Here is a 47,256-nt window from a genome sequence, read left to right on the forward strand (position 1 = left end):
TATTGCGTTATTCAAGCTTTTTTAAACCTTTTTTTTACCCTTTTCTTAACTTTTACTTTAACTCGCTGAAACCGTGAATTTTGAAAGTAAAAGTTTTTTACACAAAACAGCAGCCCAATTGCCGATAAACATCATTTCAATCCAAAATCGCCGATTTCAGTGCGATTGTACGGCTGTCAACTTCCCTCCTTTATTGACTAAAGCTTTAGAAATTCAATCTTTGTTCATGTTTTAGCAGCTCTTCACTAAGCTCTACTCCTTCAAAATAGCCTAACTTGCCTGTATTCAAACAAAAAAACTACTCTGGATCAATAAAATGGTTTTATGCTATACCTTATATAGTAACAAAAATCGCTTTTCCTTTCTATCCTATATATAAGGTAAGATCATATACGTCAAAACAACAAAAAACTCTGGTTTACCGAAACCCGCGTTAGGGATAGCAGCGTAAAGCCCACAGTTCCGTTGAGTCTCAAACTCAATCGGACGAGGACTTGTAGCGAATAGCCCGACTTATAAAATACCGAGAGGCGATTACCCTTTACGATAATCGCCTCTCTGTATTTTATAAGGAACGCCAAAATGAAAATTATTTTTTCAGCTTTTCAGCTCTGGACTCCCAGGAATCAGTTAGATTATCATAATCAACTGGTTTTGCCGGATTTTGATTTTGTAATCTTCCGGAATCGAATGCCCGCACTAATATCGTTTCTATCAGATAGTCTTCATTAACATCGAAAGGTGCATACTTTGTTTTCAAATTAATGTCAAACATACTTGCCGCGGTATTCGACCAAAATGCTTTCCAGCCACTTTTGAGGTTTTTTACTAATTCATAAGTTGTGGTGCCAGTTTGACGATGTATTAACTTTACCAATATTTGACCTTGTTTACGGGAAAGCTTTTTGAGCTTGGCTTCGAACTCGTCACTCAAATAACTTTCAACTATTTTAAAGTATCTTTTTTTCTCTTTATTTGTTTTAAGGTTAGCCATTCCTTTATTAAGAATGGTCAATCGCTCCGAAGCTAGTTTTGCATAAGGATAGGTTTTATAAACACGATTTTGAAGGATTAAGAATTGCTTTTTTGCTTCGGGATCCGTTTTCCCCTTATATATTAAAACTTCTGGTAATTGAATAGTATCATTAAGAATGGATTCGTCATCTTCTAACTCATACCCCATCTTTGTGGTATCCTGAGGTATTACTTGTGCATTAACAGACAGAGTGGTAAATAAATAAAACAACAAAAATTTAATTAGCTTCATATAGGAAAATTTAATTGCCAAAATTATACATTATATACACAACTGTAATGCCAAATTTATAATTTAGCAAAAAAATAATTTTATGAGCACTAAATCAATATTAAACAAGTCATCACTTGAGTTTTTAGAAAACTACCTTAATAATGCATCACCTACAGGATATGAAAGTGGCGGGCAGAAATTATGGATGGAATACTTGAAACCTTATGTTGATACTTTTATAACGGATACGTACGGTTCTGCTGTTGGAATCATAAATCCGGATGCACCTTATAAGGTCGTGATTGAAGGTCATGCTGACGAAATTTCATGGTACGTCAATTATATTACGGATGATGGATTAATTTACGTGATTAGAAATGGTGGTTCGGATCACCAAATTGCACCTTCAAAACGCGTTAATATTCATACTAAAGCAGGAATTGTAAAAGGTGTTTTTGGTTGGCCTGCTATCCACACTAGAAATAGAAGCAAAGAAGAAGTAGCTAAAGTTGATAATCTATTTATTGATATTGGTTGTGAAACCAAAGAACAGGTAGATAAAATGGGTGTTCATGTAGGTTGCGTGATTACGTATCCTGACGAATTCATGATTTTGAACGAAAACAAGTTTGTTTGTCGCGCGATTGATAACCGTATGGGTGGGTTTATGATTGCCGAAGTAGCTCGTTTGCTACACGAAAACAAAATAAAACTTCCTTTTGGATTGTACATTACCAATTCCGTTCAGGAAGAAGTTGGTCTTCGTGGTGCCGAAATGATTACCAAAACCATCAAACCAAACGTAGCTATTGTTACTGATGTTTGTCATGACTCCACTACTCCAATGATTGAAAAGAAAATTGAAGGAGATACAAAAATTGGTAAAGGTCCTGTAGTTACTTATGCGCCTGCTGTTCAGAATAATTTGAGAGAATTGATTTTAGAAACTGCTATGGCAAAAGAAATCCCGTTCCAAAGATTGGCTTCCTCACGTGTTACGGGAACTGATACCGATGCTTTTGCTTACAGTAATGGCGGTGTGGCTTCAGCTTTGATATCTTTGCCGTTGCGTTATATGCATACCACGGTTGAAATGGTGCACCGTGATGACGTTGAAAACGTGATCAAATTAATTTATGAAACCTTGTTGAAATTAGAAAACGAAGAAACATTCTCTTATTTCAAATAATTTTTAGGAGCTAATCCCGTCTCGTTCTAAAACGAGATTGCAATCTTTCCCTTTTTGGCAGCAAAAAGGAAAAGGATTTCCACTACTATCGGGGCTAAAAACCGCAGTTCAAATTATGAATTGCGGTTTTTTATTAAATTTACTCAAACAATTCATAAAAATGCAATCAACTGCCACATCAATAGAAGCGTATTTAGAAGAAATCCCAGAGGAAAGAAAAATAGCTTTTACAAAACTCCGAGAAACTATTACAGAAAATATTCCAAAAGGATTTGTTGAACAAATGTCATACGGAATGATTGGTTATGTAGTGCCACATTCTATTTATCCTGGTGGCTATCATTGCGAACCAAAACTCCCGTTACCCTTTATTAACATCGCTTCTCAAAAAAATTTCATTGCGCTTTACCACATGGGAATTTATGCTAAGCCGAAATTACTGAATTGGTTTGTTACCGAATATCCAAAACACAGCACCCTAAAATTAGACATGGGAAAAAGTTGCATCCGATTTAAGAAGATGAACCAAATGCCTTTTGACTTAATTGCTGAACTCGTCCAAAAAATGTCGGTTCAGGAATGGATTATTTGTTATGAATCAGCATTTAAAAAATAAAAAACCGCAATTCAAAATTATGAATTGCGGTTTTTATTTATTTTTATGGAAATTGTTCTATCTATTCGCTAGATATTCCAAAACATTTTTCTCGATTCTTTCATCTATATTAGTGATGTCTGCTTTTACAAATTTCTCTCCTAAGATATTTTCGTATAATTCAATATATCTTTCAGAAACGGTTTCTATGTATTCATCAGTCATATCTGGAATTTGTTGCCCTTCGAGTCCTTGAAAACCATTTTCGATTAACCAACGACGAACAAACTCTTTCGATAATTGTTTTTGTTCTTCTCCGCTGTTTTGACGTTCTTGGTATCCTTCTGCGTAAAAATAACGAGAAGAATCCGGTGTGTGAATTTCGTCAATCAAGACAATTACACCTTCTTTAGTTTTACCAAATTCATATTTGGTATCCACCAAAATCAAACCACGACTAGCAGCAATTTCAGTTCCTCTTTGAAATAAATCCCTTGTGAATTTTTCTAAAACAACATAATCTTCTTCAGAAATAATTCCTTTCGACAAAATATCCTCACGAGAAATATCAGCATCATGTTCTCCATTATCCGCTTTGGTTGTCGGTGTAATAATAGGTTCTGGGAATTTATCATTTTCTTTCAAATAGTCTGGCATTGAAACTCCGCAAATTTCTCTTTTGCCAAGAGCGTATTCACGAGCAGCATGTCCCGAAAGATAGCCACGGATTACCATTTCTACTTTGAAAGGCTCACATAAATGACCTACTGCTACGTTAGGATCAGGAGTTGCAATTAACCAGTTTGGAACAATATCCTCAGTCAATTCCATGAATTTAGTAGCAATCTGGTTTAGAATTTGACCTTTATATGGAATTCCTTTTGGCAAAACTACATCAAAAGCCGAAAGCCTGTCCGTAGCTACCATAACCAAAAGTTCATCATTGATGTTATATACTTCTCGTACTTTACCGCGGTAAACAGATTTCTGGTTTGGAAAATTAAAATCAGTAGTTGTGATGGTGTTGCTCATTATACTAGTTGTGTGTGTTTATTTTTTGTTTTGCAAATTTAAAACTATTTCATAGAGTTTCCCAAAGAACAGAACTCTTAAATTTTATTTTTATCTCTAAAATTATTTTTTAAGTAACGTATCGTTGAATAAATTTAAGATTCGGCTGTATTCGTCAACCCAAGAATAGGTTTCTTTAAAACCATGAGCTTCCACTGGGAAACTTGACAAGCTCCATTTTTTCTTCCCTAATTCTATAAAACGTTGAGACAAACGAACAATGTCTTTGTATTCTACATTATCATCTACCATACCGTGAAGCATCAATAAATCCCCTTGTAAATTATCTGCAAAATAGATTGGAGAACTTTTTTTGTAAGCATCCGGATCCGTCTCTGGGAAATTAAGAATGTTTCCGGTGTAGCCATGATTGTAATGTACCCAATCCGTAACAGAACGTAAAGCTGCTCCAGAAGCAAACTCTTTGGGAGTTGTTAACATTCCCATCAACGTGATGAAACCTCCGTAAGAACCACCATAAATCCCAACTTTTGAAGCATCAATTCCATGATTTTCGACTAGAAATTTCTTTCCGTCAATTTGATCTGTTAAATCTTTTCCACCCATAAAACGGTAAATTCCTGTTCTAAAATCTCGTCCATATCCGTCGCTGCCTCTATAATCAATATCTAAAACGGTATAACCCAAATCGACCAATAAATTATGAAACATGTATTCTCTGTGGTACGTACTCCAATAATTATGCGCGTTTTGCAAATAACCAGCTCCATGAACAAACAAGATTGCGGCTTTATTCGCATTGGCAGTTTGTGGCTTGTACAATCTGGCATTTACGGGAGTCCCATCCTGCGCTTTGAAAGTAATTACTTCCGGTTCACGCCAAGAATATCCTTTGAAACTTTCCGATGTTGAAGACGTTATCTGATTTAAGTTGGTATTCTTTTTATTAGGCGCTACATACAATTCCCAAGGTTTATTTTTATACGAATAACGAACCAATAAGGAACTTTCGTCTGGAGACAAACTCACTTCATGAGCGCCATCTTTAGTCAAAATAGGTTGTAAAACGGCATTAGAAACTTCTAATTTATAGAAATTTCTGTTTCCTGGGTGTGTCGTTGTAGTCGTTAAATAAAAAGACTTTTTATCTTTTGACAAATTCACGTTGCGCACTTCCCAATTTCCTTTGGTGAGTTGTGTTTTCTTTTTTGACTTTAAATTATACGTATACAAATGAGAATAACCGGTTTCTTCCGATTGGAAGTAAACGGTTTCATTGTCTCCCAAAAACCCAAGTGTTCCTCTTCCATAAGAGTTAGAAGGAATTCCGGGTCCGCCAATCCAAGCTTCATCATGCTGATGATCTAATTCCTGGAAAGTTCCATTTTCTAAATTTAAACTGACAATCCATCGGTCTTTGTTGTCCTGACTTCTTATTTCAGCAATTGCGTAAGAACCATTTTCATTGTAAACAGGTTCCTGAACCACAATTAGTTTATTCTTTTTTTCTGCAGTTTTTGATTTTTCATACAACTCAAAATATTTAGGAACATCCTGAATATGGCTCAAAGATGAAAAATTCATGAAATATACAGAATCTTTGGCGATGTTGTAAATCCCGAATTTGGTTGCCAACAAATTATCTACAGAAACTTTTTCCTTCGTATCTTCAACTTGATTATAGCCATCAGCTGTTATAAAAAGTTCCATTTTTTCACTTTTACGTTCTGAATCTTCTATTAATCTGAAAGTCGCAAAATTGCCTTTTGGATCCACTTTTAAGTTTCCAAAAGTGTTTTTTCCATAATAATAAGGCTTTGGAAAATCTGATTTTGTAGTTTTTGATTTTGCCAAATTCCATTTTTTCAAAGCTTCCTGATCTCTGACAAATTGAAATAATTCCTCTTGTTGGCTTTTCAAAAAAGATTCTTTATCAGTGGCTTTCTCTTCTGATTTTCCTTTACGAAAGTTAGTGATTTGAATGATAGAACCTTCATTGTTATTGAACTGAAAAAGGTTTTCATTTTGTCTGAAATACAGTATTCCTGCTACAGCACCCATTTGTAAATTAGCAATTGGACTGCTTTGTTGGTATAGTTTTTTTGAGGTTTTACTTTTTAAGGAATACGAAAACAATCTTCCTTTATCGATATAATAATACAAATCAGGATTGTCCGTTTTTTTTAAATCTAATTTTGAAAAAGCGGCTTCATTTGGCGAAGCTAATTCAGGTTTTGATAATCCATTTTTCCAAAAATAAGTACTTGTACCCAATTCATTATTTGGATTCCAATCAAAATAAACTTTCTGTCCATCTAAAGACCATCTTTCATTCTCTGGTTGCGCGCCAATGAAAGTGTTGCCTTTCATGATTTCTTCCAGTTTTAGCGTTTGACTTTGAATTATTATGGAAAACAAAATACAGATAATAAGGATTATTTTTTTGTTCATTTGGTTTTAATTTTATGGGTAAATTGGGAAGTATGGTTGGTTAAAGAAATTAATTATTCAATAATTCCTGAGTTATATATTTCGCAACTCCTTCATTATCATTAGACAAAATTACTTCTAAATGAGACAGCTTCGCTTTCAAACTGTCCGGTGCATTTTCCATAACTAAACCTTTTCCAGAGGATTTGAGCATATTTTCATCATTATAGCCATCACCAAAAGAAATAGTTTGTTCAAAAACAAAATTCTCTTTTTTCAAAATTTTGGCAATCGCAACACTTTTATCGACTGATTTGTCCATAAATTCCAAACAAATAGGAAGGCTGAAAGCATGACTAAAAGCTGCTGAATGATTTTCTAAAATTCGGTCTCTTAATTCAATTAATTTGGAATGTTTTTCGTGTGTGAAAAATAATTTTATTCCGCTGACATCATCCAAAGTATCGAAATCAACAATTTCAGGCAAGTAATTCAATTCTGTCTGAAAACTATTTAATTTTTCGTTTATTTTATTGGTTTGCCAAACATTTTCTTTGAATAAAACGGTCGTAATCTCAGGGTCAATATCTAAATTTAATATTGATTTTATGTCGTCGCTTTTTATATCGAAAGAAAATAGAAGTTCTTTTTCAGGAGAATGAATTCGGGCTCCATTTGAAGTAACTAAATAAACTGGACATCCTAAACCCTCCACTAAAGGCATTGCATCCAAGTGATGACGGCCAGTTGCTACAATTATTAAATAATTTTGATTGTGGAGTTCTTGAAAAACAGTTTTGGTGTATTGGGATATTTTGTGATCTGAATTGAGTAAAGTTCCGTCTAAATCGCTTATTACGACTTTTATTTTTTCTTGTGTCATCTTTCGTTTTTCACTATCATTTTTAACAATTCCAAATTTATTCAATTTTAGAGAGAAACGCAAAAAATTATAAAAAGTTTAGGTTAATCTTTATTGACGATATTTTAAAAAATACATTGTTGTATTTTAAATACAACAATATGTAAAATGATTGCTATATTTGTAAAAATTAAAATATAATAAAGTCATGAATGCAAGTCAAAAAGAATTAATAAAAGCAACTGTGCCAATTTTAAGAACAAATGGAAATGATTTGATCACCTATTTTTACCAAAGAATGTTATCAAATAATCCCGAGTTGAAAAATATTTTTAATATGGCAAATCAAGCTAGTGGAAAACAACAAAATGCTTTGAGTGGAGCTGTTCTAGCTTATGCTGAAAACATAGAAGATCCTACTGTTTTGATCAATACATTAAAATCGATTGGAAATAAACATGTAAGTTTAAATATTCAACCAGCGCAATATGATATTGTTGGAAACCATTTAATTGGATCGATAAAAGAAGTATTAGGTGATCTCGCAACACTAGAATTAATTGAAGCCTGGACCTGTGCTTACAATGAATTGGCTCAAATAATGATTAGTATTGAAGCTGATATGTATCAAAAAACAATTAATAAAATAGGAGGCTGGAAAGGCTGGAGAACCTTCATAATCTCCAAAATTGTAAAAGAAAGCGACGAAATTAATTCATTTTACCTTAAGCCGGAAGACAACAAAGAAATTGCCGATTTCTATCCTGGTCAATATATATCAGTGAGTGCTTTTATTCCTGAATTAGGTCATAAACAGCCTAGGCAATATAGCCTGTCCTCTTATTCTAATAGTGAATATTATAGAATTTCGGTAAAAAAAGAAATCAGTCAAAATACAACTCCTGATGGTATTGTTTCCAATGCATTACATAACAAAAAAGAAGGTGATATAATTGAAGTTAGCGCACCAGCGGGGGTATTTTTTGCAGATCCAAAAGCTAAAAATCCTTTGGTATTAGTTAGTGGCGGTGTTGGACTTACTCCTATGATGAGTATGGTAGAAACCAATAAAAATTCACTTCAAAAAAATCGAACAGTTTGGATTCACAGTTGTCGCAATGAAAATGTTCATGCGTTCAAAGATACTATCGAGGAATTAAACAACGAAAATGAGTGGTTAACCTCTTTCGTTTTTTATGAAACTTTACCCGAATCAGAAACAAACGCTATCGAAGGAAGAATTGATTTGCATCAAATAAAAGAAGAAATCCTTATTGAGGATGCAAAATATTATATTTGCGGACCGGCTATTTTTATAAAAGTTCAATATCAATCTTTGGTTGCACTTGGTGTAAATAGAGAAAATATACTTTACGAAGAATTTGGTCCCCAATTATTAAGCCTTAATTAGCAAATTTTAATATGAAATTGAATCACTTTACCGATTTTAGTATGCGCGTTTTGATGTATTTAAATCAAAAAAATGATACTCCACAAAGTTCTTTGGATGATTTAGCAAATACTTTTAAAATTTCGCGGAATCATCTCATTAAAGTGGTTCAATTCTTATCTGCAAACCAATTAATTCTCACCAAAAGAGGAAAGAATGGTGGAATAGTGATTTCTGATAAAGCAAGAGAAATTCGATTAGGCGATTTGATTCACCTGTTAGAACAAGACGATGCGCCCATCGTCAATTGTGATTCAAAACCTTGTATCTTTCAATCACACAATTGCAAACTAAAATCATTGTTCAATACCGCTTATCAAACTTTTATTGAAAGTTTAAATCAGTATACACTTTCTGATATAGAATTCAAGAATTGGAGTGCTATGTTTTAAGAATATCAAAAAAATTACAAAAGGAGGCTTTATATAAAGCCTCCTTTTGTTTTAATCATTATTCTCAATCATCTTATACGCATCAATTACTTTTTTGACTAATCTATGACGCACAATGTCTTTGTCATCCAGATAAATGATTCCAATTCCCTCGACGTCTTTCAAAACTAATAATGCTTCTTTGAGTCCGGAAATGGTTCTTCGTGGTAAATCGACCTGACCTGGATCTCCAGTAATCATGAATTTAGCACTTTTTCCCATACGGGTAAGAAACATTTTCATTTGGGAATGTGTAGTGTTCTGTGCTTCATCCAATATTACAAAAGCATTATCCAGCGTTCTTCCACGCATGAATGCCAAAGGGGCTATCTGGATGACTCCTTTTAGAATATAATCTTCCAGTTTTTCATTGGGCAACATATCGCGCAACGCATCATACAAAGGTTGCATGTACGGATCCAATTTTTCCTTCATATCACCTGGCAGAAAACCAAGGTTCTCCCCTGCTTCTACCGCTGGTCTGGTTAATATAATACGTTTAACTTGTTTTTCTTTAAGTGCTTTAATGGCCATAGCGACTCCAGTGTAGGTCTTTCCGGTTCCGGCAGGTCCAACGGCAAAAACCATATCATTTTTTTCCATGGTATCCACCAACAATTGCTGATTGGGAGTCATTGGTTTGATGATTTTTCCGCCTACTCCATGCACTAATATTTTATCCTGTCCTTGAAATTTTCTATCTTCCTGAACATCACCAAGAATAACACGCTCGATTACATTATTGTCAATGTTATTGTATCTTGAAAAGTGCACCATCAATCGTTGAAAACGTTTTTCGAACTCGTCTAAAACCTCTTTTTCTCCAAAAGCTTTTAAAGTTGTTCCCCGAGCGACAATCTTTAATTTTGGGTAGTATTTTTTAATTGTTTCAAGATGAGTGTCTTGAGCGCCCCAAAAGTCTTTTGGAGCGATGTCTATGAGCTCGATTATTCTTTCGTTCAAATGAGGTAGTTTTAAATTAGAATTAATTTTTTTATAAATCAATTAGCTGTCGGGTATATTTCTTGTTTTTAAATAGAAATTGTTTTTTGTTTTTCGTTTTTTGAGTTTACTATTATTAGCTTTGCACTTCTCAAATTTAATAAAATTAGGTTTACATAACACCAAATAGTTATAAACAAATTTATGTCAATAATTACCCTAACTACCGATTACGGCTTGAAAGATCACTTTGTAGGTGCGCTGAAAGGGAAAATATTGTCTGAGTATTCCGAGGCTGTAATTATTGATATTTCACATGATATCGATCCATTCAACACGGTAGAAGCAAGTTACATTATTGGAGCATCCTACGCGAGCTTTCCAAAAGGCACCGTTCATCTTGTAGGAGTGGATATGGAATCGAATAAAGAAAATCAGCATATTGTAATGCAATGGAACAATCATTATTTTATTGCTGCTGATAATGGCATTTTAAGCATGCTTTCGCAAAAAATTGTTCCGCAAAAAATTGTTGCAATTAATATTCACGATCGTTTACCAAGCGAAGCTACTGATCTGGATGTATTTGTAAAAGTAGCCTGCCATTTAGCCAAAGGTGGTTTAATGAACGTCATTGGTAAAGAAATTAATACGATTAAGCAAGTTACAAATCTGCAAGCCACTATTTCAGATGATGGGAATTCATTAAAAGGTCATGTGATTTACATTGATCATTTTGGGAATGTAATTACCAATATTTCTAAAAGATATTTTATCGAAGTTGCCAAAGGAAGACCTTATGAAATTGTTTTGAAAACCAAAAATATCAAAACAATTTTACCAAACTATTCCGCAATTGCGAGTTCTGAAAAATATCCGATTAAATCGTATGAAGGCGAAAAATTAGCCATTTTCAACGAAGCCGGTTTTCTTGAAATTGCCATTTTTAGAAGCAATCCATCCAAAGTAGGTTCAGCGAATAGCTTACTTGGATTGAATTATAGAGATATAATAAATATAGTGTTCAGGTAGCAGTGTTAAGGAATCATAAATCGTTAATCTAAAATCATAAATCTAATGTTTGTACGAATAGTAAAATTGAGTTTTCACGAGGAACATATTCCTGCATTTTTAGAAAACTTTGAGTTAATGAAAGATAAAATACGAAATGCGCCCGGAAATCGTTTCTTAGAATTGTATCAGGATAAAAACAATAAAAGTATTTTCTTTACCTACAGCTATTGGGAAACCGAAGCTGATTTAGAAAATTACAGAAATTCCGAACTTTTTTACGATGTTTGGACATTCACCAAGAAATTATTCAATGACAAACCGGAAGCGTGGAGCGTGGATAAGCTCGTTACTTTAGAATAAAAAATAGTTTAAAGTTTAAGGTTTAAAGTTGTTGCATTGGGAACTTTAAACCTTAAACATTTCAAACTTTAAACAAAAAATAAAACATGAAATCAATAGTTTTACGAGAGATAAAATCCTTTTTCGGTTCGCCCATAGGTTACTTAGTAATTGCCATTTTTCTAATTATTAACGGATTGTTTCTTTGGGTTTTCGAGGGAGAGTATAATATTCTGAATACCGGTTTTTCTGATTTGACGCCGTTTTTCACCTTGGCACCCTGGATTTTGATATTCTTGATTCCTGCTGTAACCATGCGCAGTTTTTCGGATGAAAAAAAACAAGGAACATTAGAATTATTGCTGACGAAACCATTAAGCATTTGGCAAATTGTAAATGGAAAATTTCTTGGCGCTTTGCTTTTGATTGTAATGGCGATAATTCCAACATTTATTTATGTAGCCGTAATTTCTAGTTTAGGAATGCCGGAAGGCAATATCGATATGGGAAGCACAATTGGTTCTTATTTTGGATTATTGTTCCTGATTGCAGCGTATTCTGCTATCGGAATATTTACTTCAACGCTATCTGATAACCAAATTGTCGCTTTTATTGTTGCGGTATTTTTATGTTTCTTCTTCTATTTTGGATTTGAAGGATTAGCTTCTGTAATTCCAAATATATCTTCTATAATCGCATCATTAGGAATGCAAGATCATTTCAAAAGCATGAGCCGAGGCGTATTAGACACAAGAGATATTCTTTATTTTACCAGCATAACCGTTGTCTTTCTTTCATTTACTGTTTATAATCTAAAATCTTTCAAATCGTAATGACTACTTCTAAGAAAAATAACCTAAAATCAGTATTGATTATCCTTGCAATTGTAGTGCTTGCGAATGTAATAGGAAGTTCCTTTTTTCATCGTTTTGATTTAACAAAAGATAAAAGATACACGCTTTCCCAGACCTCTTTGAACATAATTAAGCAAGTTCAAAATCCGTTGTCCATTAAAGTTTATATGCAAGGCGATTTACCGGCTGAGTTCAAACGTTTACAACAAGAAACGAAGCAATTACTGGAAGAATTTCAGGCGTACAACAAAAATATCATTTTTGAATTCGTAGATCCTTTGGAAAACGAAGACGCCAGCATGGACAATATTAAAGAGTTATATCGAAAAGGGCTTACGCCAATAAACATAACCGTTGACGATAAAGGAAAGCAATCCCAAGCAATGGTTTTTCCTTGGGCGATTGCCGTCTATGACAATAAGGAAGTTAATATTCCATTGTTGAAAAATATTATGGGCGCGTCAACTACCCAAAAAGTGATAGGATCTGTTCAGCATTTAGAATACTCCATTGCCGAAGGTTTGAATAAGATTACCAAAGCCAAACAAAAGAAAATCGCTGTCATTAAAGGAAACGGTGAATTGCAGGATATTTTGATGGCTAAATTTCTTTTGCAAGTGCGTGAAAGCTACCATATCGGACCTTTTACTTTAGATTCTGTTGCAAAAAATCCTGTTGGAAGTTTAGAAGCTTTAGAAAAATATGACTTGGCAGTTATCGCTAAACCTACTGAAACCTTTACCGATGCGGAGAAACAAGTTTTGGATCAATTTATCATCAACGGCGGAAAAACATTGTGGTTGATTGACCAAGTTACGGCAGAAATGGATAGTTTATACGATTCTTCTGGAGCCACTTTGGCCTATCCGAAAGATCTGAATTTGAATGATATGTTCTTTAAATATGGCATCCGAATCAATCCTGATTTAGTAAAAGACGAACAAGGAAGTCCTATAAAACTAGCAACAGGAGAGCAAGGAAGTGCGACACAATTTCAGGAATTCAACTGGAAGTTTGCGCCACAAGTGTATCCAAATAGCTTGCATCCGATTGTGAAAAATTTAGGTGGAATCAAATTTGATTTTGCAAATCCTATCGATACCTTGAAAAGCGGAATTAAGAAAACCATTTTGTTGCAATCGTCACAATATTCGAAAAAAATAGGAACTCCAACAGAGATAAATTTAAACATTGTTGCCGAAGAAACTTCACCAAACGATTACCTGAATAAAGGAAAGATTCCGCTTTCGGTTTTATTGGAAGGTTCATTTCATTCTATGTTTGAAAATCGCGTATTACCATTTGAACAAAAAACATTTCAAGCCACAGGAAAAAAGAACAAGATGATTGTGATTTCGGATGGGGATTTGATAAAAAACCAATTGGATAAAAACTTTCAACCGGTAGAATTGGGTTATGACCAAAGGTCTGGAAATTTGTATGATAATAAAGATTTCCTGATAAATTGCGTCAATTATCTATTGGATGATACCGGACTTATTAACATTCGAAGTAAAGATCTTGATTTACCGTTATTGGATAAAGAAAAAGTTTATGAAAACTATACGCGAACACAAATCCTAACTATCGGGCTTCCAATTCTTATTTTGGTACTTTTTGGTGTCGTATTTACTTTCCTTCGAAAAAGAAAATACAGCAAATAGATGTTAATAAAAAAGTTTCCAAACTAGAATAGTTTACGATATATTTGTAAAATGTATCGTATTTCGGATTTAAAGAAATACCTTAAAAAATAAAACAAAACAGATGAAATTTATAGTATCGAGTTCGTACTTATTGAAGCAATTACAAGTTTTAGGTAACGTTATCAACAGCAGTAACACTTTGCCTATTTTAGATAACTTTTTATTTGATTTAGACCATAATGTGCTAACGGTTTCTGCTTCTGATTTAGAGACAACCATGTCTGCTACGTTAGGAATTGATTCAGAAAGTAAAGGAAGCGTTGCTGTCCCTGCAAAATTGCTTTTGGAAATCCTTAAAACATTTCCGGAACAGCCCTTAACTTTTACGGTTGAAGAAAACAGTACGATTGAAATCAGTTCTAATTCCGGAAAATATGCTTTAGCTTATGCTCCAGGAGACGAATTTCCAAAATCGGTTAACTTAGACGATCCATCTGTAACGCTTGTTCCTGCTGATGTTTTGGCAACAGCCATAAGCAAAACAATATTTGCTGCCGGAAATGATGATTTACGTCCGGTAATGTCGGGTGTATTCTTCCAGTTTTCGCCACAAGGATTGACTTTTGTAGCAACTGATGCTCATAAATTAGTAAAATATGCACGTACTGATGTAACAGCTTCTCAAGTCGCTGATTTTATTATGCCAAAGAAACCTTTGAACATCTTAAAAAATATTCTTGGGACTTCGGATGCTGAAGTAAAAATTGAATACAACGATTCGAATGCTACTTTTTCTTTTGACAATTATCTTTTAATGTGTCGTTTAATTGATGGAAAATATCCAAATTACGAAGCGGTAATTCCAAAAGAAAATCCAAATAAATTAATGATTGACCGTTCACAATTTTTGAGTTCTGTTCGTCGTGTTGCTATCTTTTCTAATAAAACTACACACCAGATTCGTTTGAAAATCGCTGGTGCTGAATTGAATGTTTCTGCTGAAGATATTGACTATTCTAACAAAGCCGAAGAAAGATTGACTTGTGATTATCAAGGTGATGATATGCAAATAGGGTATAATTCTCGTTTCTTGACTGAAATGTTGACTAACTTGCAATCGGATATGATTATGCTTGAAATGTCATTACCAAACAGAGCCGGAATCCTTACTCCTGTTGATGGATTAGAAGAAGGGGAAACTGTTACTATGCTTGTAATGCCAGTAATGCTGAACAGTTAACATTAAATTTCGAAATTGTTATATTTTGATTTTTAAAATTGAAATATAATACTTACCATTGCATAACAAATACGCTATTAACCAAACCATTTTTATATTTAAAAAACCGTCTCGTTTAATTACGAGACGGTTTTTTGCTTTTATTCATTTCTCTTTTTGTCATTCCGACGAAGGATGAATCTCATAGTATTTCCCGTTTCGATAATTATTATTGCTCATGTTGGTGGGTTTGCTTGGTTCCTCGCAAAGACAAACTGAACACTGAATACTAATTTAAATCACTCCCATTTTTTTCATCAGGAACGTAGCACTTCTGTTTTTACAAATTCCGTCATGCAGTTTGTAATCAAAATGAAGTTCATTACTGATAATCTCAACTTCAAAACATTTGTTGGTTAATACATTTGGATAATCATTGGTAGTCAAGCAAACTTCAATGTCGTGCGTAGCAATAGCTCCAACTGCTTTTTTACCAATCACTTTTTTTACGACTTCGATTGTTCCATTTCGTTTATCATCTGAATTGGTTCCGCGTAATATTTCGTCTAATAAAACAAATGCTGGTCTGTTTTCCAGTTCGTCCATAATTTGCTTTAAGCGCTTTATTTCGGCAAAGAAATATGATTCGCTATCAGACAACGAATCCGATAATCGCATGGAAACTAAAACTGTTAACGGATGCACATTAGCCTGACTGGCACAAACTGGCGAACCCATTCCTGATAAAACCATGTTGATTCCTAAACTTCTTAAAAAAGTACTTTTACCGGACATATTAGAACCCGTTAAAATCATAAATGATTCGGGATGAAAACGCACATTATTTCCTATTCTTGTCTTTTCATTTAATAAAGGATGACTTAAATCCGTGAAATCTATTTCAAAATTGGTGTTTAATGTTGGATATACAAACTCGGGATTGTTATACGAAAAATTGGCTAAACTGTTCAACATTTCGAATTCACCTATAACTTCCAGCCAATTTTCTAATGCTTCAGTATGATCTTCTTTCCATTGAATTAATGATTTTAAAACGTGTAAATTAAACAGAAAAGTTCCATTGAAAACGATAGCCGTTACGAAATTACTGATGCTATCCATATTCGAAAACAAACCTGCTAATTGTTTTAAATGAACGCTGGCATTTTCTTTTTTGAACATTAATTTTTGCTGTAAATCAATTAATTTTTGTGATTGAAAAGATTCGTTTTCAATTTTTTGCAAAAGCAAACTATATTGATGAATAGTTTTATCAATGTTTGTCGAATTAGCGACTTCAGCTTGGATCCGCTTCATAAAACGTCCCAAAATCATTAAATTAATAACAAACAAATACGACAAAACAGAAGCAAAAAAGGTATTAGAAGTCACTAAATAAACAATCAGAACTCCCAAAAAAAGGAGTGGCGAAAAATAGGAAATAAAAATACTTATTTTAGATAAAGGCGTACTATTGAATGTACTCCACTTAAGTAGCGTCTCATAATTTGATTGATTGTCGTTGCTTACTTTGGCGAAAGCCAAAAATTCCTGACGCCAATCTAATTTTTCGGATAATTCTTTTACCGCTTGATGATTTCTGGTAATTTCATCATTTGGCAAAAGTGTTAACAATTGGTTTGCGAATATTTTTTTTCCAATAAAAGTAGCGGTTCTATTCAAGTTTTGGAACAAAGAATGTTCTCCAAAAATATCTAAATCATACGCATAAGGATGGTGAAAATCATTGAATTCCTGTCCATTTTCGAAAGGAATTTTATTTCTTTCCAAATAGGATATTTCATTTTCATTAATATCGAATAAGGCTTGATTGACTTGTTTTTCGAAAACTAATTTAGAATGAATTCGCATCAATACAACGAATAGTCCAAAAAGAAAAATGGCGGTAGCTATGAGAATAACTTCGCTATTTTTGATGTAATAATAAATAGAAACCAAAAAAAGTACAATAGTAAAAAGTCTTAAAATACTTATACTATTGTACTTTTTATTGATTGCAGTTAATGCCGTTGAAAAGTGAATCTTTTTTGCTTTGTATATTTCCATAATTCAATTTGATGAATTGCAAATATAACGAAATAGATTACTTTGAAGTCTAAATTAAAAGGCAATGGCGATGCCAAACTATATAGAATTCAAGATTTCTATTGAATTAAAACTGAATCAATCAATATGAATCGCTAAAATTGGAATTTCAAAATTAGTGGCAATTTTTTTAGTCAAACTAGGTTTAAAAATTCCTTCAAAAAAACCTCTTTTATAGGTGAGCATTGTCAGGACATCAATTTCTTTGTACATTATAAAATCTAGAATTGTCTCTTTGACTTCATCACTATTAATCACAAAAAACTCAACGGGTTCATTTATAAATTCGTCTTCCCATTTAGCGACTGTATCTTTTGAAACATCAGAATTACTCGTTTTTACATACAAACATTTGACTTTTGCTTTTGTTTTTTTGGCAATATCCAATACCATTTTCAACGCTTTTTTGTCTTTTGTTCTAAAACGAGTCGTGAATCCTATGATTTCAATTTTCTTGAATTTTGCTTCAGCGGGTACGCACAACATTGGCACTTCAATTCCAGAAATTACTGATCCGGTATTTGTTCCTACGAAAAAAGCATCCCAACCTGTGGCGCCGGATGTTCCCATGATTACAAAATCAATTTTATCCTCTTTGATCGATTTTTTAATATTATGGAGCAAATCCCCATCCATGAGCCTATGAGACATTTTTATTTTATCAAGATGTCGCTCTTCGGCTATGGCTCGCAATTTTGGGAGTTCATCCTTAAACATATCAAATTGAGCTAACTCCAATGAATCATAAATGACGGCATAATTTTCAGGAAAAAACTGATTGTCATATATTGGCAATTCAAAGGTGTGCAATAAAACGAGTTCACCTTGAACTATTTTTGCAAATTCTAAAGCATGCACAAACGCATTAGTAGCCACTTCAGAAAAATCGGTTGGAAATAGAATTTTTTTCATTTTCTCTTTTATTAAAATGGTTGATTTAGTAAAATAAATTATTGACTCCATTTTCAGGTATTCAAATCAGAATAATTTTATTCATGAATAGCAAGAATCGGTACATTAATGTGAAACGCTAATTTTTTTGAAAGACTGATTTCGAATAACTTTTCAAAGAAATTTCTATGATGTACGTGCATTGCAACCAAATTAATTTTATGTAAATCAATAAAATTTAAGATAATACCTTCAACGTCATCACCTTTAATTGAATGAAAAATGATATCTTTATTTTTGATAATTTCATTCCAATTATTTATATAATCATTTTTAACTTCATGATGAACTGGTTCCACACGCAAACAATCAATATGTGCTTGAAATATTTTGGCAAAATCCATCACTTTTAGGAATGATGCAGTATCTTCTGGTTTATATTCTGTAATGAAAAGTATTTTTTCAATGGGATGATATTTACAATGTTCCGGAATTGCTAAAACTACTGCTTTGACATCGTTCATCACTTTTGTTGCCACCGTACCTAAAAAAGTTTCTTTTAAACCAGTAGCACCTTTAGTTCCCATCACCACAAAATCAATATCCTCCTCATTGATTATTTTTTGGATTTCAAGAATTAAATTACCCAATATTAAAACATGACTTATCTTAATATGATCCAAATTATTCGCTTCGGCAATACTTCTTAAAATAGGAACTTCATCTTTATAATTCTCAAAATTACTAAGTTCCGTTACATCATAAATTTCATGTAAATACTCCGAAACATTAATATAATTGGCTTGTGGCAATTGGTAAACATGCATTGTAACTATTTCAGCATTAATCGATTCTGCTAATTTTAATGCATAAATAAACGCATTTTTGGACACTTCTGAAAAGTCGGTAGGAAATAGAATTTTTTTCATAACATAGTTAATTTATTGCAAATCAATTATTTATATAAATTTACAAAACAAAAAACAAAATAATATGATAATTATCACTTTGGCTAATTTTTAACAAAAAATAAAGTTAATGGTTTAATAAGCGAGTCTTGAAGCCATGTCTATTTTGCTTACTTTTGCATCAAATTGAATTTAAATATGATACCTCAAGATTCCATAGTGGCACTAGCAACTCCTTCGGGAGCTGGTGCTATAGCCGTAATTCGGATTTCCGGCAAAGATGCCATTACTATTGGAAATTCTGTTTTTAAATCCATCAAAAACAAAGAATTAACAACCCAGAAAACGCATACATTACATTTGGGACATATTATGGATGATTCCAAAACTTTGGATGAAGTGCTGGTTTCCATTTTTAAAGGACCAAATTCCTATACCGGCGAAAACACTATTGAAATTTCGTGTCACGGTTCTACTTATATACAACAGCAAATCATTCAGTTATTGCTTCGAAAAGGCTGTCGAATGGCTGATCCTGGCGAATTTACATTGAGAGCATTTTTAAACGGAAAACTGGATTTGTCACAAGCAGAAGCTGTTGCCGATTTAATTTCATCAGATAATGAAGCTTCACACCAAATTGCAATGCAACAAATGCGTGGTGGTTTTTCTAATGAAATAGCTAAGCTAAGAGAAGAACTGTTGAATTTTGCCTCTTTGATTGAACTCGAATTAGATTTTGCCGAAGAAGATGTAGAATTTGCCGATAGAACCCAATTTCACGAATTACTGAACCGAATCGAATTTGTCCTAAAACGATTGATTGATTCTTTTGCAGTAGGAAATGTGATTAAAAACGGAATTCCTGTGGCTATTGTGGGAGAACCCAATGTAGGTAAATCGACGCTTTTGAATGCTTTATTGAATGAAGAGCGTGCCATTGTTTCAGAAATTGCCGGAACGACACGTGATACCATTGAAGATGAATTAGTGATTGGTGGAATCGGTTTTAGATTCATAGATACCGCCGGAATTCGTGAAACGGAAGATGTGGTGGAAAGCATCGGGATTCGTAAGACTTTTGAAAAAATTGAACAAGCGCAGGTTGTCGTTTTTCTGTTTGACAGTTCCGAGTTTAAAGTTTCAGGTTTAAAGTTAAAAGTAGAACTGGAAAAAATTAAAAACCAATTTCCGTTGAAACCGCTTGTAATCATTGGTAACAAAGCCGACAAACTAGAAGAAAAAGAAATTGTAAATCTAAAAGCTGAAATTCCAAAAATCTTGCTTATTTCTGCAAAAGAAAAACAAGGTGTTGAGGAGTTAAAGAATCAATTACTTTCATTTGTCAATACCGGAGCATTACGAAACAATGAAACAATCGTAACTAATACAAGACATTACGATTCTTTACTAAAAGCTTTGGATGAAATACAAAAAGTAAAATTTGGTCTTGAAACGAACTTGTCCTCCGATTTGATGGCATTAGATATTAAGGAAGCTTTGTATCAATTTGGAATGATTACGGGACAGGTTACTAATGACGAATTGTTGGGGAATATTTTTACTAATTTCTGCATCGGGAAGTAGTAGAACAAAGTATCACAAAACAACAATAAATAAGCGAGTTAAAGTATTGATAAACAATATTCTAACTCGTTTTTATTTATATTATCTTTTTGATATTGTGTGTTATTTTGATTCCATTTGTCTCTCATTTATACCTCAAAATCTGAGGTGCAAAGACTATTTTTTTTGGCCAATTTATGGCACACATAGTCACAGTGGGACACCTAAAGTCACATTTCTATGAGTTCAAACATTAAAATTACGCGCATCTGTGAGTTCTACAAAAACGAATTTACCGCATGTAGAACAACAACGCGTCATTGCTCCTTGGGATGCAATAGCAAAGGTTACAAATCGATTGTAAGGCACTCGAAGATCAAACAAAGTAATAAGCAGACAGAGATTGCCAAGAATCCTCACCTATACTAGTAAAAGTAACGGTTTCATTATCCGTAGCCAATCCATGCATTATCCATGCATTATCCATACACTATCTATGCTTTATCCATACACTGACCAAACTGACCCGTCCTGAAATAACTATACAAGTTTTTAAATAAATCCTATTATAGCTATACAAGTATAATCCTTAATCCTGAACTTACTATACAACGGGTTTTTCATAGATACATTTTTTATTGTAATTCTTCCATTTTGACATGGGCAAAGTAGTCATTATAGGCCTTTTTGGGCCTTTATGAACACTAGTTCTTTGATTTTCAATAAAATAGTCAAATCTTTATACTATAGATCCGCTTTTAGATGCATCAAAATTGGTTTTAGAAGGTTTGAAAAAATGTACCTAACATTTTACACATTAACATTATAATAAATAAAATTATGGCCCAGCAAAAAGGTATAATTAAATTGAGAGGTACTATCTGGGATATTACTTTTACAAGACTAAAGATGGTCACATGGCTAGAGAAAAAGGCGGTGTTGACGCCAAACGAATTGCTAATGATCATGCTTTTCAACGTACACGGGGAAATGGTTCTGAATTTGGACGAGCAGGTAAGGCTGGCAAAACCTTGCGAGCTTCGATAAGAACCTTACTTTTAAACTCTTCTGACAGTAGAATGGTCAGCCGCCTGACCCAGAGCATGATTAAAGTGATTCAAGCTGACATGACCAGTGTACAAGGTTTGCGAAACGTTATTAATGGAGAAGCTGAATTATTAGTCGGTTTTGAATTAAATGATTACAAATAGCTTAGAATTCTATTAAATGGAGCACTAATGAACTACCGTTTCAAAGCAAAATGCCCTTTGATAATTCTACCATCTTCTAATTGTATTGAATACCAATAATCCGTTGCTGGCATTTGTTGCCCATTAAATGTTCCATTCCAGCCTTCGCCTACCGGACTGATTTGTTTAATTAATTTCCCATAGCGGTCAAAAATTTGGATGATCGTTTTTAGATTGAGTGTTTCATTTGCGCCTTTAAGATTCCAAGTATCATTGAAACCGTCGCCGTTTGGCGTGAAATAATTTGGTATTCCCAATACGGCTACTTCTTTTGGAACTACACCACAACCGTTCAAATCCTTAACAAAAACCGTATGGATTCCTGCAGGAACATTACCGAAAGTGTTTTCCGTTTGGTACGTGCTAAATTCCTCATCCAGCGCATATACATAATCTCCGGCACCCGACACCGAAATAGTGATACTATTGGAATCTGCTAAATCTACAATGTTAATTTCTGTTATTTTGGCTATATCTGAGGCCATAACCGTAATGGTTCTTGTTCTGGAACAACCTTGTGCATTGGAAACTTCCACGGTATATATACCTGCTTTATTGACGGTTAGGGTGTAATTATTCTCGCCTGCAATGGGATTTCCATTAAAGAACCAAGCATAGCTATAATTAGCAATCGGGCTACCATCTTGAATTCCTGCATCAATTACTTTTGTAAATGTAGATAGGTTGCTGCACACCAATTCGTCTCCCAGTAAATTAATGTTGGGAACAGGATTTACAACAAATGGAAGTATTACTGCTGCAGCACAAGAATTGTTTAATGGATTAATTACTTCTACTCTTATATTTTGTGTTCCTGTAACAAACGGATTAGGTAACGGACTCGAAAGCGGATTGTTATTTACATCAAAATAATGAACCGTCATTCCGGTTTGCCCATTTAGTATCGTGTTTTGGAAGGTTGAAGTGTCAAAAGCATATTTTCCATCCTGCAAATTAGGATCTGTTTCATCATCGCAGATCGTAGTCAACGATGTTGGAACTGGAAATGCTTCCGGCAAATCGGAAACTATAAATTGTATCGTTGAATCAAAAGAACAGGCTTTTGGGGTGCTATTCGTTACGACCACTTTTAACGTTTGCGAAGCCGTTGTAAACGGATTTGGTAAAGGGCTGGGTAATGAATTATTGTTTTGGTCAAAATAAGCAACGGTAACATTGGTTAATCCGTTTAACACGTTAGTTTGTAGTCCTGAAGTATCAAAAGCATATACCCCATCCTGATTGTCGTCACAATGACTTTCAATAACAGGTTTTACGACTGGAATTGCTTCTACATTGAGTGTGATATGACTTCCTAAGCCCAAACAATCATTATTCAATCTGCTATCTACACGAATGTATACGTTTTGGGTATTTGGATAACCGATGTTTCTATAATTTGAAATATCGGAGATGGCCTCTTTTTCGGCGAGAGCATCGACTAAATTTCTATAATAAGTAATGTCTAATTGCTGTCCAATGGGGAAAATATTCTGAATTTGATTGGTCAAATTACTAAAATCAAATGAACTGATTCCATCGGTATTCGTGCCCGAAATTGCATCATCGCATTGCGTAAAAGTTTGTGTAAAATTTAAAGGAATTTGCGTGGTCGAAACAATGAGATTCAGTTGTGCAATTCTATAACAACCATTGCTGTTGGCAACTCTCACATACACTTTGTCTACACTTACAATTTGATTGGTGTAACTTGTAACATTTTCTATTGGATTGGTATTGTTTTGAGCGTCAGTTTGCGTTGTATAAAAAGAAATGGTTTCTGATGACGCATTATTTGTTATTTTAGAAATCCCTTCTTCTAAGTTAAAAACACTAAAACCATCAGTATTATCATCACATTGTTTTAAATCGACACCATTGGTAATTATCGGTAAAGCCAACACCTGAATTGTAAACGATGTTGTTGCCGAACAACTCGCATTGTCTTTATTAACCATTTTCACGTATATCGTTTCTAAAGGATTTGTATTTTGGTAGGTTGTAGGAATGAATATAGGTTGGGTTAATGCTGCATCTTTAAAGTAAGAAAGTGAAAATTGGGTAGCCGATTGTCCGTTTAAAACTGTGGATGCTCTTTGTGTTAAATCGAAAATTACACGTCCATCGGTATCTGTACCAACACTTGTATTGTCACAAACAGTGAGATTTAGAATGTTTATGGCTAAACTCGGCAATGGCGAATCAAAAACATCAATACTAAAGCTTGTGGTGCTTTTGCAAGTTGTATTCACCTTGTTAGAAACTTCAGCAATAATGGTTTGTTGCTGATAGGGAATTGTGTTTATGTAATTGCTAGGAGCCGCAATAGCTACATTATTGGTGTAATCCGTAGCATTGGCAAAATAGTTTATACTATATGAATTTGGATCCTGACCGTTTAGAATTGCCGGGTTTTGAGTTGTTAAATCAAAATTAGATGAACCGTCATTATTATCGTCGCAAATTAGCATGTTTTGAGGAGCTGTTACTGTGGGAACTTGTGAAATAACAATATCTTTAGTTTTTGTCGTAGAACCTGCTACACCTGTCACTGTTACCGAAACTGTATAAGTTCCTGCAGTTGCGTAGGTATGTGTTGGATTTAAATCATTTGATGTATTCCCATCGCCAAAATCCCATGTGGCAGAAGTAATGGTTTCCGATGAATTTAATGTAAATTCAGTTGCAGTTCCCAGACACAATTTTTTTGCATCAAAAAATGCATCGAAAAAAGAGGTAATAAATGGAGGTAAACCCAAAATACGTTTTGTATTTGGGGCAAGTTTCTGTCCTTCTTTATCAAAATCACAACCTAATCCCAAAATATCTGGATTATTTATAACTGCCAAAGATTCAAAACTGTATGTGCAAAAATAAATCTTTCTATTTGGTGCTAATTGCAAAGCTCCAACACCATAACTACCCCCGAAAATTTCTGTTTTTGAATTAGGAATATCCATACTCAATAAATCAAATTGTGCCAACTGATAAGAATTACCTACCGAAGCATTAAAGCTCGCATAGAGAACATTAGAATTATTAGAAAACTCCACTCCATAGGCTTTAACATCAGAAAGAATTAATTTAGAGTTTAAAACAATACCAGTCGATGTATCAAAATCAAATGTATACAACGAGCCTTTATAATTATTATAAGGACTAGTTGCCGTATCAATTTGATCAAAAGCGGCTGCTAATTTTTTGCCGTTTGGAGATGCTTTTAGATACCCTATCGCATTTCTACGATATCCAAAGGTAGGAATACTGGGTAAAACAGCTGACTTTACTGGAGTAGTACTTACTCCGCTTGATGTTACTCTAAATGCGTAAAAATTATCTGTAAACTGTGTAATAACCCAATAACCATTTCCTGAAGCATCTTTTACAGCGGTCAATTTTTCTGAACACTTATATTTTATTTCTTCTCCTAAGAGATTGGTATCATAAGTAATCAGATGATTGTTTCTACTTACAATGTCTCCTGTACTACCATTACTACCTGTTTTGCTTAAATCAACAATCGAATAATTCAACCCATTATTCAATCCATCATCATTATCGGGTGTTTTACCACTATCCGTTTCCATGTAATTTCCGGAAAATGCATTAGGATATACAGCAGCATTCTCTTGGTGAGGCTCATCTAATGTGAAAATATAATATAGGTTTGGGCTTCCTGGTTTGGGAACTATTATAGCGGACTGAGTACTAGAAATATCTCCAAACAATCCAGTCCCATTTAGATAATCTCCATTTGGCATCACTACATGATTCTTGTCCCAAACGGTGCGGCCATCACTATAAAATAATAAATCTCCATTGCTATTAGCAATAGAAGCACAACCTTCACTTGTATTTAGTTTACCATCTCCTAATGAATTAACACTACCATCAGGATTGAATTTAAGTCCTGCATTTTGTCCAAAATACCAAACACTCGCTTCCTGTTGCGAGAAAGCGAGTGAGGTGTAAAGTGTCATTAAAAGAAATAGTTTGAATTTCATGGGTTTATTCTATCCTACTAAATATTAATCTTATGGCCATTGCACCGATACTATAAACTCTAGATTTATTTCCGGAAATGAGTAGGTTATCGTGCCGGGTTTGGCAGCAAGATAGGAAGAAAAACTAATGGTTTTATAATCCGGGGGACCATTTAATAAATCTTGTCCCAGTTGTCCATCTATATCGGCCAATCCAAATCGCAACGAAGCATTTGGGTTGATGAATAAATTTAAGGATGACAAATCCCAGGTTAAATCACCCTGATTTTCTTTGACCGTGGAACGACACCAAGAATTATTATTAAAATAGTCGCTAGAAAAAGGATTACTTTGTTGTTGTTTAACCAAACCAAAAGACACATCTGCCAAGCGGTTACTGTCCGTTGCAGCATATTCCGGATCCCAAGCAGTATTCATCTTGTAAAACGATTTCACTTGCAAGCCAGTAATCTTAATGGCATTGCCTCTGGTTACCGTAACCAAAACTGTTTTTGTCGTCTCTTCCTCTTTTTCATTTTTGACTTTTATCTTGATTGTTTTGGTACCCACAGTGTCAAAATTAAAATACAGTTCTTTTGAAGTTCCAAAATTTAAATCACTAAAATCAACCGGGTCGGAGCCATCTTTTGTTACCGCCATCCACTTCATTGTTTCATTGCTTGTAACCGTAACGGTAAAAGGTTCGTCGATGGTAACCGTTGTTTTTGATGGTGCTATTGCTGTGCTGAAAGTGCTTTGGTTTGTAGTATCGTCTGATGACGTGCACATGCAAAAAAGCAACGGAAGTAGATAGAGTAGGTTTTTCATTTTATTTATTTGATTCTTTTTTTATTGTTATAAATTAATTTATCTTATCTATTGAGAACCCATAAAACAATTTGGATCTTTATTTGTATAATTTTAGATCGTTTTATGCTTCAATACACTTAAATCTTTTTATTTGTGGACACGGAATGCAATTCTGCCTTTACTTTGTATTTAATAGAAAACACTCCATTTATTCAAAGGAAAACAGAGGTTAACTAACAATATCCCCAAGCGTCAAAGAGGCGTTTTTCTAACACTTGTCCAGTGTCGTTGGTTATAGCCAGAATACTGCCTTGGTAATCGCGGTGTAAATATAAATAATTTTGGGTTGTACCGTTACTTTTTAATACAATTGGGGCAGAGTAGCCGTCGCCGCCTATGTAGGTGACAAATTCAAAGATGCCCGTAATCCTATCCTCCTTTACCTCCATGGATCTGACATCAGGTATGGCTAGTCAAGTTTCCTTTTTGCGGGTCAAAAACGGTATTAATCCTCAAAAAGTAAAATATGGAATAGAGTTAAAAAACATTAAAGACAGCACAAAAAATATTACAGGGTGAATTAAAAATTACTTCAAGTTCAGAAAATAGAACTACTATAGAAATAGTATATTAATAAGCTATCATTATTAAACAACATTCCAATTTATAAATTTCCCTCAAAGTTCCCTCAATTTTTTTTGCTAAATGCACGGTTACCATGAAAAACACTACTAATTTTAACAGCAAATTAGTTATATCTAACAGGCAAAATTCTATTTTTGCGTCCTAATTTTAATAAAGCACTATCATGAAAGATTTAATCGAAAAAATCAACGCTGAATTCGAAACATTCAAAACAGAATCTGAATCACTAACGGATAAAGGTGTTAAAGCTGCTGGAGCGAGAGCTCGTAAATCAACTTTGGAGCTGGAAAAACTATTAAAAGAGTTTAGAAAAGTGTCAATAGAAGAATCAAAAAAATAAGTTCTTATTCAATGATTAGCCCTCTGGATTTCTGGAGGGTTTTTATTATCGGCTACTTTACCTAGCCAACATATTGCAGCATACCCTACTCTGTTGATATGTAAAGATACTCCCTACTCCAGAATCTATTCTATTGGCTCTTTCTTAGTTCTATTTTTTACGATGATTTGCCTCTATTATTCAACTGCTCTCCTTGCTGCTACGATTAATTTTGGATTAGTAAACTCGTAACCTATCCAATAGCTAAAGTCAGAAATTAAATATTTATGCCCATCGTAAAACGACAGGTTAAAAAATAGTTAATTTACTCATTATCATTAACTTAACACCTAATTAGTTGTATCTTTGAGTGTGGTTTTGATTAATCACTTGAGTAAAACTATCTGAAAGGAAAAGCTAATTCAAATAGTCATTTCATACTGAACGGTATGAGTTGATAAATGGTAAATCAGAATCTACAATCGGGGGCCCTTTAAAAAGGCCTCCTTTTTTTTAGGATTAATGTTTTCCCTTTTCATAACTTTTCTTCGTCAACAATTAGTTTCAAAGAGTTGATGTAATCTGTATCAAATTCAATCACTCTTATTTTATTTGGCTTAAAACTCATCTCCCCTTCAAATTGCCCTTCGGTTCCCAAAAAATCGATGACCATTTCTTCTTCATTTAATTCTATAAGTTTACCAAGATAAACTGCTTTATCAGACTTAGTTGCAATCTGAAAAATTTCATATTTATTGGCTAGAAAATTTATAATGGAAGACAAATCCTGTAGCGGAATTATTTCCTCGGCACTTGTTTTTAACCCTTTCAATTTAATAACCCTTTCCGTGAATTCATGATCTTTGTCCTGAATAATGGCCTTTACATTTTTGTTTTTCAAGATCGTGTAGCCATCAATAATAAAATCGACCGGATTATTTTTGAGTAAAATCCAATCTTCTGTCCAGTCAATCAGAAAACCACTAAAAATTTCTTTTTTGTCTTCAAATTCAATTGTAATTAATTGGCGTATGTATTTTTCCATTATTTATTTTTGTTTGAAGTACATTCTACTTCCAGCTTGATTTCACTCCAGTCCTCGGGATAAAAACTTTAAACGAACTTTATTTTGGTAACTAGAAAGTAAAGGTATGCACTTTGAACTATAATTCAAACTCTTTCGAATGCTTCCGATTTCATTTGGACACGTATCTACTACCATAAGCTATCGAAATGTAGCATACCATTTTTTGTCATTAATCGCGTTACAAACACAACGATTTACCCAGTAATTTAAGTAGATAATCGATGCCGTCAAGCACCAAAGAAAGTTGATATACCAGTGCCAGTTGAAACAATTTGTCTTTCAATTCTCTTATCGTCTTTACCTAATTCTATTTCGATTTCTCTTTTATCGAATTGTTTGTATTTTTATTGCAGCATGAAATTTTAAGAATTCAAATTTAGTTTGGGTTTAACTCCAGAGAACGACAGATCCTTTCATAAAAATAGGATCTGAAATTGGTTCCGTTCAGCAGGCGTTTCATTATTGGTTCCGCAAAGCCAAATTAAACCGTTTAAAAATTCATATCAATCAGCCAGTTAGCTAATTTCGTTTCTTTTTATAATAATTTTCTAATCAAATCAAGGTTCGTTTTAGCGTCTTTTTCAATTGTCAAAAAATATTTTGTCTGCCAACTTTGAGTTTTCACTGCTTGTTTATTTGTCGCAATGTCCCATGGAGGATACACTCTAATTCCGCGCTTTCCCTCTTTGCCGTTTTTTGTTATTATTCCATTTTCCGCCAAAACAGATTTTGGGAAAATAAATTGTCCAAAGTTGTCGCCACTTTTTGACGTAATAATTATAAAATCTATGTCGTCCGATGTATAAAACGGTTCTGTTATACCGAATTTGTTTCTCTTCCAAATTGTAACAAACTGACCTGTTTTTGTCGGTGTAATTTTAGATACCCGAAATTGAATTGTCTTTCCGTTTAGTTTAAATGAACAAGCTCCATATTCTGCATTCTCCAAATTCCATTTCAAGTTTATCAAATCAAAACCACACTTATCATAAACTAATTCTTTCACAACTTTCAGCTCACTATTGATTGAATTTAATGTTATTACTGTGTTTTCATCTGTCATTTTTTCCTGTATTTATATTGTCTGTTCATTTTTTTATTTGCCCTTCTTTCTCCGCTATACTCTGTCCCGTTTTACAGCTACAAGAAGGTCGTGATTGTGGAGACGAAAACTGTCTGACGACACCAAACTTGATACGAAGCGCAACGAATTGTTTAACCAATGTACTGCCGATTTCTTGCAGGTGCTGTTACAAGCTTTATTTGTTTCTTGGAATTTTAAAGATATTCTTGGAATTGTTATTTTTCACAAAGTGCTTTTAACTTATCGAGTGCTTTTGGGTAGGTCTGGTTCATATACTCTAAAAAATCTTCATTGGTGTCTAAGTCAACCGTAACGGTTGTAGTTCCATTGTTTTCGTTGAACGTATAATTTTCAAATCCGTTGGCCCATTTTTCCACTTCTGTTCCTTCTGTAATTTCCTTTTCCGCTTTAATAATACCATAATGTTGAATCGAAACAAATCGGTTGGGAATGTTTTCAGCTATCTTGGAAACCATACCTCCCTTTTCTCCTTTCTCATCTACTCCAATAAACAGTATTTTATTACCCTTATCCCAGCTTCCTTCATAGGTAGATGTGGGGTTAAACAATGAAGTCCATTGCTCATACGTTGATTTACTTTTGATGCCAAGCATAAAATCATAAATCTTGTTCGCAGGTGCATTAATGCTTACTTTGAATTGTACCTTTTTCATACTATTACTATTTGTTTTGATTACGCTTTTGAGTTGCTATTCCATTATACTTAGCCGTTCGTTTCACATAACCTCTAACCAGTCTATCATTCTAGCAAAATCAGACCTATCACTCTATTTTTGGGAATTATGTCTAATTATAGTTCCTCTAAAAATCTCCAAACGAACTTTATTTTGGTAACTAGAAAGTAAAGATATGCACTTTGAACTATAATTCAAACTCTTTCCAGCAGCCTTCGAATAGCTGCGGACGTCAAGAACAAAGCACCAATAGCTGTCCAAGTGTAAAATACATTTTCTTATCATTACCCGCGTTGCAAACGCTACGCTTTATCTTTAAATTTAAGTAGGTACTCGTCGCAGACGAGCACCAAAGAATGTTGCCAAACGAGCTCCAGTGGGGAGGTACGGTAAAAAAAAGATGTTTTTAAGATATTAATTCGGAGAGAAATCTTGCTTTACTCTTCCTAAAAACTTTCTTTCTAAAGTCAGAGACTTTTATCCTATTTAGAATTTATAAGAAATAGAAAAAAATGCACGAAGTCAAAGACGTTCGCGCAGCATTTCATAAGAACACTTCAAAGAGCGGGGCGTATGTATTTTTTCCATTATTTATTTTACTCTTGGAGAGCAGAATTTTTATCTGTGAAAGTTCGGTTTATCTGTAATGTCCCGACATGAAATACCTAAACAGATTATTAAATAAATCCTATTATAGATAGACAAATATAATCCTTAATCCTGAACTTACTATACAACTCCTTTTTCATGGTTATTTTTTTTAAAAAATCTTCCATCTTTTCTTCAAGTTCTCTTATTGTAAATGAGGTTGACGTGGGGTTATATAATTCACATCAATACATTATACTGCTCTTACTACGATTTACAATCCAAAGGTTGAATTCAAGAAATACAATTTACTGCTATCCAAAACACACATGTTAATTAATAGTTAAAACGTTTATTTACAATTGTTTACTATTTATTATTTGTATCTTTGAGAGTGGTTTTGATTAATCACTTGAGTAAAACTATCTGAAAAGAAAAGCTAATTCAAATAGTCATTTCATACTAATTGGTATGAGTTGATAAATGGTAAATCAGAATCTACAATCGGAGGCCCTTTAAAAAGGCCTCCTTTTTTTGTTTTATTCTAATTGTAAAGCTATTAATAACACACTGTAAATCAATTATTTAAAAATCCTAATTATTTTCTTATCTTTAAGGAAACTTAAAACCTTATTTATGTCAAATAAATCTAATTTTATAAAAAAAATAATTGAGTTACTTTCTGAAAAAAACGCAAGTCAAAAAGAAATAATAGCCGAGGAGATCATTAATATATTCGCAAAAGCTAAAAACAAGGAATGTTATACGGAGGCATTAAAAACAGAATCTATTGAAAAACTTAGCTATTTCATCAAAGATTTTCTACTCCATGATAATGCATTAACGAGAGAAAGCTTAGCTACCTCTACTCAATCTGAATGTACTTTTATCGAAGACTGATCTATCCTGTAAATAGTATTCTTTCTGTTGCAGTCGGTTTCTATAAAGTACCTTTTTACTTTTTAGAACTTCATTTTTAGCATCTTATCCAAGGTTTAGACCATAAGTTTTTATTACTAATTTCTATTCCTATTTTTTAGAAGCAAGATTCATTTTCTTATCATTACTTATTTATTTCTCCAGCAGCAACCGGAACCCGCTTGAATGGGTGGGTATTTCACTGTTTCGAAACTACAATACACACAACAATCGCCTTCTAACAGTCATACTTTTGTTTTACAATTTTCACATTCATAGAAAACTGGATATGCAGTCAAAAACTGCACAGTAAGGTAAGCTACATTTTTGTAATTAATTTGATTGTTAAATTCTTCAATAGTTGCCTAATTCAAAGCAGAATGCCTTCTTTTTCTGTTGTACTAAACTTCAATGTATTGCTACGCCTGTTCGTTATCGCTCGGGTCTTGAATTTTTATAACCTAAACTCTGGAGTTCCAATGTTATTCTAGGACTTCCATACCGTTGCTTGGATTCAAAATAACTCGATGTTATTTGTTATTGTATGGCATTTTTTCGTTGCAACCTACTGGTAATTTCTTGTTTTTTCCAACGGTAATAACTTCCACTACTAACCAATAGAACCTTGCACATTTTTTCAATCGGAAATAGTTGTTCATTGTTTTTAATGAAACTATAAATCATACACCGCTCTTGGAAAAAATGCCTATTGCTTTTTTTAATATATTACACTCCAACTCTGCCTCTTTGAGTTTTTTCTTGCTCGGGAATTAGTTTTAAATTTCCTTTTCCAGAAAAACTTCCTTCTCCAAACTCTTCGAACTCTTTGCGCCATTTAAACAACTGTGGGGCAGTTACTCCTAACTCTCCGGCAAGTTCGGATATGTTTGTTCTCTCATAACTCAATTGGACTACTTTCTCTTTAAAAGCTTTGTAATAAATTTTGAGCACTTGTTTCATAGGTTTAAATTAAGATTTATTTCTTAACTTTCTATCATGGCTAAGTTATCATCTCCAGTTGCGATTACTTTTCAGTAGCCTCGTGGGAAGAATCAATCTGAAATAAAAATTGAAAAAACTTGAACATATAACAAAAGAAGCTTCTAGCACTTTTTTTAAGTGTATCAGCTTCTTTTAAGCAATTATAACCTGAAAATAATGATTTTTAATCTTTTAATTTAGATTAAAGCGATAAATTTATGATTTCTCCATCTTTGGGAATTAAAAGTTTATCCGTTCCAATTTTGAATTCATCAGCCTTCTGACGTAAAGAACTCCTAGTTGTTCGGCAATGGTCTAACGCATCCATATGTACTGCTATTACTTTCGCCTTACCACTATGACTCACCAAAGCCATTGTTTGCATTTCATCCATAATAATTGGCAGATGTTCATACCCCTTGATAAGTGCTCCACCAGAATTAACTATAATGTAGTCCGGTTTGAACTTTTCAATAGTCTTTTTGATACCATCAGTCCAGATTGCGTCACCAACAATATAAAGTGTTGGTTGGTTCTTGGCCTCTAGCACAAAGCCCGAAGTTTTGCCCATTAACTTCAATACTTCGCCGCTTCCATGTTCCGCTTCTATCCTATGAATGGTGATACCATTCCACAGTTTGTTGTCTTCCAAAACATTTGCGTTGATAAAACCCTCCTTCTGAAAGAAATCCTTATCTGCAGGCTGGTTTATAAGTTCTATGGACTTATCCAAAATTTTACTCGCGACCTTATCAAAATGGTCATCGTGTGTATGTGTCACTATAACCAGATCAAGTTCTTTGACAATATCATTTAAAGGCATTTTTAAGTCAACTGTAGGGTTTGTCTGGATCCCGGCCCAGGATTCGATAGCTCCTTTCGGCGACAGCATTGGATCGACCAAGATCTTTTTCCCATTATACTCAATAAGTAATGTAGCGTTTCTGACCAACTGAAGATGTGGTTTATTGCTTAGATTTTTTTGTGCGAACGACACGGTAGAGCAAAGTGTTAACACCACTCCTAAAAGTATTTTTCTCATAATTTAAATATTTATTTTTAGATAATATCATTTGCTCCTTCATTAGGATTAAGCATAATGATTTATTTTTACAAAGGTCAGAACATTCGAATAGTTGCAGCCTATCAATGACTACTTAATTACTACCATTTTGATAACTAAAAATATTTTTCGATTATTTGTAATGCTGATTAAACGTATTATCTTTAGTAACTTTGGTGACTAAAAGTAAAGACCTTGAAAACAATTAAGTTTCATAAAACGGAGTGCGGAGTTGATTTTTTGTTAAATGTATTGTCAGAGAAAGATGTTGATTACACTTATAGAGATACATTCAATACAGACTATTTTGAAGTTTTATTTTTCAAAAAGGCGAAGGGTACACTGATTTTAAACCAGCAAAAAATAGAATTAAATGACGGTTCCGTTATCTTTATTTCACCTCATCAAAATCGTAAATGGGAATTAGATACTAACGCTCTTGAGGTTACCACATTGGTCTTTCAAGAAGCTTTTTTAAATGATTTTTTCGCAGATAAACTGTTTACTTACAGGTTACAGTATTTTTATCAGCTGGTTCATCCATTACAAATGACTATCGATACGAATGAAATGCTTAAATACTGTGGCTTACTGACCGAAATAAAAACCGAGTTATTGAATAGTAAGTCTGATAGCGTTCATATTATTCGCTCATTAGTATACTATCTGCTTCAAACGCTCAACCGCCGTTATTCGCAGCAACATACACTGGCCGTAACAAACACACCGCATAATTTTGCATTCGTTTTCAAAAATTTGATGGAAATTAACATTAAGGATAAACAGCGTATTGCTGATTATGCCGAAATGATGGGTGTCAGCAGGATTTCGCTTAACAAAGCTGTCAAAGCTCAGTTTAACACTACAGCTACTCAACTGCTAAAGCAACGGTTACTTTTTGAAATTCAGAACTCTCTGCTTCACTCCAATAAAACAATTAACGAGATAGCCTATGAACTTAATTTTCCGGAACCGAACCATCTCATGAGATTCTTCAAGACCCAAACCAATCAGACCACGACAGAATTTATTAACAGTATGAAGAAATAACGATCATCCTTTAGAAAATGAGTTCGTCGGTAAAATATCGTTGAATGTGCGGATTTTGATAACAATCCACTAGACTTATAGAATTCTCTTATCGTTTTTTGCAATGGCAGACAAGTTGTTTACAACAATCATAAATAACTGTAATACAACTAAATAGAAACGTATTCGTGCCATAAAATGGCTTTATTATTATTTCACTACTATTTAGTTTTTTATTACAAATCATCAAGCGAACTTTTTAATTGTTGTATCCTTTTGGTGGAGCAAAAGCTATTTACTTACAGCCAGATTTTCTATAAATAACTCTCTCCACAACTCACTTCTTAAATTCAATGTCATACTTTATTTTTCTACTCATAAAATACCCTAAATAAGTGTCAAACTTATGGGGGCAATCATCTGTCTCAGCATCTTTTCATATTCTAACCTAAAATTGCTACAATACCTTCTCAGACGTGAAATCTTTAGGTGATCTTCCTCTAATTTATTTTCCAGAATATCGCCGTCTTTTTTGGCTAAAGCGGAGTTGTATTCTTCTAGTTTGGCATCGATGTAAGCAATGTGCCGCTCAATTTTATTGGGATTGAAATTGTTTTTTTTAGAGTTTTGCGCTTTAAGTTGGGTGCTGTCACCAGCCACCAAACTACCACCAATGAGTTCAAAATGCGTGGCTAGTTTAACTGTTGCCCGAAAAACGCGCGCAATGGCTTTAGGGTTGTCTTTGCGGAAACTGGCAATGGTAGTGTGGTCCGGAACCAAACCTTTCGGGTCATTAAGCCAGATTTCGTTGTCTTGCGCAATGGCATCATCAATCGACGAGGCAAATAGCGGGAGTTGGTTTCTGGTAGTTCCGTCGATGAGTTTTATGCTTAAATCTACGTAAAACCATGGAGTTACTTAAATTATTTGAGAGAATTTCAATACAGTTTAACTAAGAGAAAGAAAAGAGGTTAATAAGAAGTTTGACGGTTTCGGGCTTGGCGTAGGTGGCGATTTTCACCACAAATGTTGATGCGGAGAACCAAACTTTGATTAAGCACAAATGTGTCTGTGAAACATTGAACCGTCACTTTTGCCAAACCCGTGTTAGCGGTTCGGGCTTATTTTTCTTTAAGATTATTTTCCATTTTTCTACTCGTCAAAATTGTCAAAGTAAGTAAAATCCTTTGTTATTACTCCATTTTCAATTGTCAAAATGGTGCAAATTGGCAACTCAAATTTTGAACTGTCAGGTGCTGTTCCACTTGAAACAAACTCTACAATTATATGCTTGTCGCCCGAAGGATAAATTTGAATAACTTGGTCGTGAAGGTCTGGGAAAACTTTGTTTAATTCCGAATACTTGTCAATAATCTGTTGTCTTGTCTGCTTTACTATTCCTTGTCCTAATGAAGGGTCTTTAAAGTCCGAAATTGCTGAATACATATTTGCCATTTTTGTCCATTCGTGATTGTTAAAATGTTCAAAATACTGTTTTACTACTTTTTCATTATCTGTTGTTGTCATACTTTTATTATTTTGATTGTTACACGAAATTAATGTAAATGCTGCAAAAAATAATATTGTTAAAAGTTTCATTTTTTTGTCGTTTATAATTGTTTTATGTCTTGTTCTTTGTTTGTAGTTACTGTGTCGTCATAGCCTGAACGCTAACCTTCGGATACGGCATCTCGTTTGGGACTAAATTAAGTCCTATTTTCGGATTTCCCCGATCGTCCCATATACAAAACCAACTTTCCTCCCGATACTTCGGGAAAGCCAATTGCCCAAATCCGTTGTTGTAGCGGTTATCGGTTCGTGCTTCTATTTATGTGATGCTGTGTCGTTGCAAACGTAAACAATTGTCTCAACTGTCGGATGCGTTGGCTTGCAAATGCATTTTTAGGTATTACTTATTGTGCTAAATTTGTTCCTAAATAATTATTTTTACTTTTTATTAATTCCATTATTTTACTGTATAATAAGCCCTCGTTAATAGGTTTGGAAATATAATCATCCATTCCAAAGTCTTTACATTTAGAAACATCTATAGTAGTTACATCTGCTGTTAATGCGATAATTGGAATGTGAGATTTCAATGTTTTACGTATGTATTCTGTTGCCTCAAAACCGTTCATTTCAGGCATCTGCATATCCATCAAAATAATATCGTAAGTATTGGTTTGCATTTTTTCTACTGCCAATTTTCCATTGCCTACGATTTCGTATTCAAATCCAAAATCATTTAAAATAATTTTGATTAGTAATTGATTTAATGCAACATCTTCGGCAACTAATACCCGCAGGGTTTTAATTTCTGAATTCAGGGTTGGTATTTGTATTTTTTCTTTTGATTTTATATTTGTTTTTCCAAAAGGCAGAATAAAACTAAATGTTGAACCTTCACCAAGCTTACTACTTAAGCTAATACTCCCTCCTTGTTCTTCTATTAACTGTTTGACAATAGCAAGCCCCAGCCCTGTTCCACCATAAGAATTAGATGTACTGAGTTCGGCCTGTTCAAAAAGATTAAAAATTGAATTTATTTTGTTAGCAGCAATACCAATTCCGGTGTCGGTAACGGTAAATTCAATGTTCACATTTTCTTCGTCTTCGTGCAGTAATTTGACGCTTTGTATAATTTTTCCTTTATGTGTAAATTTGACGGCATTGCTTATAAGATTTAAAATAATCTGATTTAATCTTACCGAGTCGCCCAATAGTATTGATGGTATTTTGCTGTCGTATTCTTTTATCAGTTTTAAATTCTTTTCTTTTATTTTCAGGTCAAAGGAATATAGTATTGCTTCTATTGATTTGCGAATTTCAAATGGCTGTTTAACAAATGTCATTTTGCCGGCATCTACTTTTGCCAGATCAAGTATGTCGTTTATAAGTAGGTTTAAAGAGTGGCCACTTGTTATTACAGCTTGTAAAAATTCTTTTTGTTCTGCATCTAATTTAGTTTTCAATAACACATTTGCAAATCCTAAAATAGAATTTAACGGAGTTCGAATTTCGTGGCTCATGTTAGATAAAAACTGTTGTTTGAACTTAACAGCATTTTCTGCAAATACCTTTGCTTCCCTCAATTTATCTTCTGTTTTTTTTCTATCAATAAGGTCTGACGCCCGCCTTGCCAGCACATCAAATAATTGTAGCTTTCTTTCAGAAGGTTGGTGCGGCTCTCGCCAATGCGTGGATATCATTCCTATTAAATCTCCACTGCGGGAAATAAGGGGCGTTGATTGCATTGCCCTAATGCCTGATAACTGATAATAATTCAGGCCTCCTGTTTTTGCTGTCAGTTCCTCTTTTTCAAGATCACTAACAATAGACCGTTCACCATTGCTCATTGCTACACTGCAAACGCTTTTTGAATCGGTGTTAATCCATTTCCAATGCGCTGCCGATTCCGGATGAAATCCTTTGTATGCCAATAGTTCCAATTGTTTTTTTTCAGGATGATACAGTTGAATGCTTGCCATATCAGAATGCACCAGTGCGATAGCTGCATCTACAAGCTGTTCATACAACAGGTCAATATTTTCTTCATGTATTATTTGTGTGCTGAAGGTTTGTAGTATTTGTGAATCGGCTAAATCTAAGGCGAGTTGCTTCTCGCTTTCTGCTATTTTTTCTTCTGCTGCCTTTTGTTCTGTGATGTTCCGGAAAAGTACCGCTATCCTGTTACTACTCTCCAGACCGTGACGGAAAGCGGAATTTTGAAACCATTGGTTACCAAGTCCTTTAACGAAATGTTCTACCTGCACAGGTACTCCTGTTTTAACTACGCGTCCATACTGTTCGAGCCAGACCGCCTCTACCTCAGGCACAAATTCGCTGATTCGTTTGCCTTTCATCTCTACGGTTGCGTGTTTCAAAAAAGCTGGATTTGTCTCTACATAGATCCAATCAATTGGCTCTCCTTTTTCATCAAATAACAATTCAATAATGCAAAAAGCGTCTTGTATGGAATTAAACAACGAACGGTATTTTTCTTCGGATTCTTGCAATTGCATTTTAGTAGTTTGCTCTGCTGTTACATCATGGAACATAACCACCGCACCGACTATTGTACCATCTTGACTACGGATTGGGCCTGCGTTGAAAGAGCATGGAATTTTCTGACCACTTAAGTGTACTATTTCCAGTACCTCCTCAATTACCACTTTTCCTTTCATTAAAGCTTTAGATCCGGGCCATTCCTCTGACTCTATAGGTTTGCCGTCAAGGTGAAAACCTGCATAGACCTGGCTATATTTTGAGGCTTCAGTCTCGTGTGCAGGACGACCCCATAATACATCGAACATGGTATTACTGAACTGGATATCCCCTTGGGTGCCCGTGATGGCAATAGCTAAGGGAGCTTGTTCCAAAACCGCACGGAGCTGCTCTTCCGTTTTTCTTAATTCGTACTCTCCTTTAGCTCTTTCTACTGCTGCCCAGGTGCGTTCGGTCACTTCTTCTATCAGTGTGACCTCATTCAAAGTCCAGTGGCGCGGACTTGCTGAAACTACCACAATCGACCATAGTGGGTTGGCCTCACCATGGCGCAATGTGGCAGCTACCAAGGCACACATTCCAAGGGCACCTAGGTTTTGTCTGTCAGTATCTGATAGGTCCTCTGCCTTCGTTATGTCGTCAATCACCAGCGTGCGGTCAAAGGCAACCCGCAAAGCATCTGGAAAATCGGACAGGCGTAGGCTGGCTGGCACTGGAGGCACCCGTTCGTTTCCTACTTGATAGGGGAACACGCCACGGTCTTCAGCCAGTTGGTAAACTCCAATGTAACAGCGGTCGAGCTTTAGATGCCCAGAAAGCATTTGCAGTGCACGGTTTGCTATAGCATCAACATTTGATTCTTCCCGTAACGTGTCAGAAAACCGAAGCAGGAAAGCTTGCCGCTCTTCACTATCTTCAATTTTTTTCCGGGCAGTTACCTGCGCGGTAATATCTGTAGCCATGACGGTAACCCCTGTTACTTTTCGGGTATCATCAAAAATTGGCTGATAGACAAAGTCAAAATAAATGTCAACAGTGACGCCATTTTTTATAACTTCGGCTTTTTCTTCGCTGTTATAATAAGTTTCACCGGTTTCAAATACCCGCTGCAGCAATTTTGGAAAAGGCTGGTCTTTTATTTCAGGTACTACTTCCAGTAAAGGTTTTCCGATAATAGCTGCTGTTCTTCCCCAAGACTTAAATAAAGGTTCATTGGCGAAGGTTATTATCATTTCAGGATAACTTTCCAGAATCATAAATATATTTGGCGAATGCAGCAGTACATTTTTAAACCGCTTTTCACTTTCTTTTACATTTATATTTAACTGGGTTTGTATCGTTACATCGGTTGCTATATTTAATATGGCGTATACTTTGCCTTCACCATCAAATAGAGGAGCATAATCAATATCATAAAACTCATGTCGAAGTAATCCATTTCTAATAACACTTACGGGATCAGCAAAGCTGTGGTAACTTTTACCCGTAATAAATATATCATCTAATATTTTTAAATAAGGTTGCCCAACTAGTTCTGGCATTATCGCAGTAAATTTCTTCCCTTCAATGTCATTACCTTTACCAATGAGATCTATATATTTCTGGTTGGCACTTTCCAAAATTAAATCTCTTCCCATAAGCAGGCCTATACCAATTGGGGCAGCACCAATAAGCGATTTGTATTTTACTTCACTTTCCTCAATTTTTTTTCGAATTAATACCTGTTCGGTAACTTCATGCGCAATAGTAATTACGCTAGAAATTGTTCCGTCTGCTTCAAAGGAAGGCTGACAAGTTAGATTAAAATAATGCTCTTCTATAATACCATGGCGATTTAACAGGACAAGGATTTCATTAGCAGATATGGACTTGCCTGTTGCGTATACAGAATCCAACATTTGAGGAAAAGGCTGGTCTTTTAGTTCGGGTAATACTTCAAGAAGCGTTTTTTCTTCTACATCATTACCTTTCCCCCAAAAATCTTTCATAAGATCATTGGCATGGGTAATTACCATATCTTTTCCTTTCATTATTGAAAAAGCAAAAGGCGACTGCATTAAAATTCTGTTATATCGCTTCTCACTTTCTTCAATTATTATTCTTGCTTCAACCTGCTTTGTAATATCATATGCCATTACCATTACGCCATATATTTCTTTAGATTCATTTTTTAACGCTTCCAAAGAAAAATTAAAATAGCTCTGTTTGGGGATACCATTATTGTCAGAGTCAATCATGGCGGCATATTCGCTAGCGGTAAATGTTTCTCCGGTTATATAAACATTATCAAATATCTCAAAAGAGCCTGTACCTTCCAATTCAGGAAATACTTCACGAAAACGTTTACCTAGAAAATCTTTTTCTGTACGATTATTCTGTTTTTGATACGCCTGGTTTGCCATGATAAACCTGTGTTGGGGTCCATCAAAAACAGCAATGGCGGCAGGTGCTTGCAATAAAATATTTTGAAGCTGTTCCTCGTTTGCTTTGATCTTTTTCTTTGCAATCACTTCGTTCGTTACTTCAATTGCAATTATAGTGACCCCCAAAATAGTATCATCTGTTTCGCGATATGGTTGATAAACAAAATTAAAATACAAATCCTCCATTTTACCGTTGCGCTTCACTCGTGCAGGTGCTTCTTTCGCCACGTAAGGATTGCCTGTGCTATAAACATTATGAAGAAGGGCTGGAAATTCCTGATCTTTTATCTCGGGTAAAATTTCAATCAATGGCTTGCCTTCTATTTCATTTCCTTTCCCCCACATTTGTTTAATACTGTCGTTAGCAATAGCAACCACCATGTCTTTTCCTTTTAATACGGCAAAGGCAAATGGTGATTGCATGAGCATCTTGTTATACCGCTTTTCGCTATCTTCAATTATTTTTCTTAAATTTTGCTCTTCATTACCCTTCATTAATAAAATTTCATTTTCTTTAACTTCTGTTTTTGCAGTAGCTTTCTTTTTAACTGAAGTTGCTTTCATATCAATGAAGTATTTTGAGATTATTTAAAATCATTCTGTTTCTGTCTGTATGGTTGTGCATTGTCACAATAGAATTACAACCAACATCAGTTAGTCTATAAACCTCCAGACAAACTATATTTTTCTATTCATATAGTAAATATACATGATTTAAACTATAGTTCTTTTTCTTTTTAACGACCTCGACTTCCGTTCAGCACAGCTTTCATTGCTCGTGCTGCGTACTCAACGAAAGCTTAGCTGTTAGCGGTAGCTGTTTATTTTCGATTTTTCCTTTTTAGTTCATTTGCCATCTCAATTGAATGTTTCAACGAGTTTATATTATTCCAATTGTGATGTGACACAATTATATATTTTGGGTCAGGATATTTTTTCTGAACATTTTTAAGAGTTGTTTCATATTCAAAAGCATTTCCCTCTCCCAAATACCCTAAATTTTCGGCTTCCGCACCTTTTATCAAACAGCCTCCATAAAGAACTTTCTCTTTGTTAAACCACAAAACGATATTGTCTTCCGTATGCCCCTGTCCTGGATAATAAGTTTCAAATGAATATTGTCCAATATTAAAAATGGTATCTTTTTCAATTAAATATTTAGCTCTTTTTTTGTTATTCTTTTTACTTAAATCATCTGTTAATTTAGTTGTGTATGTCTTAATTCCCTTTTGCTTGTAGTATTCAAGCCCATCAGTTCTGTCACTATGCCAATGAGTTGCTATGCAAATTGTTACATCTTTATAGTGTTTCAATTTGATACTGTCAAGCAACGGTTGAAATTGTGTCGTATCCCACGGTGTGTCAAACAGGGCAACGCCATTCTCGGTAACAAGATACATCCCATTAGCAGGTATTTTGCTTCCTTCGTAGGTATTGTATGTTGTATAGATATAAAAGTCGCCTGTTAAGTGTGAGATTTTAAGTTTAGGTTCATTCGTCTGTCCAAAAATATTTGTCAGCGAAAAAAAGAAAGCTATTATTAATACTATTTTCTTCATTCAGTCTTTGTAAATTAATTTCTATTGGTGTCGGTTTTATAAAATTACCGCTAAAAGTTAGGGTTTCGTTGCGGCTGCAAGCCGAACAATGAAACCCTAACTGTTGTAGGCAGTTTTTTACTCTTCTACTTTTTTTAATATATTTTCATTGTTCCAGTTCAGAGCCGTAATTTTTCCCATTGAATCTTTTACAAAAAGAAATTCACTATTTTTTTCGGTAATAAAAAAATTATTTTCATTTGTAAAATGAATTTTCCACATACAAGTTCCCCAATACTGATTATCATTAATACTAAGGTAAATATCTTTTTCTTTTTTAATTATTGACCATATAAAATCGCCACTTCCATATTTCCCTATATAAGATTTTAAATCTTCTTCTTTAATGTAAATTTCTTTTTTAACATCAGGCGTATAAGCATTCTTCCAATCATATGTTAATGCAACACTTCTAATAATTTCATCAAATAGGTCAGTATTGTATGTGTTTGTCATAACTACAACACCGTTACCACCTTCAAGAGTTCCTATATATTGGCTTACAAAACCTTCATCTACACCACCATGCTCGAAATTTTTAACTCCATTTTTATTAATTATGAATACCCCTAAAGCTGATTTATTATCAATGAAAGGCGTAAGTCTTAGTTTTGTCATATCTTTTGAAAGAACCTTTTGGGATTTTCCTTTTAAAGAAAGTTGAGTTTCGATTACATATTTCGCTAAATCAGTTGGATTTGTCCAAAGACCAGCAGCTGCTTGCTCTGGGTAAATATGGTATTTTCCTTCTACGGTTTTTCCATCATTGTAATATCCCGTAGCTAATAAATTCTGTATGGTTGCTGTTGGAGGTTGTGTGTAAGAACTATTAGTCATTCCCATTGGCTTCAGTACATTCTCCCACATATATTCATCATAAGATTTCCCTGTTACATCCTCAATAATTAGTTGTGAAATGGTGGTTCCACCGCCAGAATATTCATATTTGATAGACGGCTCATACATTGAACGAATAGCTTCTGAATTAGCAGGTTTTTGACCATTTAGTATTTGTTTAATAGATGGTATTTTCTCTCCTTTTTTGTAACCATAAAAGCCATGTACACTAATCCCGCCAGTATGGCTTAATAAATTGGCAATTGTAATTTTTTTGCCTTTGGACAATGAATCGTAGGGAAATTTCCATGATTTTAAGTAGGTGTTTATATCCGCATTAAGATTCAATTTTCCTTCTTGAAGCAATTTTAATACTCCAACTGCATTTAGAGATTTACTATTTGAACCTGCTTGAAATAAAGTTTTAGTTGTTACAGGTTTTTGCTCTAAACTGTCAGCCCATCCATAACCTTTTGCCCAATCAATTTTATAGTCTTTAATTACTGCAATGCTAACACCATTGGCATGGTAAAATTTCATTCTTTCCTCTAATGTCCACATTTGGGGATTATTTTCAATTTGTATCCAGCCTGAAAGATTTTTTTCAACTTGTTTAATTTTTGACTGAATTTCTGTGGAATATTTTTTTGAAGATTGTCCATACAAGAAACTTACTGATGTACAGAAAAATAAAAGAATAATTACTGATTTATAAATTTTGATGTTAAAAGGCATTTTTTTTCTGTTAGATAGTTTTGATTATGTTTCGTCATTCGGTAAAATTGCTTACAACTTGTATATATATCTGATAGCGTCAGTATTTATTGTTTTGCTAATGTATAGTTTTTTTATTACAAATTATCAAAACAAATAAATACACCTCATCTCAGCATCTTTCTACCTCTTCCTCCTACTCTTCCAATTACCATTTTTATCACATCACTCCTAAGCTCATAAATCTTCGATAAAAGGTAAAGACCTGAAAATCATACTACACTTAGCTCTATTCTTATCTACCATTCTGAGCTTTCAGGTTAAGTACCACACGAAAGGATTCGGGCGATAGCTGTGGAATATTTGGGGAAGTACACCCATAAAATAGCCATTAGCAACCAGAGAATCAAGAGTATTGACAATGAAAACGTGATTTTTGAGTACAAGGATTATCGAACGGCGGGAGTTAAAAACAAATGACATTGACGCATCAGCTGTAAAACGGGCAATTTACATCGGATAGCAATTTTTGACCAGCGCGGTCCGCCTTCGTGGTTTCTTGGCGGAAGCCAAAGTTCTTGTTCCTGTGAAAGTTGATTTTATGGGTAAGGTCAAGTATGCCCAATAGTGAAGGAAAACACGAGGAAACCAAGCTTAAAACCACTCCAAAAAAAAGAGGACACCAAATCCTCTTGACATTCTCTCTCAAAATTTTACGATAACTCCATAAGTCTTGACGGCATGTAATCGGTTCTCCCGAAAAAGCGGGACAGGCTGTTCAACACAGGCTTCATTGTTGGCTTTTCAAGCCAAACGAAGCCTTAGCTGTTGTAGGCAGTGCTTTATTTTGATACTTTAGACTTCTTAATGTTAAAAGTTTTCTGCTTTATCCATTGAATTGAAATATCAACAGGTACTCTATCATTGTCAAAAGCAGTATTGTGTCCTAATTTAGAAAACAAAGTATATTCGAAAGGTTTACCTTGAGCTTTCAATGTATTTAATTGCTCCATACACCACTTTACTGGAATCTGTATATCTTTCTCACCAAAAAGCCAAATTCCCGGAATTGAAAGAGTATTCAGAGAATTTTTTGGGTCAGTCGCAACGAATTGATACCTGTCTGGGTCATTTTTAGTATGTTCACGAGCATCTGATTCTGTATGATTTTCCCAAAAATTATTGTTGCCATTAGTATAAAACTGAAATCGAAGTTGTTCTAGCGTTGTAATTGTAGGGCAACTAAATAAAACCATAAATTCTATTTGTGGATTTTTGCTTGCAGCAATTGGGATTATCCATCCTGCTTGACTGAAGCCAACTAATCCAATTGGTATTTTTTTATCTTTCAAATAGGTTCGCAATATTTTTACTGCCTCATTTGCGTCGCTAGATAATAAATTAAGATTAGTAGTGTCAATATTATTCGTACCAACAGATGGTCCAACATATACACCACCAGATTCTCCAACTCCACGTTTGTCATATGTCAATACAGCAATACCTTCTTTAGCAAGACGTTTTGCGAACTCCATTTCTCTTTTTACTGGATCAGAACCATGAACAATTACAACTGCTGCAAATGGATTTTTAGGTTTTAAAATTGAGCCTGCAAGAGTGACGCCCTGACTTTCAAATTTTACATCTTGAATGATAAAGTCGGCCGATTGACAAAATACAGTTTCTGGTAAAGTTATGAATAATAACCAAAGAAATAAGTTAGAAAAAAAGCTAATGTTCATTTTGGTTTACTATAAAAAAATGTTTTGAATGGTCTGCGTTAGCATTGGCTACAACGTCAATTCGTCCAAAAACCTCCGTTTGATGCGTTTTCTGTTTAATTATAACGTAAATATAGGCGATTTAGATTACAATATTATTATTTTTATAAAAAAACGATTGGATTTGAAGCAATAAAAAAAGTCTGTAGAAAACTTTAAGATTTTATTTAAACTCTAATTCTATATTATGTTGTAAACACGAAAGGACTCGTATTAATAAGCATTTAATTAGACTTGTTTTGACCTCTTTGAGCGCACAGGTAAATACCTGCGCTAACGATTGAGGTATCTCAGCGCGGTCGGGATTTCATTGTTCGGCTTGCAGCCGCAACCAAACCCTAACTGTTGGGCGTTTGTGCTTTTATTTTTGCAAGTACCTTTCGCTAATTATATTTATATGATGCTTAACGTGTCCTATACTAATGTACCCTAATGCTCTTGCAGATATTTTATAAGTTATACCGTTACCTAAAAACATACTTTGCTTGTCTGAAAGATTTTCAAATAACGCCTTTGAATTATTCCTAACGGCAATAAATTCGTCAATCAAACTTTCGATAGTTCTGTCGCTAACATTAATATTTGCAGCGTACAGATTTTCGTCCATTCCGTGTAATGGCGTGTCTGCATCTCCTCTTGCACAAACAAAGGCTCTAAACGCAAAGGCTCTTTCAGTGTCAATAATATGCATTAAGACTTCTTTAACCGTCCATTTATCTTCTG

Annotated in this window: 36 protein-coding genes and 3 pseudogenes; 15 read left to right on the forward strand and 24 right to left on the reverse strand. The window is 34.2% G+C overall.

The features are described 5' to 3' along the window. Positions 1–589 precede the first annotated feature (589 nt). Entirely contained in the window at positions 590–1,267 is a 678-nt protein-coding gene (locus BMX64_RS14675; RefSeq protein WP_091173937.1) for a DUF4294 domain-containing protein, read from the reverse strand. An 82-nt stretch (positions 1,268–1,349) separates the two neighbouring features. On the opposite strand from BMX64_RS14675, the gene BMX64_RS14680 reads away from it, so the two are divergent. Beyond that, positions 1,350–2,438: a M42 family metallopeptidase gene (locus BMX64_RS14680; protein ID WP_091173941.1), complete on the forward strand. Its 1,089-nt coding sequence runs from the start codon at positions 1,350–1,352 to the stop codon at positions 2,436–2,438. A 160-nt stretch (positions 2,439–2,598) separates the two neighbouring features. Then, positions 2,599–3,054 carry a DUF1801 domain-containing protein gene (locus BMX64_RS14685; RefSeq protein ID WP_091174044.1) on the forward strand — a complete coding sequence of 152 codons (456 nt, stop codon included), beginning with the start codon at positions 2,599–2,601 and terminating at the stop codon, positions 3,052–3,054. 57 nt (positions 3,055–3,111) lie between these two features. Here the strand turns inward: BMX64_RS14685 and BMX64_RS14690 are convergent, their stop codons facing one another. From BMX64_RS14690 to BMX64_RS14700, 3 genes are all read right to left on the reverse strand, one after another. Further along, positions 3,112–4,065, reverse strand: coding sequence for a phosphoribosylaminoimidazolesuccinocarboxamide synthase (locus BMX64_RS14690; RefSeq protein WP_091173944.1), 954 nt, complete (start codon positions 4,063–4,065; stop codon positions 3,112–3,114). A 102-nt stretch (positions 4,066–4,167) separates the two neighbouring features. Beyond that, the gene (locus BMX64_RS14695; RefSeq protein ID WP_091173947.1) at positions 4,168–6,516 is read right to left on the reverse strand and encodes a S9 family peptidase; all 2,349 of its coding nucleotides are present in this window, start codon (positions 6,514–6,516) and stop codon (positions 4,168–4,170) included. Between the two features lie 49 nt (positions 6,517–6,565). Further along, on the reverse strand, positions 6,566–7,378 hold the full coding sequence (locus tag BMX64_RS14700) for an HAD family hydrolase (RefSeq protein WP_091174046.1): 813 nt from the start codon (positions 7,376–7,378) through the stop codon (positions 6,566–6,568). Positions 7,379–7,565: 187 nt separating this feature from the next. On the opposite strand from BMX64_RS14700, the gene hmpA reads away from it, so the two are divergent. After that, positions 7,566–8,768 (forward strand): NO-inducible flavohemoprotein, encoded by a 1,203-nt coding sequence (hmpA, locus tag BMX64_RS14705; protein WP_091173951.1) that lies wholly within the window; start codon positions 7,566–7,568, stop codon positions 8,766–8,768. 11 nt (positions 8,769–8,779) lie between these two features. Then, positions 8,780–9,199 (forward strand): Rrf2 family transcriptional regulator, encoded by a 420-nt coding sequence (locus BMX64_RS14710; protein ID WP_091173954.1) that lies wholly within the window; start codon positions 8,780–8,782, stop codon positions 9,197–9,199. Positions 9,200–9,250: 51 nt separating this feature from the next. On the opposite strand, the gene BMX64_RS14715 is transcribed toward BMX64_RS14710, so the two are convergent. Further along, positions 9,251–10,201, reverse strand: a complete 951-nt coding sequence (locus BMX64_RS14715) for a PhoH family protein (RefSeq protein WP_091174050.1) — start codon at positions 10,199–10,201, stop codon at positions 9,251–9,253. 183 nt (positions 10,202–10,384) lie between these two features. Between BMX64_RS14715 and BMX64_RS14720 the strand changes: the two genes are divergently transcribed. From BMX64_RS14720 to dnaN, 5 genes are all read left to right on the forward strand, one after another. Continuing rightward, entirely contained in the window at positions 10,385–11,212 is an 828-nt protein-coding gene (locus BMX64_RS14720; protein WP_091173958.1) for an SAM hydrolase/SAM-dependent halogenase family protein, read from the forward strand. Between the two features lie 45 nt (positions 11,213–11,257). After that, a complete protein-coding gene (locus BMX64_RS14725) occupies positions 11,258–11,554 on the forward strand; it encodes a putative quinol monooxygenase (protein WP_073354958.1) in 297 nt (98 codons plus the stop codon). 86 nt (positions 11,555–11,640) lie between these two features. Continuing rightward, on the forward strand, positions 11,641–12,366 hold the full coding sequence (gldF, locus tag BMX64_RS14730; protein ID WP_091173961.1) for a gliding motility-associated ABC transporter permease subunit GldF: 726 nt from the start codon (positions 11,641–11,643) through the stop codon (positions 12,364–12,366). Then, complete coding sequence (gene gldG / locus BMX64_RS14735) at positions 12,366–14,051, forward strand: gliding motility-associated ABC transporter substrate-binding protein GldG (RefSeq protein ID WP_091173964.1); 1,686 nt, start codon at positions 12,366–12,368, stop codon at positions 14,049–14,051. Before gldF ends, gldG begins: the two co-directional genes overlap by 1 nt. Positions 14,052–14,154: 103 nt before the next feature. After that, complete coding sequence (gene dnaN, locus BMX64_RS14740; protein WP_091173966.1) at positions 14,155–15,273, forward strand: DNA polymerase III subunit beta; 1,119 nt, start codon at positions 14,155–14,157, stop codon at positions 15,271–15,273. A gap of 273 nt (positions 15,274–15,546) precedes the next feature. On the opposite strand, the gene BMX64_RS14745 is transcribed toward dnaN, so the two are convergent. From BMX64_RS14745 to BMX64_RS14755, 3 genes are all read right to left on the reverse strand, one after another. Next, positions 15,547–17,319 (reverse strand): MutS-related protein, encoded by a 1,773-nt coding sequence (locus tag BMX64_RS14745; protein ID WP_091173970.1) that lies wholly within the window; start codon positions 17,317–17,319, stop codon positions 15,547–15,549. 117 nt (positions 17,320–17,436) lie between these two features. After that, complete coding sequence (locus tag BMX64_RS14750; RefSeq protein WP_091174053.1) at positions 17,437–18,270, reverse strand: universal stress protein; 834 nt, start codon at positions 18,268–18,270, stop codon at positions 17,437–17,439. A gap of 77 nt (positions 18,271–18,347) precedes the next feature. Continuing rightward, positions 18,348–19,178: a universal stress protein gene (locus BMX64_RS14755; protein ID WP_091173973.1), complete on the reverse strand. Its 831-nt coding sequence runs from the start codon at positions 19,176–19,178 to the stop codon at positions 18,348–18,350. A gap of 177 nt (positions 19,179–19,355) precedes the next feature. On the opposite strand from BMX64_RS14755, the gene mnmE reads away from it, so the two are divergent. Beyond that, positions 19,356–20,744 carry a tRNA uridine-5-carboxymethylaminomethyl(34) synthesis GTPase MnmE gene (gene mnmE / locus BMX64_RS14760; RefSeq protein WP_091173976.1) on the forward strand — a complete coding sequence of 463 codons (1,389 nt, stop codon included), beginning with the start codon at positions 19,356–19,358 and terminating at the stop codon, positions 20,742–20,744. An 819-nt stretch (positions 20,745–21,563) separates the two neighbouring features. Next, positions 21,564–21,922: pseudogene (locus BMX64_RS14765) on the forward strand (hypothetical protein); the annotation flags it as partial. A gap of 44 nt (positions 21,923–21,966) precedes the next feature. Here BMX64_RS14765 and BMX64_RS14770 read toward each other — a convergent pair. The 3 genes from BMX64_RS14770 to BMX64_RS14780 all read right to left on the reverse strand — a co-directional run bounded on the left by BMX64_RS14770 (position 21,967) and on the right by BMX64_RS14780 (position 27,215). Next, on the reverse strand, positions 21,967–25,977 hold the full coding sequence (locus BMX64_RS14770) for a T9SS type B sorting domain-containing protein (RefSeq protein WP_091173979.1): 4,011 nt from the start codon (positions 25,975–25,977) through the stop codon (positions 21,967–21,969). 30 nt (positions 25,978–26,007) lie between these two features. Next, the gene (locus BMX64_RS14775) at positions 26,008–26,784 is read right to left on the reverse strand and encodes a hypothetical protein (RefSeq protein ID WP_143056084.1); all 777 of its coding nucleotides are present in this window, start codon (positions 26,782–26,784) and stop codon (positions 26,008–26,010) included. Between the two features lie 215 nt (positions 26,785–26,999). Beyond that, positions 27,000–27,215, reverse strand: a complete 216-nt coding sequence (locus tag BMX64_RS14780; protein WP_091173987.1) for a hypothetical protein — start codon at positions 27,213–27,215, stop codon at positions 27,000–27,002. A gap of 359 nt (positions 27,216–27,574) precedes the next feature. On the opposite strand from BMX64_RS14780, the gene BMX64_RS14785 reads away from it, so the two are divergent. Further along, positions 27,575–27,751 carry a histone H1 gene (locus tag BMX64_RS14785; RefSeq protein ID WP_091173991.1) on the forward strand — a complete coding sequence of 59 codons (177 nt, stop codon included), beginning with the start codon at positions 27,575–27,577 and terminating at the stop codon, positions 27,749–27,751. Between the two features lie 514 nt (positions 27,752–28,265). Here BMX64_RS14785 and BMX64_RS14790 read toward each other — a convergent pair. From BMX64_RS14790 to BMX64_RS14800, 3 genes are all read right to left on the reverse strand, one after another. After that, a complete protein-coding gene (locus tag BMX64_RS14790; protein WP_091173994.1) occupies positions 28,266–28,775 on the reverse strand; it encodes a hypothetical protein in 510 nt (169 codons plus the stop codon). A gap of 577 nt (positions 28,776–29,352) precedes the next feature. Further along, complete coding sequence (locus BMX64_RS14795; protein WP_091173997.1) at positions 29,353–29,880, reverse strand: MepB family protein; 528 nt, start codon at positions 29,878–29,880, stop codon at positions 29,353–29,355. A gap of 236 nt (positions 29,881–30,116) precedes the next feature. Continuing rightward, positions 30,117–30,575, reverse strand: coding sequence for a tungsten formylmethanofuran dehydrogenase (locus tag BMX64_RS14800; protein WP_091173999.1), 459 nt, complete (start codon positions 30,573–30,575; stop codon positions 30,117–30,119). A gap of 1,245 nt (positions 30,576–31,820) precedes the next feature. On the opposite strand from BMX64_RS14800, the gene BMX64_RS14805 reads away from it, so the two are divergent. Continuing rightward, positions 31,821–32,084 carry a hypothetical protein gene (locus tag BMX64_RS14805; protein ID WP_091174003.1) on the forward strand — a complete coding sequence of 88 codons (264 nt, stop codon included), beginning with the start codon at positions 31,821–31,823 and terminating at the stop codon, positions 32,082–32,084. 548 nt (positions 32,085–32,632) lie between these two features. Here BMX64_RS14805 and BMX64_RS15935 read toward each other — a convergent pair. The 3 genes from BMX64_RS15935 to BMX64_RS14815 form a co-directional block, all read right to left on the reverse strand. Continuing rightward, the gene (locus tag BMX64_RS15935; RefSeq protein ID WP_262987369.1) at positions 32,633–32,761 is read right to left on the reverse strand and encodes a hypothetical protein; all 129 of its coding nucleotides are present in this window, start codon (positions 32,759–32,761) and stop codon (positions 32,633–32,635) included. A gap of 67 nt (positions 32,762–32,828) precedes the next feature. Then, positions 32,829–33,062: a transposase gene (locus BMX64_RS14810; RefSeq protein WP_091174008.1), complete on the reverse strand. Its 234-nt coding sequence runs from the start codon at positions 33,060–33,062 to the stop codon at positions 32,829–32,831. A gap of 223 nt (positions 33,063–33,285) precedes the next feature. Then, entirely contained in the window at positions 33,286–34,125 is an 840-nt protein-coding gene (locus BMX64_RS14815) for an MBL fold metallo-hydrolase (RefSeq protein ID WP_091174012.1), read from the reverse strand. Between the two features lie 216 nt (positions 34,126–34,341). Between BMX64_RS14815 and BMX64_RS14820 the strand changes: the two genes are divergently transcribed. Then, a complete protein-coding gene (locus tag BMX64_RS14820; RefSeq protein WP_091174016.1) occupies positions 34,342–35,196 on the forward strand; it encodes an AraC family transcriptional regulator in 855 nt (284 codons plus the stop codon). Between the two features lie 498 nt (positions 35,197–35,694). Here the strand turns inward: BMX64_RS14820 and BMX64_RS14825 are convergent. The 5 genes and pseudogenes from BMX64_RS14825 to BMX64_RS14845 form a co-directional block, all read right to left on the reverse strand. Continuing rightward, positions 35,695–35,979: pseudogene (locus tag BMX64_RS14825) on the reverse strand (IS1182 family transposase); the annotation flags it as partial. A gap of 348 nt (positions 35,980–36,327) precedes the next feature. Further along, positions 36,328–36,702, reverse strand: coding sequence for a nuclear transport factor 2 family protein (locus tag BMX64_RS14830; RefSeq protein WP_091174024.1), 375 nt, complete (start codon positions 36,700–36,702; stop codon positions 36,328–36,330). Between the two features lie 386 nt (positions 36,703–37,088). Further along, entirely contained in the window at positions 37,089–42,167 is a 5,079-nt protein-coding gene (locus BMX64_RS14835) for a PAS domain-containing protein (RefSeq protein ID WP_091174028.1), read from the reverse strand. 257 nt (positions 42,168–42,424) lie between these two features. After that, the gene (gene bla, locus BMX64_RS14840; RefSeq protein ID WP_091174032.1) at positions 42,425–43,162 is read right to left on the reverse strand and encodes a BlaB/IND/MUS family subclass B1 metallo-beta-lactamase; all 738 of its coding nucleotides are present in this window, start codon (positions 43,160–43,162) and stop codon (positions 42,425–42,427) included. A gap of 117 nt (positions 43,163–43,279) precedes the next feature. Then, positions 43,280–44,773 (reverse strand): serine hydrolase domain-containing protein, encoded by a 1,494-nt coding sequence (locus tag BMX64_RS14845; RefSeq protein WP_091174036.1) that lies wholly within the window; start codon positions 44,771–44,773, stop codon positions 43,280–43,282. Positions 44,774–45,106: 333 nt separating this feature from the next. Between BMX64_RS14845 and BMX64_RS16015 the strand changes: the two are divergent. Further along, positions 45,107–45,349 (forward strand): annotated as a pseudogene (locus BMX64_RS16015) (transposase); the annotation flags it as partial. A gap of 245 nt (positions 45,350–45,594) precedes the next feature. Here BMX64_RS16015 and BMX64_RS14855 read toward each other — a convergent pair. Together BMX64_RS14855 and BMX64_RS14860 are read right to left on the reverse strand one after the other, a co-directional pair. Beyond that, positions 45,595–46,494, reverse strand: a complete 900-nt coding sequence (locus BMX64_RS14855; protein ID WP_091174040.1) for an alpha/beta hydrolase family protein — start codon at positions 46,492–46,494, stop codon at positions 45,595–45,597. A 400-nt stretch (positions 46,495–46,894) separates the two neighbouring features. Further along, positions 46,895–47,256: DinB family protein (locus BMX64_RS14860; protein WP_143056085.1), on the reverse strand; the 362-nt coding region annotated here is incomplete at its 5' end.

Origin of the sequence: Flavobacterium sinopsychrotolerans (assembly GCF_900110375.1) — a bacterium.
In the GTDB taxonomy this organism is placed as follows: domain Bacteria; phylum Bacteroidota; class Bacteroidia; order Flavobacteriales; family Flavobacteriaceae; genus Flavobacterium; species Flavobacterium sinopsychrotolerans.

Excerpts from the sequence above, each read along its gene's own strand:
- BMX64_RS14800 (WP_091173999.1), bottom strand. The coding sequence starts at position 30,575 with ATGAAAAAGGTACAATTCAAAGTAAGCATTAATGCACCTGCGAACAAG.
- BMX64_RS14725 (WP_073354958.1), top strand. The coding sequence starts at position 11,258 with ATGTTTGTACGAATAGTAAAATTGAGTTTTCACGAGGAACATATTCCT.
- bla (WP_091174032.1), bottom strand. The coding sequence starts at position 43,162 with ATGAAGAAAATAGTATTAATAATAGCTTTCTTTTTTTCGCTGACAAAT.
- gldG (WP_091173964.1), top strand. The coding sequence starts at position 12,366 with ATGACTACTTCTAAGAAAAATAACCTAAAATCAGTATTGATTATCCTT.
- mnmE (WP_091173976.1), top strand. The coding sequence starts at position 19,356 with ATGATACCTCAAGATTCCATAGTGGCACTAGCAACTCCTTCGGGAGCT.
- BMX64_RS14805 (WP_091174003.1), top strand. The coding sequence starts at position 31,821 with ATGTCAAATAAATCTAATTTTATAAAAAAAATAATTGAGTTACTTTCT.
- BMX64_RS14780 (WP_091173987.1), bottom strand. The coding sequence starts at position 27,215 with ATGGAGGTAAAGGAGGATAGGATTACGGGCATCTTTGAATTTGTCACC.
- BMX64_RS14795 (WP_091173997.1), bottom strand. The coding sequence starts at position 29,880 with ATGACAGATGAAAACACAGTAATAACATTAAATTCAATCAATAGTGAG.
- BMX64_RS14855 (WP_091174040.1), bottom strand. The coding sequence starts at position 46,494 with ATGAACATTAGCTTTTTTTCTAACTTATTTCTTTGGTTATTATTCATA.
- BMX64_RS14845 (WP_091174036.1), bottom strand. The coding sequence starts at position 44,773 with ATGCCTTTTAACATCAAAATTTATAAATCAGTAATTATTCTTTTATTT.
- BMX64_RS14700 (WP_091174046.1), bottom strand. The coding sequence starts at position 7,378 with ATGACACAAGAAAAAATAAAAGTCGTAATAAGCGATTTAGACGGAACT.
- BMX64_RS14745 (WP_091173970.1), bottom strand. The coding sequence starts at position 17,319 with ATGGAAATATACAAAGCAAAAAAGATTCACTTTTCAACGGCATTAACT.
- BMX64_RS14685 (WP_091174044.1), top strand. The coding sequence starts at position 2,599 with ATGCAATCAACTGCCACATCAATAGAAGCGTATTTAGAAGAAATCCCA.
- BMX64_RS14815 (WP_091174012.1), bottom strand. The coding sequence starts at position 34,125 with ATGAGAAAAATACTTTTAGGAGTGGTGTTAACACTTTGCTCTACCGTG.
- BMX64_RS14770 (WP_091173979.1), bottom strand. The coding sequence starts at position 25,977 with ATGAAATTCAAACTATTTCTTTTAATGACACTTTACACCTCACTCGCT.
- gldF (WP_091173961.1), top strand. The coding sequence starts at position 11,641 with ATGAAATCAATAGTTTTACGAGAGATAAAATCCTTTTTCGGTTCGCCC.
- BMX64_RS14690 (WP_091173944.1), bottom strand. The coding sequence starts at position 4,065 with ATGAGCAACACCATCACAACTACTGATTTTAATTTTCCAAACCAGAAA.
- BMX64_RS14775 (WP_143056084.1), bottom strand. The coding sequence starts at position 26,784 with ATGAAAAACCTACTCTATCTACTTCCGTTGCTTTTTTGCATGTGCACG.
- BMX64_RS14785 (WP_091173991.1), top strand. The coding sequence starts at position 27,575 with ATGAAAGATTTAATCGAAAAAATCAACGCTGAATTCGAAACATTCAAA.
- BMX64_RS14675 (WP_091173937.1), bottom strand. The coding sequence starts at position 1,267 with ATGAAGCTAATTAAATTTTTGTTGTTTTATTTATTTACCACTCTGTCT.
- BMX64_RS14695 (WP_091173947.1), bottom strand. The coding sequence starts at position 6,516 with ATGAACAAAAAAATAATCCTTATTATCTGTATTTTGTTTTCCATAATA.
- BMX64_RS14790 (WP_091173994.1), bottom strand. The coding sequence starts at position 28,775 with ATGGAAAAATACATACGCCAATTAATTACAATTGAATTTGAAGACAAA.
- BMX64_RS14810 (WP_091174008.1), bottom strand. The coding sequence starts at position 33,062 with ATGAAACAAGTGCTCAAAATTTATTACAAAGCTTTTAAAGAGAAAGTA.
- dnaN (WP_091173966.1), top strand. The coding sequence starts at position 14,155 with ATGAAATTTATAGTATCGAGTTCGTACTTATTGAAGCAATTACAAGTT.
- BMX64_RS14755 (WP_091173973.1), bottom strand. The coding sequence starts at position 19,178 with ATGAAAAAAATTCTATTTCCTACCGACTTTTCAGAAGTGTCCAAAAAT.
- hmpA (WP_091173951.1), top strand. The coding sequence starts at position 7,566 with ATGAATGCAAGTCAAAAAGAATTAATAAAAGCAACTGTGCCAATTTTA.
- BMX64_RS15935 (WP_262987369.1), bottom strand. The coding sequence starts at position 32,761 with ATGAACAACTATTTCCGATTGAAAAAATGTGCAAGGTTCTATTGGTTA.
- BMX64_RS14750 (WP_091174053.1), bottom strand. The coding sequence starts at position 18,270 with ATGAAAAAAATTCTATTTCCAACCGATTTTTCTGAAGTGGCTACTAAT.
- BMX64_RS14830 (WP_091174024.1), bottom strand. The coding sequence starts at position 36,702 with ATGACAACAACAGATAATGAAAAAGTAGTAAAACAGTATTTTGAACAT.
- BMX64_RS14720 (WP_091173958.1), top strand. The coding sequence starts at position 10,385 with ATGTCAATAATTACCCTAACTACCGATTACGGCTTGAAAGATCACTTT.
- BMX64_RS14710 (WP_091173954.1), top strand. The coding sequence starts at position 8,780 with ATGAAATTGAATCACTTTACCGATTTTAGTATGCGCGTTTTGATGTAT.
- BMX64_RS14835 (WP_091174028.1), bottom strand. The coding sequence starts at position 42,167 with ATGAAAGCAACTTCAGTTAAAAAGAAAGCTACTGCAAAAACAGAAGTT.
- BMX64_RS14680 (WP_091173941.1), top strand. The coding sequence starts at position 1,350 with ATGAGCACTAAATCAATATTAAACAAGTCATCACTTGAGTTTTTAGAA.